This window comes from Anoxybacillus sp. UARK-01, from assembly GCF_002075365.1.
In the GTDB taxonomy this organism is placed as follows: Bacteria; Bacillota; Bacilli; order Bacillales; family Anoxybacillaceae; genus Anoxybacteroides; species Anoxybacteroides rupiense.
The window spans coordinates 1-57,671 of record NZ_NASY01000026.1 but is presented as its reverse complement, the minus strand read 5'-3'; the positions used below and the strand labels follow the sequence as shown (position 1 = coordinate 57,671).

Annotated in this window: 51 protein-coding genes, 1 rRNA gene and 3 riboswitches (1 of these 55 running past the window's edge); of the genes, 31 read left to right on the top strand and 21 right to left on the bottom strand. The window is 41.4% G+C overall.

What is annotated here, in order from left to right:
- A protein-coding gene (locus B6A27_RS03330) for a hypothetical protein (protein ID WP_080860154.1) crosses the window boundary here: on the bottom strand, nt 1-414 show its 5' portion. Its footprint begins 54 nt before the window's first position; 414 of the gene's 468 nt are visible here — the first part of the coding sequence; it begins with the start codon at nt 412-414; its stop codon lies beyond the left edge, outside the window.
- Between the two features lie 354 nt (nt 415-768).
- On the opposite strand from B6A27_RS03330, the gene B6A27_RS03325 reads away from it, so the two are divergent.
- From B6A27_RS03325 to B6A27_RS03305, 3 genes are all read left to right on the top strand, one after another.
- Nucleotides 769-1,242, top strand: coding sequence for a hypothetical protein (locus tag B6A27_RS03325; RefSeq protein WP_369824137.1), 474 nt, complete (start codon nt 769-771; stop codon nt 1,240-1,242).
- A gap of 45 nt (nt 1,243-1,287) precedes the next feature.
- Nucleotides 1,288-1,758, top strand: coding sequence for a CBO0543 family protein (locus B6A27_RS03320; protein WP_080860147.1), 471 nt, complete (start codon nt 1,288-1,290; stop codon nt 1,756-1,758).
- A gap of 1,244 nt (nt 1,759-3,002) precedes the next feature.
- Nucleotides 3,003-5,765: a dynamin family protein gene (locus B6A27_RS03305; RefSeq protein WP_080860141.1), complete on the top strand. Its 2,763-nt coding sequence runs from the start codon at nt 3,003-3,005 to the stop codon at nt 5,763-5,765.
- Nucleotides 5,766-6,180: 415 nt separating this feature from the next.
- Here the strand turns inward: B6A27_RS03305 and B6A27_RS03300 are convergent, their stop codons facing one another.
- The 5 genes from B6A27_RS03300 to B6A27_RS03280 form a co-directional block, all read right to left on the bottom strand.
- Nucleotides 6,181-6,399 (bottom strand): hypothetical protein, encoded by a 219-nt coding sequence (locus B6A27_RS03300; RefSeq protein ID WP_044741756.1) that lies wholly within the window; start codon nt 6,397-6,399, stop codon nt 6,181-6,183.
- A gap of 628 nt (nt 6,400-7,027) precedes the next feature.
- Entirely contained in the window at nt 7,028-7,972 is a 945-nt protein-coding gene (gene prpB, locus B6A27_RS03295) for a methylisocitrate lyase (RefSeq protein WP_080860139.1), read from the bottom strand.
- Between the two features lie 93 nt (nt 7,973-8,065).
- Entirely contained in the window at nt 8,066-9,514 is a 1,449-nt protein-coding gene (locus tag B6A27_RS03290) for a bifunctional 2-methylcitrate dehydratase/aconitate hydratase (RefSeq protein WP_080860137.1), read from the bottom strand.
- A 96-nt stretch (nt 9,515-9,610) separates the two neighbouring features.
- The gene (gene mmgD, locus B6A27_RS03285; protein ID WP_080860135.1) at nt 9,611-10,744 is read right to left on the bottom strand and encodes a citrate synthase; all 1,134 of its coding nucleotides are present in this window, start codon (nt 10,742-10,744) and stop codon (nt 9,611-9,613) included.
- Nucleotides 10,741-10,983 carry a hypothetical protein gene (locus B6A27_RS03280; protein WP_139788057.1) on the bottom strand — a complete coding sequence of 81 codons (243 nt, stop codon included), beginning with the start codon at nt 10,981-10,983 and terminating at the stop codon, nt 10,741-10,743. The genes mmgD and B6A27_RS03280 overlap by 4 nt, the downstream gene beginning before the upstream one ends.
- A gap of 186 nt (nt 10,984-11,169) precedes the next feature.
- Nucleotides 11,170-11,374: riboswitch (cobalamin riboswitch) on the bottom strand.
- Nucleotides 11,375-11,835: 461 nt separating this feature from the next.
- Nucleotides 11,836-12,016, top strand: a riboswitch (cobalamin riboswitch).
- A gap of 302 nt (nt 12,017-12,318) precedes the next feature.
- Between B6A27_RS03280 and metE the strand changes: the two genes are divergently transcribed.
- The 5 genes from metE (at nt 12,319) to B6A27_RS03255 (ending at nt 19,963) form a co-directional block, all read left to right on the top strand.
- Nucleotides 12,319-14,661: a 5-methyltetrahydropteroyltriglutamate--homocysteine S-methyltransferase gene (metE, locus tag B6A27_RS03275; protein ID WP_080860133.1), complete on the top strand. Its 2,343-nt coding sequence runs from the start codon at nt 12,319-12,321 to the stop codon at nt 14,659-14,661.
- Nucleotides 14,636-15,115 carry an acyl-CoA thioesterase gene (locus B6A27_RS03270; protein WP_044741750.1) on the top strand — a complete coding sequence of 160 codons (480 nt, stop codon included), beginning with the start codon at nt 14,636-14,638 and terminating at the stop codon, nt 15,113-15,115. The genes metE and B6A27_RS03270 overlap by 26 nt, the downstream gene beginning before the upstream one ends.
- A gap of 493 nt (nt 15,116-15,608) precedes the next feature.
- A riboswitch (cyclic di-GMP riboswitch) is annotated at nt 15,609-15,700 on the top strand.
- 693 nt (nt 15,701-16,393) lie between these two features.
- Nucleotides 16,394-17,116, top strand: a complete 723-nt coding sequence (locus B6A27_RS03265) for an EAL domain-containing protein (protein WP_161491025.1) — start codon at nt 16,394-16,396, stop codon at nt 17,114-17,116.
- 546 nt (nt 17,117-17,662) lie between these two features.
- The gene (locus B6A27_RS19295; RefSeq protein WP_161491024.1) at nt 17,663-19,324 is read left to right on the top strand and encodes a LuxR family transcriptional regulator; all 1,662 of its coding nucleotides are present in this window, start codon (nt 17,663-17,665) and stop codon (nt 19,322-19,324) included.
- 414 nt (nt 19,325-19,738) lie between these two features.
- On the top strand, nt 19,739-19,963 hold the full coding sequence (locus B6A27_RS03255; RefSeq protein ID WP_139788056.1) for a hypothetical protein: 225 nt from the start codon (nt 19,739-19,741) through the stop codon (nt 19,961-19,963).
- 194 nt (nt 19,964-20,157) lie between these two features.
- On the opposite strand, the gene B6A27_RS03250 is transcribed toward B6A27_RS03255, so the two are convergent.
- The 5 genes from B6A27_RS03250 to B6A27_RS03230 all read right to left on the bottom strand — a co-directional run bounded on the left by B6A27_RS03250 (nt 20,158) and on the right by B6A27_RS03230 (nt 24,051).
- A complete protein-coding gene (locus B6A27_RS03250; RefSeq protein ID WP_080860127.1) occupies nt 20,158-20,346 on the bottom strand; it encodes a YfhD family protein in 189 nt (62 codons plus the stop codon).
- Between the two features lie 284 nt (nt 20,347-20,630).
- Complete coding sequence (locus B6A27_RS03245) at nt 20,631-20,759, bottom strand: YfhE family protein (protein ID WP_080860125.1); 129 nt, start codon at nt 20,757-20,759, stop codon at nt 20,631-20,633.
- Between the two features lie 108 nt (nt 20,760-20,867).
- On the bottom strand, nt 20,868-21,428 hold the full coding sequence (locus tag B6A27_RS03240) for a GNAT family N-acetyltransferase (RefSeq protein WP_080860124.1): 561 nt from the start codon (nt 21,426-21,428) through the stop codon (nt 20,868-20,870).
- Between the two features lie 244 nt (nt 21,429-21,672).
- Nucleotides 21,673-22,800: an amidohydrolase gene (locus B6A27_RS03235; RefSeq protein ID WP_080860122.1), complete on the bottom strand. Its 1,128-nt coding sequence runs from the start codon at nt 22,798-22,800 to the stop codon at nt 21,673-21,675.
- Nucleotides 22,801-23,130: 330 nt separating this feature from the next.
- On the bottom strand, nt 23,131-24,051 hold the full coding sequence (locus B6A27_RS03230; protein ID WP_080860120.1) for a TIGR01777 family oxidoreductase: 921 nt from the start codon (nt 24,049-24,051) through the stop codon (nt 23,131-23,133).
- Nucleotides 24,052-24,137: 86 nt separating this feature from the next.
- Between B6A27_RS03230 and recX the strand changes: the two genes are divergently transcribed.
- Nucleotides 24,138-24,953: a recombination regulator RecX gene (gene recX / locus B6A27_RS03225; RefSeq protein ID WP_369824136.1), complete on the top strand. Its 816-nt coding sequence runs from the start codon at nt 24,138-24,140 to the stop codon at nt 24,951-24,953.
- A gap of 389 nt (nt 24,954-25,342) precedes the next feature.
- Here the strand turns inward: recX and B6A27_RS03220 are convergent, their stop codons facing one another.
- Nucleotides 25,343-26,026, bottom strand: a complete 684-nt coding sequence (locus B6A27_RS03220) for an SDR family NAD(P)-dependent oxidoreductase (RefSeq protein WP_080860177.1) — start codon at nt 26,024-26,026, stop codon at nt 25,343-25,345.
- Nucleotides 26,027-26,195: 169 nt separating this feature from the next.
- On the opposite strand from B6A27_RS03220, the gene B6A27_RS03215 reads away from it, so the two are divergent.
- Nucleotides 26,196-26,510 carry a YfhH family protein gene (locus tag B6A27_RS03215; RefSeq protein ID WP_080860118.1) on the top strand — a complete coding sequence of 105 codons (315 nt, stop codon included), beginning with the start codon at nt 26,196-26,198 and terminating at the stop codon, nt 26,508-26,510.
- 39 nt (nt 26,511-26,549) lie between these two features.
- Here B6A27_RS03215 and B6A27_RS03210 read toward each other — a convergent pair whose 3' ends face one another.
- The gene (locus B6A27_RS03210) at nt 26,550-26,711 is read right to left on the bottom strand and encodes a YpzG family protein (RefSeq protein WP_080860116.1); all 162 of its coding nucleotides are present in this window, start codon (nt 26,709-26,711) and stop codon (nt 26,550-26,552) included.
- A 144-nt stretch (nt 26,712-26,855) separates the two neighbouring features.
- Complete coding sequence (locus B6A27_RS03205; protein WP_066146776.1) at nt 26,856-27,011, bottom strand: small, acid-soluble spore protein K; 156 nt, start codon at nt 27,009-27,011, stop codon at nt 26,856-26,858.
- 121 nt (nt 27,012-27,132) lie between these two features.
- Between B6A27_RS03205 and B6A27_RS03200 the strand changes: the two genes are divergently transcribed.
- Entirely contained in the window at nt 27,133-27,402 is a 270-nt protein-coding gene (locus B6A27_RS03200; protein ID WP_080860175.1) for a YfhJ family protein, read from the top strand.
- A gap of 234 nt (nt 27,403-27,636) precedes the next feature.
- On the opposite strand, the gene B6A27_RS03195 is transcribed toward B6A27_RS03200, so the two are convergent.
- Complete coding sequence (locus tag B6A27_RS03195; protein WP_066146779.1) at nt 27,637-28,617, bottom strand: metal-dependent hydrolase; 981 nt, start codon at nt 28,615-28,617, stop codon at nt 27,637-27,639.
- A 150-nt stretch (nt 28,618-28,767) separates the two neighbouring features.
- On the opposite strand from B6A27_RS03195, the gene mutY reads away from it, so the two are divergent.
- On the top strand, nt 28,768-29,859 hold the full coding sequence (gene mutY / locus B6A27_RS03190; protein ID WP_080860173.1) for an A/G-specific adenine glycosylase: 1,092 nt from the start codon (nt 28,768-28,770) through the stop codon (nt 29,857-29,859).
- 133 nt (nt 29,860-29,992) lie between these two features.
- Here mutY and B6A27_RS03185 read toward each other — a convergent pair whose 3' ends face one another.
- Complete coding sequence (locus B6A27_RS03185) at nt 29,993-30,214, bottom strand: hypothetical protein (RefSeq protein WP_044741741.1); 222 nt, start codon at nt 30,212-30,214, stop codon at nt 29,993-29,995.
- 73 nt (nt 30,215-30,287) lie between these two features.
- Here B6A27_RS03185 and fabL point away from each other — a divergent pair, with 73 nt between their 5' ends.
- From fabL to nikC, 9 genes are all read left to right on the top strand, one after another.
- Nucleotides 30,288-31,037, top strand: a complete 750-nt coding sequence (fabL, locus tag B6A27_RS03180) for an enoyl-[acyl-carrier-protein] reductase FabL (protein WP_044741740.1) — start codon at nt 30,288-30,290, stop codon at nt 31,035-31,037.
- A gap of 250 nt (nt 31,038-31,287) precedes the next feature.
- Nucleotides 31,288-31,470, top strand: a complete 183-nt coding sequence (locus B6A27_RS03175) for a gamma-type small acid-soluble spore protein (RefSeq protein WP_080860171.1) — start codon at nt 31,288-31,290, stop codon at nt 31,468-31,470.
- 309 nt (nt 31,471-31,779) lie between these two features.
- On the top strand, nt 31,780-32,043 hold the full coding sequence (locus B6A27_RS03170; RefSeq protein WP_044741739.1) for a YgaB family protein: 264 nt from the start codon (nt 31,780-31,782) through the stop codon (nt 32,041-32,043).
- A 218-nt stretch (nt 32,044-32,261) separates the two neighbouring features.
- Complete coding sequence (ntdP, locus tag B6A27_RS03165) at nt 32,262-32,798, top strand: nucleoside tri-diphosphate phosphatase (protein ID WP_080860114.1); 537 nt, start codon at nt 32,262-32,264, stop codon at nt 32,796-32,798.
- Between the two features lie 582 nt (nt 32,799-33,380).
- Entirely contained in the window at nt 33,381-34,406 is a 1,026-nt protein-coding gene (locus B6A27_RS03160; protein WP_080860111.1) for an ABC transporter ATP-binding protein, read from the top strand.
- Nucleotides 34,372-35,340: an ABC transporter ATP-binding protein gene (locus tag B6A27_RS03155; RefSeq protein ID WP_066146788.1), complete on the top strand. Its 969-nt coding sequence runs from the start codon at nt 34,372-34,374 to the stop codon at nt 35,338-35,340. Before B6A27_RS03160 ends, B6A27_RS03155 begins: the two co-directional genes overlap by 35 nt.
- A 56-nt stretch (nt 35,341-35,396) precedes the next feature.
- On the top strand, nt 35,397-37,001 hold the full coding sequence (locus B6A27_RS03150) for an ABC transporter substrate-binding protein (RefSeq protein ID WP_080860109.1): 1,605 nt from the start codon (nt 35,397-35,399) through the stop codon (nt 36,999-37,001).
- Between the two features lie 94 nt (nt 37,002-37,095).
- Nucleotides 37,096-38,070: an ABC transporter permease gene (locus B6A27_RS03145; protein ID WP_221212082.1), complete on the top strand. Its 975-nt coding sequence runs from the start codon at nt 37,096-37,098 to the stop codon at nt 38,068-38,070.
- Between the two features lie 22 nt (nt 38,071-38,092).
- Complete coding sequence (nikC, locus tag B6A27_RS03140; protein ID WP_044741733.1) at nt 38,093-38,992, top strand: nickel transporter permease; 900 nt, start codon at nt 38,093-38,095, stop codon at nt 38,990-38,992.
- Between the two features lie 497 nt (nt 38,993-39,489).
- Here the strand turns inward: nikC and B6A27_RS19350 are convergent, their stop codons facing one another.
- Entirely contained in the window at nt 39,490-39,951 is a 462-nt protein-coding gene (locus B6A27_RS19350) for a VanZ family protein (RefSeq protein WP_161491023.1), read from the bottom strand.
- 1,058 nt (nt 39,952-41,009) lie between these two features.
- On the bottom strand, nt 41,010-42,077 hold the full coding sequence (locus tag B6A27_RS03130; RefSeq protein WP_044741730.1) for an FUSC family protein: 1,068 nt from the start codon (nt 42,075-42,077) through the stop codon (nt 41,010-41,012).
- A gap of 427 nt (nt 42,078-42,504) precedes the next feature.
- Between B6A27_RS03130 and B6A27_RS03125 the strand changes: the two genes are divergently transcribed.
- Both B6A27_RS03125 and B6A27_RS03120 read left to right on the top strand, forming a co-directional pair.
- Nucleotides 42,505-43,011 carry a DUF2243 domain-containing protein gene (locus B6A27_RS03125; protein ID WP_080860169.1) on the top strand — a complete coding sequence of 169 codons (507 nt, stop codon included), beginning with the start codon at nt 42,505-42,507 and terminating at the stop codon, nt 43,009-43,011.
- The gene (locus B6A27_RS03120) at nt 42,965-43,831 is read left to right on the top strand and encodes a cytochrome c oxidase assembly protein (RefSeq protein ID WP_369824134.1); all 867 of its coding nucleotides are present in this window, start codon (nt 42,965-42,967) and stop codon (nt 43,829-43,831) included. The genes B6A27_RS03125 and B6A27_RS03120 overlap by 47 nt, the downstream gene beginning before the upstream one ends.
- A gap of 159 nt (nt 43,832-43,990) precedes the next feature.
- On the opposite strand, the gene B6A27_RS03115 is transcribed toward B6A27_RS03120, so the two are convergent.
- The gene (locus tag B6A27_RS03115) at nt 43,991-48,466 is read right to left on the bottom strand and encodes a glutamate synthase-related protein (RefSeq protein WP_080860167.1); all 4,476 of its coding nucleotides are present in this window, start codon (nt 48,464-48,466) and stop codon (nt 43,991-43,993) included.
- Between the two features lie 665 nt (nt 48,467-49,131).
- Nucleotides 49,132-50,427, bottom strand: coding sequence for a glutamate-1-semialdehyde 2,1-aminomutase (locus tag B6A27_RS03110; protein ID WP_080860098.1), 1,296 nt, complete (start codon nt 50,425-50,427; stop codon nt 49,132-49,134).
- Between the two features lie 123 nt (nt 50,428-50,550).
- Between B6A27_RS03110 and B6A27_RS03105 the strand changes: the two genes are divergently transcribed.
- From B6A27_RS03105 to perR, 6 genes are all read left to right on the top strand, one after another.
- The gene (locus B6A27_RS03105; protein ID WP_080860096.1) at nt 50,551-51,558 is read left to right on the top strand and encodes an ABC transporter ATP-binding protein; all 1,008 of its coding nucleotides are present in this window, start codon (nt 50,551-50,553) and stop codon (nt 51,556-51,558) included.
- Nucleotides 51,551-52,342 carry an ABC transporter permease gene (locus B6A27_RS03100; protein WP_080860094.1) on the top strand — a complete coding sequence of 264 codons (792 nt, stop codon included), beginning with the start codon at nt 51,551-51,553 and terminating at the stop codon, nt 52,340-52,342. Before B6A27_RS03105 ends, B6A27_RS03100 begins: the two co-directional genes overlap by 8 nt.
- Before the next feature lie 4 nt (nt 52,343-52,346).
- On the top strand, nt 52,347-53,132 hold the full coding sequence (locus tag B6A27_RS03095; RefSeq protein WP_044741725.1) for an ABC transporter permease: 786 nt from the start codon (nt 52,347-52,349) through the stop codon (nt 53,130-53,132).
- A 349-nt stretch (nt 53,133-53,481) separates the two neighbouring features.
- Entirely contained in the window at nt 53,482-53,880 is a 399-nt protein-coding gene (locus B6A27_RS03090) for a potassium channel family protein (RefSeq protein ID WP_080860092.1), read from the top strand.
- A gap of 103 nt (nt 53,881-53,983) precedes the next feature.
- Nucleotides 53,984-54,460, top strand: a complete 477-nt coding sequence (gene bcp / locus B6A27_RS03085; RefSeq protein WP_044741723.1) for a thioredoxin-dependent thiol peroxidase — start codon at nt 53,984-53,986, stop codon at nt 54,458-54,460.
- Nucleotides 54,461-54,694: 234 nt separating this feature from the next.
- Entirely contained in the window at nt 54,695-55,144 is a 450-nt protein-coding gene (perR, locus tag B6A27_RS03080; RefSeq protein ID WP_044741722.1) for a peroxide-responsive transcriptional repressor PerR, read from the top strand.
- 24 nt (nt 55,145-55,168) lie between these two features.
- Here the strand turns inward: perR and B6A27_RS03075 are convergent, their stop codons facing one another.
- Nucleotides 55,169-55,525: a YgzB family protein gene (locus B6A27_RS03075; RefSeq protein WP_044741721.1), complete on the bottom strand. Its 357-nt coding sequence runs from the start codon at nt 55,523-55,525 to the stop codon at nt 55,169-55,171.
- A 143-nt stretch (nt 55,526-55,668) separates the two neighbouring features.
- On the opposite strand from B6A27_RS03075, the gene B6A27_RS03070 reads away from it, so the two are divergent.
- The gene (locus B6A27_RS03070) at nt 55,669-56,544 is read left to right on the top strand and encodes a nucleotidyltransferase-like protein (RefSeq protein ID WP_044741720.1); all 876 of its coding nucleotides are present in this window, start codon (nt 55,669-55,671) and stop codon (nt 56,542-56,544) included.
- Nucleotides 56,545-56,856: 312 nt separating this feature from the next.
- Nucleotides 56,857-57,671 (top strand): 16S ribosomal RNA (locus tag B6A27_RS03065); the annotation flags it as partial.

Sequence of the window (57,671 nt, the reverse complement as noted above, 5' to 3'; positions counted from 1 at the left end):
GTAAATAAGAATAGCGACGGCTTGAAGAATCAAAAATCTTGAGAAGCCGTTGATATTGTGGTACTCCATAATCCCTAGATATTCGTACCATTTCATGAGACCGACGGCATAGATGATGTCCATCACCGCATTGACAAGCATGTAAAGCCAAAAGTTTCCGAAGGTAAAATATAAAACAATGATGGGAGCAACCACATAGAAACTGTAAATCATCGGCGTTAGATGTGTGAGAGGAAAAACGGTTTCTTTGACGGTCCACCAATGGAGCCTTTCGCCCAATTGAAAAATGATCGTCATGATTAACGCACAAAGAAAGCCGGTTGCCATAAATCGTTTAATTTTTTGTTTATGAAAAAATAGCAGCAGAAACCAAGGAAAAATAAACGAAATCCAAAGAAGGGTTTGATTGAACATATATTTTTGCTCCTCTTTTCAAAAGGTATCTATATTAGGATTTTGGACAAGTTTTATTTATTTTATAAATCCATTCGACAAAAATAGAGAAAAGTTTTTATTCTCATAAGATAGTGTGTCCATAAGTTTCTATTTATGGTGTCAGATAAAATTGATTCACTTGTTGTCATTGGGTTATATAAATATGAATGAACGATATCTGTAAAAATCCATGGTCGGAAACAAGGTGGTGTTGTTCAAGGACCCACCCGTCGAAATGTCTATATCTTTATAAAGCTTGAAGGATTGGTTTTTATTAAGTTTTCGCATAAATTGCACAAGAGAGGATGAAACTGTTAGTAAAAAGAAAAAAGGATGAATAGAGTGTTCGGATTAATTGTTGCCGCTCTTTTGTTTAATTGTGCGGCTTTTATGACAAATAAACGCTTGACAAAAAATCAAATCATACACATTTGGACTTTTACGATTGCGCTTCAGAATATTGTCGATTTGTATTTAAGCACCAAATACGAAGCGTATTGGTATTTTACAAAAGAGATTAAATGGGAGTCATTTCCTGCAAGAGTAGTGCTGATCCCAGCTGTCAATATGCTCTTCTTAAGCTGGTATCCTTTTAGAGATTCGTTATCCAAACGCGTTGTTTGTTTTATAAGTTTTTGGATTCTGATCGTTTTATACGAAGCGAGTGCTTTATTGCCGGAACCGTGGGGCTATTTGCGTTACGGCTGGTGGAATTTAACCTATTCTGCATTGAGCTATCCTTTTTTGCTCATACTGATTTTAAAATATTATCAATGGATATGCAGAGTGGAAAGCTACAAACCATAAAGAATATAAGAAAGAATGCAGAATAAATGGTAGGAGTGGTTTTGATTGTGGATTCTTTATTTTTCCATTATTGTATTTAATCTTATTGCGATTATGATGAAAAAGAAATTAATGCGCATTGAATATTATAGCTGCATTTTATTTGCGTTGTTTACTTCAGAGATCGTCGACCGATTTGCCGAAAAATATGATCTGTATGGTTTTTTCTATCCTTTTATGATCGAAGCCAAAACGTTATTGGTTTTATTCGGAATATATCCTGCAGCTTCGATGCTCATTATTAACTGGTATCCTTACAATGGAACATGGAAGAAAAAAAGCTTATATCTGTTGGGCTGGAGTATTTTTTCCACTTTTTATGAATGGTTAGCGGTACGTGTCGGTTTTTTATATCATCATCATTGGAATTTATGGTATTCAGCGATCTCCTATCCTTTTTTATATGGAATGCTTATTCTTCAAGTTTCTTTCTTCCGCAGGCTAAGCAAAGCTGACATGATCTCACCAAAATCATGATATACATATTGAAGACTCGTAGCGCTAGAGGAAATGGCCCCATTTATTGTCCTCGTTCTATATACCTGATGAATAAACGGTATCTGCTAAAGCTCGCGGTCGGAAAACAAGTCACTGACTTGTCTTTCGACCGGCGAAAGCGGATGATCAACGCTCGCACATATGGGATCAAAGGTTGAGGGAGCAAGTGATATCGATCATCATGCTCTATCATGCCATAGGGTATATTGGAGATCAAATAAATGATTTTTTGGCAACTGGAGACAAATCACTGGAAGAGTTTTTGTCACGCGTTCACACGCTACAGAAGCTCAAAGCAACGCTGCTTTCAGAGCTATCTATAGCTCAGGAAACGGTTTATGATTCGATTCAGTCATTGGACGAAAAACGATACGGTATCCTAAAAATATTCCATTTCACAAGTGTTAATAATCCGTTATTTTACTAAAAATATGGAATGATTGAGCTAGACACTAGCGTTCTTGTTTGAGGAGGGGGCATGCATCTAGTTTGCCGACTACAGCAGAAAAGCGAGGAATCAAGCGATGTCAATGGGTTTTTATTGGATCATCAACACGTCTGATTCCATTTATTTAATTGATAGGAAGGAGGTAGAGAGAATTCTGCAAAGCGTGATTTTCATTTTTCTGTTGTTGATGAAATTTTTGGCTATGGGCCTCTATATGGGATCTATTTTTCCGAAAACTGGATTGTTTTTTACATCGTGATAAAAATCTGTATCATAAATGAAAGCAATTTGAAACCTTATGAAAATGTAAGTCTGCTAGAATACTGTGGATGGAAAGAGAATGATGCGTGTTGATGATCAGACTGCTAGAATCGCAAAGGAAACCGATGAAATTAGGAAAGAGTAAAAAAGAAAAGGTATTTCACTCTTTTCATCTAATATATTAAATAGATATGGGAAAATGACGATAATTGAAAATCAAAGATTCTATTCTGTTCGATAAAATTTTGCTGGCGTAGCAACAAATACTGATTGGAGCATTCGTGTTCCGTAAGCTTTTTGATATCATGTACCCTTGGTGAACTCTTGCATTCGGCTATTGGTGTTCTATCAAAGGAATATAAGCGCCATTATATTGCCGTATATTTTTAATATATGATGAGATCGGGAACCTAAGCATATAAATGGTTGTCATCGTTCATCAGCATGCCTCACATGAAGAGGATATCGTCTATAAGAATGATAGACAATGAAATATAGAGATCGGGGGATAAGAATGATGTTGGAGAATCAACTGATCAAAAAAACATTTTATGAAACATTTATGACGCCGGGAGAGAAGGATCCCGTTCATTTACTTGGAGAGGCATTTCTTGAAGGATATAAAGGCGGTACAGCTGATATCTCGGCCATTCGTTTTGCCCAAGGAGAGGTATATTTTCACAAAAAGGATTATGAAGCGGCGATTTTTAAATGGGAAAATACCCACAACGACTTAGAGCCGTGGGCGAAGAAAAACATTGCTGATTGTTATTATGAGCTTGGACAGCTGTCGATGGCTGAAGAGATTTATAAATCTATTGAAGCAGAAAGCGCCATTTTGCAAGCAGAGGTGTTGCTGCAGCTGTTTTCCTTGTATATCGATCAAGGCAATATGGAGAAAGCGGATCAAATTATTAAACAAGCGGTAGCGTTTCATCCGGATTATGGAGATGTGACCGAAATGGCTCGTAGCTTTTTCGAAAAGCATCGAGATTGGAAAAGCGCAATCGAGTTGGCGGCAAATGAGGCCATTCGGACAGAGTCGCAGCGTTGGTTTGATATGTTAATCGATTATGCAGAACGCGGCTATACAAAGCTTTTCGAGCCATCGTATTTTTTAAAGTGCTTAGCTGTATTGTATGAATTGGATCAAGGAAGATTTGAACAGCTGGCGGAAGCGCTATGGACTCATTATCAAAATGATCGGGCCTATTTTTCATGGCTTCAGGAATTTAATGAGTTATTCTTTCATTTAGGAGCGAACCGCAAGCAATCGTGGAAAAGATTATCCGAACTGTATCAGGATACGTATTTTGAATTAATTAGCGGAGCTTACTTATTAAGAGATGTGGAGAATTTTATCCCTAATCTTTTAACAAACTGGATCAAAATCGCCAATCATTCCTATGTTTTGTTTGCTTCTGCGGCTGTGCTGGCATGGAGTGAGAAATTTCCGAACAGCTTAAATGACGAGATTGTCCGCGAGGCCGAAGATCTTATCTTTCAAGCGAAAAATGAATTTGACGGCTTAGAATACAGCCTTGAATTATTTAATTCGATTATTAGATGGGCGGAGTCGCAGAAGGCAGACCGTGGCTACCGCTATAGATGGCTGATGCAGGAATTGATGGATTTGCAGACATACCGTGTTTTTGTAGCGGGAGCTTCAGGAAACGGCAAATCTGCGTTTGTCAATTCACTTCTTGGCGAAAATATTTTAACGGCTCCGACCTCTTCTATTATTGTCTTTAGAGGAGGAGAAGAAACGGAGATTCGAAAGGTATCAGATGATGAGCTAATTACTTTAAACTTTCACGAGTTTCAGGAAGCGATTGATAGACGACTGAACAAGCAAATGAACAGCTCCATTATGGAGTTTTCACTGCCAGCGCCTATTTTACAAGAGAATCGCCTGGCGCTTATTGATACACCTGGATTTAATCATCGAAGCCGACTGGAAGAAGCGGTAGAAAACTATTTGCACTTAGCGGATAGCGTTTTATTTGTATTGGATGTGAATGATCCGTTTACTGAAAATGAACAAGAAATTCTTATGTATATTCGGGAGTGCGCGCCGCATCTTCCTGTGCATTTTCTAGTAAACAAAATGGATGAAATTTATGATGAGCATGAAGCAGCTGCCATTTTAGAGGAGACACGCTCAAGGGTGCAGGCTTATTTTCCAAACGCAAAGGTATTGGCCTATTCCTCTTATTTAAGAAGCCGGAAGCAGCAGCATGAGATTCACGAATTTTTTAGAAGCCTGAACCATGGCGTTACAGAAGCGGACAGGGTCGAAAAGATGCTAATATTTACCCAGCAGTTTATTCATCATTTATTGAGTAAATGGACAGAAATGGAGGAAAAATTAGCGGACTCCATTCGCTGGAATGAAGAGATGGTGGCAAAGCTAAGCGGTGCCATCAATCAGTTGGCGGATTTAAAAAATGAAAAAGTGCGGACGATTACAAGGACCTTCGATAAAGTATTAGCGGAAGTCAAGGAAGATTTAACGGAGAAGATTCCGGAGATTTTGCGCGGATGCTCTGAGATGATTCAAGAAGACAGCGATTTCCGCAGCATTCATTTAGAATTAAATGATGAAATGAATCGAAGAATCGACGCTCATGTACATGAACGCGTGTTGCCGAAGCTGTATCGTTTGTTGCAAGATTGGATTGACACAGCGAATGATGAACTGAACGATTGCCAAGCGTTCCTCCATGAAATGGGCGAAGGATTTAATAAACTGTTTGGTGAAGAACGGCTTCAGCTGCTATGCGATTTTAGAGTGCTTGATGACTGGCAGCGTGATGCTGATCGAATGACGAGCAGTGTAGAGCTGGAAAAAGTGAATATTTTTCTGCGCCGTACCCCATATCAAATATTATTGAAAGGCGCCGGAAAATTGTTTGGAGTATTCCAGCAAAATAATCTCATGTTATATAATAGATATAAACAATTTGTTGAAAATGAGGATTATATCGATGTGACAGAATCCATTATCAAGCAGCTGCTTCTGCAGTTCGAGCTGTTTGAAAAAACGCTTGAGCGCGATATTTCTATTTTCTTCCGTAAATCGTTTGCTGCGCTCAATCAGACAGTGGATGAAATGAAAACAGAGATTTATAAAAAAGAAAAAGATTTAGAAAAGATGAAAACAAATCCAGAAATGTATCATGATCCGCTCACGTTATTTGCTGTCAAGCTGCGCCAGTATGAATGGATGGTCGTATCAGCAAACAGGGGCTTTTCAAGCGTAACCAAGTCGAGCTAAAACAACTGGATGATTGTGTCTGATTCCAATCGTCGATTCTCAGCAAGGGAATCGACGATTGGTTATTTTGAATAAGAGATCTTATCTACGGGTTCATTTGTATTCTTTAGATGATGGAACTTGCTCTTTTAATTTTGGTAGTTTTATATACCCCTGTTTTTGGACGGCTGAAGCAAGAGCATAGGTTTCATCTTCAAGTTTTGATAGATCGATTTTTTTGTTATATATGGTAAAAAATAGATGATGGGCGGAGAACAAACAAAATCACAATGAACCAAAGGAAGCCTGCCATATAGGGAAATCGCTCTCTGTCCTTTTTGCTTTGTATAGAAGCGATCGCGGACAGCAAAAGCTTTAGATAAGGAAGAGATTATTTCTATGGATGTATATCGTTGAGTAGATCGAAAATGGCTCGTTATCTTTTATTTCTTTTGTATTCGGAATGATATAAATCATCTACTCTTTTAGCGGAATACCATTGTCCTAAAAACAGGGAAAGAAACATAAACACGGCTCCAACAGCTAACCCTGTCCGATAATAGCCTAAAAAGAACAATAAAAATGAACCGACAAGTGCTGAAATCATAATCACTAATAACCAATTTTTTATTTTTTCTTTGACGTCGGGCTTCATCCTTTTTCACCTCCGTTTTTTTCTTATCTTTCCCTTATGTATGCAGTACGTTTCAGTGCTTGGCAAGGATTCATCTTCTATTCGTACGATTTGATGCTGGGGTGGTTCTGTATAAGGCCAAAAGATTCAATATTATTTTATCACAAGTGTTGATGGGCCATTCGCTTGCCGACTACGACAGAAAGGCTAGGAATCAAGCAATGTCAATGGGTTTTTACTGGATCATCAACACCCCTGTTATTTTACATATAAATCCAGCTGCAATTCTAGCTACGGAGAAATCTATCATTTAGATAGATTAGCGTTCCGGTCATCAGCATAGGGCTTCTTTTTATTACCTTGAAATATTGAATCATGGAGGAAAAAGATAGAGGAATAGGAGAGGACAAGCGATCAAGAAGCAGGACTAAAACGCAAATGCTAGATTGTTGACAAACGACCTTCATATAAACATCTTTTGTTCCGTTTGCATCCTCACTCGGCTGTGGTGCTTATCTGTCAACCGTTTTGAAAGTATCAATAGACAAAGTCAGCATTGACTTTGTCTATAATTTACTCTCCTCATGCTCATCAGTGATGAACATGAGGAGAGTGCGCCTTTACTTATGGAGTCAGGGAAAACATGTGTTCATTTGTATTGTTGATCAGCTTCTCTTTCATTTGACAAGTCATCATCAGGAAGAACGGTTTTTGCAATGGTCTGATCGAGAGCTTCAAAATCGTAATAATGAATGACATCATATAATTCTTTGCGTGATTGCATCTGGTCAAGCTCGTTTTTTTGCGTGCCGGTTGTTAAAATCGCTTCATATACGCGCTCATACGCTTTTGCAGCAACCCGAAGCGAAGTGACCGGATAAATGACCATAGAATAGCCGAGAGCTGCAAACTCTTCAGCAGTATAATATGGAGTTTTTCCGAATTCTGTCATATTTGCGAGCAGCGGAATCGAGATGGCTTGTTTCATCTTAGCGAAATCGTCTTTGCTTGTTAATGCTTCTGGAAAAATGGCATCTGCGCCTGCTTCCGCATATCGGCGTGCCCGCTCAATCGTTTGCTCAATTCCTTCGACGGCATACGCATCGGTGCGAGCCACGACCACAAGTGAAGGGGCTACTTCCTTCAACACTTTAATTTTTTGTACCATCTCTTCTGGAGAAACGAGCTTCTTACCGTTCAAATGGCCGCATTTTTTTGGCAGTTCCTGATCTTCGATTTGCACGGCAGCCACACGTGCTTCCACCATTTCTTTTGCTGTGCGTGCCGTGTTAAGAATGCCGCCAAACCCTGTATCAATATCTACTAGCAACGGCAAATTGGTCGCACGAACTAGCTCTCGTGCTCGCTGTGCCACTTCTTCGGAAGTAATAATGCCTAAATCAGGAAGCCCACGGCTGGCGGTAAACGCTGCTCCTGATAAATAAAGAGCTTGAAAGCCGACTTTTCTGGCAATAAGGGCCGCCATTCCGTCATGAGCGCCTGGAATTTGCAAAATTTCTGGGGCGTTCATTAAATAGCGAAATCGTTCGGCAAGTTCGTGTTGTGTTGATTCACGTTCGACAATCCAAACCAAAGGAGCTCCCTCCCTTTCCTATGAGTTTTCCAAGGCATAAGCATTCATTTTCTCCTAGCTTCAAGAGAAACCTGCTTTAGTATTTTTAAATGATTAAATGACAAATAAATCGACAAATTCATGTACAGGGGTAGCTGCGAGCCGGTCTTGATCGAGAGAAATGTCTAAGATGCGGTCAATCTGTTTTTTTGGAAAACGTGTTTCAAGGTTTTTCGTGTATTTTTCTAATAATTTAGGGATTGCTTCCTGGCGGCGGAAACGATGTCCGATCGGATATTCGCGGACGATTTGCCTTGTTTCGCTGCCATTCTGAAAGCGAATTTGTACGGCGTTAGCAATCGAACGCTTTTCTGGATCAAGATAGTCACGGCTGTACTGTTTATTTTCGATAACGGTCATTTTCTCGCGAAGGGCATCGATTCTTGGATCTTGCGCGATTTCGTCTTCGTAGTGATCAGCCGTTAAATCTCCGTAGATAAGACCGACCGCTGTGATGTATTGAAGGCAATGGTCGCGATCGGCAGGATTATGCAATGGCCCGGTTTTATCAATAATGCGGATGGCTGATTCATGGGTTGTAATGATAATCTCCTCAATTTCGTCCAGGCGATCCTTCACTTCAGGATGGAGCTCAATGGCGCACTCGACTGCTGTTTGGGCATGGAACTCAGCAGGATAAGAAATTTTGAAAAGAACATTCTCCATTACATATGATCCAAGAGAACGAGCAAGCTTCAACTTTTGCCCTTTGAATAGCACATCTTCAAATCCCCAATTTGGTGCGGAAAGAGCAGTTGGATATCCCATTTCACCTGTTAAAGACATGAGTGCAAGACGAACAGCTCGACTTGTTGCATCTCCAGCAGCCCACGATTTTCGCGATCCTGTATTTGGGGCGTGACGATATGTACGCAGGCTGGAGTTATCGAGCCAAGCATTCGATAGGGCATTGATTATTTCTTCGCGTCCCCCGCCGAAAAGCTTGGTGACAACAGCTGTTGACGCCACTTTAACGAAGAGTACATGGTCTAATCCTACGCGATTTAAACTATTTTCCAGTGCAAGCACTCCTTGAATTTCATGGGCCTGAATCATCGCTTTCAGCACATCGCTCATGTTCAGCGGCTTTTTTGCTTGCGAAATATTGCGGCGGCTTACGTAATCGGCAGCGGCTAAGATGCCCCCGAGATTATCAGAAGGGTGTCCCCATTCCGCAGCTAGCCATGTATCATTATAGTCAAGCCAGCGAATCATGCAGCCGATATTAAATGCACCTTGGACGGGATCAAGAACAAAAGAAGTTCCGGGAATGCGGCAGCCGTTAGGAACGACGGTCCCTGGCACAATGGGGCCTAACAGTTTTGTGCATTCCGGATAGCGGAGTGCAAGAATGCCGCAGCCTAACGTGTCCAATAGGACATAGCGAGCTGTTTCGAATGCTTCATGACTTTCGATTTTTCCGTTAAGAACATAATCCGCTATTTGAACAAGCAATTCGTCTGTTTGTTGTTTTTCATTATTTTTTATTAAAACTTCACTCATGAATCTCTTCCTTTCTAGACTCCATTTATATTATGATAAAAAGAAGAGGAATTGCTGGCCCCAATTCCTCTTCGGGTGAGCGTTTAATCTGCTTTTTCAGTTCACTTGCAGGTGGCGCTCTCCGACATATTTGACGCGAGGGCGGTATAGCCGGTTATTGTTATGCTGTTCAATCACGTGGGCGCAAAGGCCGGCGGTTCGGGCACTAAAGAAAATCGGTGTGTAAAGCTCAATTGGAATACCAAGCAAATAATAGACAGGAGCAGCATAGTAATCTAGATTTGGATAGAGTCCTTTTTCTTCTCTCATAATTGTTTCTCCCGCCTCGCACATTTCGAGCAGAGTCGTGTCGCCGCAGACTTCGCTAAGCTCTTGAAGCGCCTTTTTCATAAGCAAGGCTCGTGGATCCATCTTTTTCATGTATACGCGATGACCAAATCCCATAATTCGTTCCTTATTGGCTAGCTTTTGATAGAGCAGCTGTTTGTATTTTTCTGGCGATTCCGCTTCTTTGAGCATATACATAACGGCCTCGTTGGCTCCTCCATGAAGATGCCCCTTTAACGATGACACAGCCCCTGTCAATGCTCCGTACAAATCGGCGTGGGTGGAGGAAATGACCCGCGCTGTAAATGTCGAGTTTGGCAGCTCATGTTCAATATAAGCGATGAGCGAACGGTCAAATATTTTCACTTCCAGCTCGCTTGGTTGCTTCCCTGTCAGCATATATAGAAAATTGGCGCTGTAAGAGAGTTCTTGGTGCGATGGAACGACTGGATGGTTATGCAACAGGCGATGGCTGCTTGCAATAATGGCAGGTATTTGAGCCAAAAGCTTAATCGCTTTTTCTTTATTAGCCGCTTCTGTTCGTTCATCGAGATGTGGGTCAAAGCTGGCTAAAACGGAAATACCGGTTCGCAGTGCATCCATCGGATGGGCAGTTTGCGGCAGCTGCTTCAAAATTTTCACCAGTTCTTGCGGCAGTGTTCTTTGTGTGTGAAGCTGCATTTCAAAGCGCTCTTTTTCTGGCGGTGACGGTAGTTTTCCTTCAATAAGCAGATGTGCTGCCTCGGTATATGTTTTGGTTTCTGCCAGCTTGATCAGATCATATCCCCGGATGACGATTTCTTCATTCTCCACATCAAGAAATGAAATTTTCGTTTCAGCCGCTATGATTTCTTCTAACCCCGGACGAAATTCCAAAAAGATCCCTCCTTCATTTAAAATCATTTGCTTTCGTCGGCCGACTCCTTGCTGAAAACAAGTTCTTGTCGTATTTCTTGATATGCTTGCTGCAAATTAGCACGGCATGATGGCTGTTCTGACAAAGGGAGGCGGACGGCAATTTCCGATTGATAATGATCGTACAGATCCATTAAAGAAACGGGTGGATGTTTTGTAAAATTGTTCATGACCGTTTGCTTAAACGCTTCCAAAAAATATTGCTTTGTTCCGAATGTGTTGTGCATGATGTCTGTCCTTTCGTTCTCAAGTTCCGATACGATTCGAATGATGGACATGCGCTTGAAGCAAATAAAAAAAGCATCTTCGCAAATGAAGATGCTGAAAAAGCGCATACGATCCCCTATGAAAAACATATACAAAAAAACATATGTTTTTCCGCTTCCTCAACACCCCCTATCCTCGTAGGTTTTTGGTGTGGACCGAATCAGGCAGGTCTCCTGGCTTATGTTCATCGCTTCCTAGCCCCTTCCCGTTGATATGTCAAGCATTCAACAGTGGTTTTGGCAGGTTGCTCCCATTTACAGTTGCGGGACAGCGTCGGATTTGCACCGAACTTCCCTTTTAAACCGGTCAAGCGCTCTTTTGCTTACCGGTACCTGATCCTAACCAAAGTTATTCAATTTTCAAGTTCACTATATCATATTTTTTCTGAGACGAAAACAAAAAAATTCTTAACTTTCTAACAGGTGGCCTGGGCTGCTTCCGACAGTGTTCGATCATGAAAGTTATCTAGATATAACTTAAGGATAAAAAATGAGAAGGTGATGCTCCGATTTCAACGGTTGAGCATTCGAACAACACGGTCTACAGCTTATTGGCTGATACTTGTTACGCTTTGAAACTGGAATGCTCTTTTTGAATGATTAATCTTAATAAAAGCGATCGACTTCTGTCGAAATTAGATTTGCGCCATGAATCAGAAGACTTAATCTCCTTGACAATTTTTTCGAAGAATGATAGGGTTATTGTAAAATTTTTCTGATACTTCATGACAGGCTTAGAATGGAGGTTTGAAGCGTTTTTTTCTTGGCGAACAAGAAAATAAATGTGGGAACAGGTTCCAAAGGTGAGTCAAGACTAAATGGCCCAGTCCAAGGCTCCCTGCGGATGAAAAGGGAAGACCGGTGAGATTCCGGCACGGTCCCGCCACTGTAATAGAGGAGCTTTCCGCTTTACTGCCACTGATCAAAGATTGGGAAGGCGAGCGGAAAGCAATGATCCTTAAGTCAGGAGACCTGCCTGTTCTGACAACACTGCTTTTACCTACGGAGGATAGGGAGGTGTTCATCATGGACAAGGGGATTAATCCTTTTTTATGGCATTTCTAACTTCCGTTGGAGCGTTAGGAATGCTTTTTTATTATTCGGAAAAAGAAATATGACGTCAAATCGCGGTGAATGCAGGGAGATGTGAGGGGAAGAGCAACTCAGCTGGAAGGATGAACGGGAAACCGAGCCATCGAATGGACAACATAGATTTCCTATCAGGCAAGTCCCGCCTAAAGATCAGGTAGAGAGTGGAAAAACGATAAAAATAAAATGATAGGAGAGAATGAGGAAATGAAATCAAGCAATCTTGGCTATCCACGTATTGGGGAAAAACGAGAGTGGAAAAAAGCATTAGAATCTTTCTGGAATGGAGAGATAGACGAAAAAATTTTTTTGGACACGATGCAGTCCATTCGTCTAAACCATATCAAAAAGCAGCGGGAAATAGGGATTGATCTTGTGCCGGTTGGCGACTTTACCCTTTATGATCATATGCTTGATACAGCGGCTATGTTTGGTTTCATTCCTGAACGTTTCGATTATCAGGGGGGAGAGGTTCCTCTCTCAGTTTATTTCGCGATGGCGCGCGGCAATGAAAAAGCACCAGCATGCGAAATGACGAAATGGTTTAACACCAATTATCATTACATTGTTCCAGAATGGAGCAAGGAACAAAGCTCCCGCCTGCATATAACAGAAAACAAACCATTAAAGGATTTTCGGGAAGCGAAGGAGAAATTAGGAGTTGAAGGAAAGCCTGTTTTGATCGGACCTTATACGTTTATGAAGCTTTCCAAAGGCTATGATGAAAAGCAATTTTCCTATTTTCTATCATTGTTGCTTCCGCTTTATGAGCAAATACTAAAGGAGCTGGAGCGCGAGGGGGTAAAATGGATACAGATTGATGAACCCATTCTTGCTACTTCCTTAACCAAAAAAGAGATGGAGGAATTTGTATCTGTTTATGAGCGGTTGCCTCAAGCTGCTCCTAACTTAAAGATGATGTTGCAGACATACTTTGAGGCAGTAGACTGGTATGAAAAACTAATCAAGCTTCCTGTTAGCGGGATTGGCCTTGATTTTGTTTATGGCCTAGAGAAAAATTTGCGCCATTTATCGAAGAGCGGTTTTCCAGAAGATAAAGTGCTAGCGGCAGGGGTGATTGATGGACGCAATATTTGGCGGACCGACCTGTCGGCAGCCAGCCGTCTCGTGGAAAAAATTTTGCATTCTGTCCCATCTGAACGGTTATGGCTGCAGCCATCAAATAGCTTGCTGCATGTCCCTGTTACGACAACATACGAAAAAACATTGCCTTTGAACTTGCAGCAGATGCTGGCATTTGCTGATGAAAAGCTGGAGGAGCTTGTGTATTTAACAGAACGATTCATCGATGGCGAAGGAAAGCGCGCTCATTATTATGCTCAAAATCAACAAGCGCTTCATTTATGGAAAAAGGATGCTTCAAGATATAATGCGAACGTGCACAAGGAGTGCGAGAACCTAACGAAGGCGCAGCTTGAGAGAGCATCATCCTATTTGGTACGGCAAAAGAAGCAGCAAGAAATAAGCCAGCTTCCAATATTGCCAACGACGACAATTGGCAGTTTTCCACAGACAGCAGAAGTGCGGAAAGCGCGCCAAAAGCTCAAAAAAGGCGAGTGGAGCCAGCCACAATATGAGCGCTTTATTGAAGCAGAAATTAAGAGATGGATCGATATTCAAGAAAAAATAGGATTAGATGTTTTGGTGCACGGTGAATTTGAAAGAACCGATATGGTCGAATTTTTCGCCGAAAAATTAGGGGGTTTTGCCTTTACTGAAAATGGATGGGTGCAATCATATGGTTCGCGCTGCGTTCGTCCACCGATTATATACGGCGATGTCGAATTTTTGCAGCCGATGACGGTTAAGGAAAGTGTATACGCACAATCGTTAACAGAAAAAATAGTCAAAGGAATGCTCACAGGTCCTGTCACTATTTTAAATTGGTCATTTGTTCGTGATGATCTGCCTCGACATAAAGTAGCGGAGCAAATTGCCCTTGCGTTGCGAAACGAAATCAAAGCACTAGAGGAATCAGGAATTTCAGTCATTCAAGTGGATGAGCCCGCTTTGCTTGAGGGACTTCCTCTAAAAGAAGAAAAGAAGCAGGAATATTTAGAGTGGGCTGTACGGATGTTTCGTGTAGCCACTTCCATTGTAAAGGATGAGACGCAAATTCATACTCATATGTGCTATTGTGATTTTTCGTCTTATCTGCCTGTCATCAATCAAATGGATGCAGATGTAATTTCAATTGAAACATCCAGAAGCCATGGTGAAATGATTTCTGTTTTTGAAAAAGAAACATATCCGAAAGGAATTGGATTAGGCGTTTATGATATTCATAGTCCGCGAGTTCCGTCTGTAGCGGAAATGGCGGAAATGATTGAAAGATCTCTGCAAGTCTTGAACCCGGAACAATTTTGGGTCAATCCCGATTGCGGGCTAAAAACGCGGAAAGAACAAGAGACAGTAGCCTCTTTAAAAAATATGGTGGCTGCTGCCAAGTTGGTGCGTGCGAGATTGCTGGAAGAGAAAAAAGAATGGGAGGAAGGAAAACGCTATGACGCAGTCAAAACGAGCAAGTGAGTCACGGACACTATTAACCGATTTAGTGCTCCCATCAGATACGAACCATCATCATACTATTTTTGGCGGAAAAGTTATGGCATATATTGATAAAATTGCTTGTATTGCGGCGATGAGGCATTGCCGGAAGCCAGTGGTGACAGCTTCAAGCGATTCTGTAGATTTTCTTGCTCCGATCAAGGCAGGAGAAGCCATTTATTTAGAGGCCTATGTAACATGGGCCCATCGAACATCAATGGAAGTATTTGTGAAAGTAGAGGCGGAAAATTTATTGACAGGAGAAAGGAGAGTAACAGCTCATGCCTATTTAACATTTGTTGCGTTAGATGAATCAGGAAAACCAACTTCTGTGCCAGCCGTGATCCCAGAAACAGAAGAGGAAAAACAGCAATACAGGGATGCGGAGGAACGGTATATGTTAAGGAAGAAAAGAAAGCAGAGATGGAAAATGTAAGTGAAAAAGGTGTGTCGTTCAGCAGTCAAGCGTTTATAGCCTTATATCCCATCTGGATGCACAAAATAGAGCCGATTTCGTTTCGGCTCTATCTTTTTGTTTTATGAAATAAATCTCAGTTTCTGTTATTTATCATTTTCCTCTATATGAGGATAATCATCTTATTGACATGTTAACATTGGCATAGATACGGGGGATGCTTTTTTACAATCTGAAGATTTTTCAAGATACTACATCTTTCAGTTTTACATACTTCATTTCGGGTATATAGGGAGAGAGCGATTTGTCTTGAATTGGAGAAAATAAAAAAATCGATTCACTTTTCATATTATGTATGCTATCATTGAATTGTTTGCATGTTTAGACAAAATATTACTTAATATGACAAAATACAACAAAATCTTAGCATCATGATTTGTATATTCTGTTTAATAGTGTTAGTATAGAAGAGTTAAAGCTTGTATGTTTTATACATCTTATTCTGAAAAACTGAATATAGAAACGGCAAACTACTCGAAAGGGTAGGACGCAAAGCTAAAGGGGCTAAATCTATTGTTCAAATAGACATGCCAGCCAGTTGCCCTTCTTATGGATGAAAGTAATAAAGAAGGTTTTTGTTTTTAACTGGAATAGTATGTAAAAACTGCCCTCTTTTAATTCGATATAGAGGGCAGTTTTATTTCGTTCAGACTAATTTCCATAATAGGTCTAAAGTCAATGGTTCTAACACTAGTGTTGATGATCCATTATTTTGTTTAAAAACAGCATGATACGGCTTAATGTTGCTTTTTTGCTTCTTCCCTCAAGCCATGAACGCCGCCTGTGGACAAATGAATTAGTTCACCGAGTATCCATGGTTCGAAAAGGGCATGCCGTTAGACTTGCTGACTATAGCAGAAAAGCGAGAACGCCAGTACTATTCATTGTTTTTTGGATAATTGACACAACCATTGTTTTAAAGTTTGTTGATCGGCACTCAGTCACGCTTTAACGTGACTGAGGCAAGTCACCGTCTTGCCTCTGACTATGGATGTTGACAGACACCATTCGTTCCATCTTGAAGTTGTATTGATATAGTCGATAGAAGCGTCTTGTTTATGCCGATTTTCTAATCTGGCCCTATCTATGACCGATTCGCTATTTCACTATGAAGGATTATATGATGTCGGCCTGAATGCTGAGAAATTCGTATCTAAACCGTAGGATATTTGTATCCGTATGTTTATACTATGTGCTTTTGTATATTGCAGTGTTCGAATGCAATGGAGGGGGAGACTAGTGGCAATAACTACACAATCCTTGAAAAGAATTATCGATGATCATTTATTTACGAATGCGTTCCAACCGATCTATTATCTGCCTGGTCAAAGCATCGTTGGATATGAGAGCTTGTTGCGTTGTCCATTTGTGAAAAGCCCGGATTTACTCTTTCATGATGCACATGAGAACGGTTATTTATACGAACTTGATATGGCTTCCATTACTAATTCTATCAAGTGTTTTGCAGCTTATATCAAGGCTGCCAATACACATGACTTGTTTTTGTCGCTGAATGTGTATCCTTCGACAGTTGCAGCACCAATGTTTCTTGAAACATTGGAACAGCTAGTGCAGGCAGCTTCACTTGCTCATCAGCAAATTATTTTGGAAATTAACGAATCGGAACGAATTCAAAACTTAGATGAAATGCTGCAAAATGTGTATTTACTAAAGAAAAAAGGATTTGTCGTGGCGTTAGATGATTTAGGAAAAGGAGAATATTCGCTTCAAGCGTTGATCGAGATTGAACCGCAGGTAATCAAGCTCGACCGTTATTTTGCAAAGGATTTAGCAAAAAGCCATAAAAAGCAAAGGGCCATCTTATCAACGATGCAATTTTTTAATGAGGGAACAAAAATGATATTGGAAGGAATTGAAACAAAAGAAGACATGCAATGCGCCCAATCATTAGGCATCTATTTTGGTCAAGGGTATTATTTAGCTAAGCCGCAAGAGCTTTGAAAGTGTGGAGAGATGTCTGCGCTTTTCGGCTTATCATGACAATGTAGCTTTAGTAACAAATGTAGCAACGGATTGTTCATGTAAATGAAAATACATCTTGAAGACGGGACAATGGATCCAAAAATTTTCTACCATCAGAGATACTTTTTTAACTTGCCCTCATCACATTTGGTAGAAGGGGAGAATGACGCAAACTTCACATCCATACAACTTTTAACACGCTAGGTTACATCACTATTCATCATCTCGTTTGTCCAATTAGAAAAAACATGGCGTAATCCATGTTCCCATTGTTTGTTGTGGATCGTTTTATAGGTAAAAGAAGCTATACGAGTCTTGGAAAATCAAAATTGAAAATCCATCCTTTTACTTCTTAAGGTACGAGCGTTTTGACGCGTGTGCCATTTTTTAATGAAAATGTAGGCGTATTGGTTAAATGTTCTCATGCAAAGAGAGATGTGTGTAGGTAAGATAGCTTATGAATGGGTTTTTATGGTCCTATGAAGTCGATGGAGTATGAACAAAAAAACAGGGAGGAAAGTAAGGTTGAATGTAAATGAATTGTTGCAAAGCGTTCAAGAAGCCTATGCTTCTCTCGTTGGACTGCCGATGGTGATTATAGATTCTCAGCAAACATCATTAACCTCTATTTCAAATATCGATCCATTTTCTCAATGCCTGCTTACTTCTGAGAGGGAAGAAATAAAACAAGTGATGCGGCAACGATGGAAATCTTATTTGCAGCTGACCGCTCCGGCTGTGATTGATCTAACATTTCAAGGAGTAAAGGGATTGGTTGCGCCTGTTGTTGTAGGAGGACAGTCGCAGGCATTAATTTGGGCTGGGCCATTTGTTATACAAAATAGAAAGGCACAAATTAATGAGACGGAAGACGGGACAAAACAGAAAAAGTTTTCGGCGAACACGCCTGCGCATTCACTGTCCAGCATTCGTTCCAAGCTCTATATGATGGAAAAAATGGCCTCTGTTTGCGCTAAGTTACTCGAAAATGAGCTGCTGAAACAGGAATATCGCAAGCCGGTTAGATTGCTGCAACGTGCTGTGAAATCGAATTCTTTTCCATCGATACCGATCCAAACATATTTACGCATGCTTCAACAGCTCCACCCATCTATTCATATCACAGCTTATGCGAAGCGTATGAACCGTCAACGTTTTGTGATCCAGAAATTCGTAAGTCAAGAGGAAAAACAAAGCTGGCTGCAACCTGTTTATACGATACATCATCCGATCATCCACCGCCTGATTCAAGAAGGGGAGCCGTTATATTTAGAAAACATATCAGCGAAGCTTAAACTTGGCGATTGGGCCGACCGCAACGAGTTAAAAACGCTGTTTGTTTATCCAATTAAGCAAAATGGGATCGTATCAGGGGCTATTTTTGTTGGAAGTAAAGAAAAAATACGATTTTCTAAAGAGATTAAAGAAAAAGGTTATTTGCTTGTGAAATTAATGGAAGCATGCTTATCCCACGAACAGCTGGTATGCACGAAACAGCACTTTCTTGGCTTAAAAAAGCTAAATGAACTAAGCGCATCGATAAGAGAAAAAGAACATAGCGATGAAATACTGCAGCTAGCTGCGAATGCCGCGCTTGACTTAATGGACGGCGAGCAAAGTGTCATTGTCCTTCAGCAGTATAATGAACAAAAAATCATTGCTGATTCTCAAACTTCACACAAAAAAAGCGATTTATCTTATTACCTTGAATATGTAAGGAAGCATTATTTGCACAATGAGCCAATGCACGCTTGTATGGTACCGCGCTCGATCGAAATGGGGCGGATGATGGTCATTGAGTGTCCATTTTATATTAACAAGCATGTTCAAGGGGTGTTTGCTATATATGTCACGCAGCACGAACAGATAGAAGAGCGGGAAGTCTGCCTTGCTTTACTGACAAACATGATGGCCATTCATTTACAAAAGTTGCTCCCATCTTCTGAAGACAAATCGTTAAGTGTTGATCAAGCGGTGTTTTCCCAAGTGCTAACGCCAAGAGAACTGGATGTACTCAAATATGTTGTAGAAGGGCTAAGCAATCGTGATATTGCGGAACAACTATATATTAGTATACATACGGTTAAAAATCACATCACGAATATTTTTAGAAAATTAGAAGTAAAAGATCGTTCCCAGCTCATCGCAAAGGTTTATCAGCTAAATTTTGAAAAAAACATTCTTTAAGATGGAGAGACACCATATACTATCTATAAAAGGATTTAGTAAATGTATTGATGAAAAGATGTAGCGGTGCAAAGAAGTGCATCGGTTTCGTGATTTTGTGATTAGAATGAACAAGACCAAGGTGACATTTGTACGATCATAGATTGCAAAAAATGTCGATTTTTCTTCGTGAATGAAAAAATAGAGGAGCAGCTTGGAAGCTTCTGTCTATTCTAAAGGAAAAAGGAACCATGTAATTAGGTAGTAATGAAGAAAATCAAAGCATGTACAAGCTCCTTTTTTTATCGCAAGATTCATGGGATAACTTGCATATAGCTGACAGGAGGCTTTTTTGTAGAGCGGGGATATGGGGAAATGGCAGATGGTGAATGTTTGAAAATAAGATGAGGCTAGCAAGTACCAGAAGGTCAGAAGGTGAACAAAATGAAAACGTACCGTGTATGCTGGAATTCGTTCGTAGAGGATGGAAGCGTTTTGCAAGGAAGAAGCCTTGTATATGCTCATTCGCCAGAAGAGGCGATAAAGCAAGTCATTACAAAAAAAATGAAAGAATATCGTCTGCGCCCGGAATGGATGAGAATTGAATCCGTTTTAGAACTACAAGATTTACATGAAAGCGAAAATGGAACTGACGATTAATCATGAAGAAGAAACGGAACCCATAGTACTAGTGGAGCGTTACATGATCGATATCGATTGGTGATCCGCTTTCACGAGTTGGGCGATCGAACCACACTGATCCCAAACAAATGAGGGATGTTAAAATGGTTGTAGACAAAGTCTATGTGGACTTTGTCTACAACCTGATTGCTTCTGTTTTTTAAAAACAGTTTCTAGTTGTTTCGTCTTTGACTTTGACGAATTCCGGAAGCAGCTGCGCGTGCTTCAGCTTCTAAATCTTCATGATCGGCAAGTTCACGTGAATATTCAACATCTAAACCATCCGATTTGAGCTGTTTTGGAACTTGTGGAAGAGATGCTTTGTTTTTGTCGCGTGTGCGTTGTCCGTGAGATCTGCCCATAACAACTGCCCCCTTCATAGCTAGGATGAATCAATCTTGATTCATGTTTAGGATGACACAGCGCGGAAAAAGTATAAGTAGTACATAAATGTTGATGATCCATTATTTTACTAAAAAATACAGGATGGTCTCGTTTCTGCTTTCTTTTCTCAGACAAAAACGCCAGAAGGCCCATTCATTTGCCCGCTGGCGTTCGTTATTCGAGAAAAGGAATGCTAAGCATCAAACGATGTCAAATGGTTGTTATTAGGATCATCAACACAGCTGTCAATAGCAGGATTGGATTAATGACGGGCTTTTTTTGCTGTATAGCCCCCGGCTCGATCAGCCAATTTGAACTCGCGTGAATAGATCACTTCTTGAGCGCTAGACAGGGTGTTTTTTGTTTTTTCGCGTTTTCGTTTCTCATTCATCGTTTCGCCCTCGCTTTACGGCAGTTTTTTCATTGTTATTTTTCCCTATCCGCCTTCATTTTATGCAAAAAAGGAACTGCTCAGCCAACTGTGAGAGTTCCTCTTTGTCTACGCTTCTTTTCTTTGCTGTTCTTCTTCTAAAAGCAGAGGACAGCGCATCGTATAAAGTGTGTAGTTGTCTTTTGAAATTTCGTATAAATGATAGATATCCTTACCTTGGTTGATTTCGTCAAATAAGCTTTTCCTTCTTTCATTTGCTAATGTGACATAAGGGAGTTTTTCGGCTGCTTTTATCGAGCGGACATTCACTTTGCGAATTCTCATAAAAATGGTTTGAATAGAAAGTTCATAAAATAATTCGTTAAAGAATGCCTGCTTTGCTTGTTGATTGTAACCTTGGCCGTGATAAGGCTTGCCTAGCCATGTTCCTAAAAATCCTGCTCCGTCTTGAACATCGAACAAGCTAATCGTGCCGATCGGATTGCCCCATTCATCTAAAATGGTCCGCGAAATGAGCTCACCGCGTTCTTCAGCTTCGATGGTTTGTTTAGTAATAAAGAGAAATTCCTCATAGGAATGGGCTTTTTGGCGCACAAAAGGGAAGACCTCAGGGTGCACCATTAGTTCGTAAAGAGCTTGACAATCCTGCAATTCACGTTTTTTTAACATTGCATTTCCCTCCTGTTTTGAGGGCAGCTTGCACGTGGGAAACCACCCTCGAAATTTTTTAATGTATTTCAATCAAAAAATTTCGGGGTGGGAATCGAACCCACTAGAACCAGCATCTCGACTGGTGGCGCACCATTTGCCTTCCCTTGATTTGAAGCGTCATTATCTAATTGTAGGTCCATTTTTCATGTAATGGCTTCCTTCATCATACATGATTATGTGTAAAAAGGAAATAGCTTTTTTGTTAATTTTTTGTGTATATCATTTCCCCATTTACCATGGTGAAAATAGGTTTTGCCAAGTAGTGGAACGGATGGGCATTCCATAGAACAAGATCCGCGTCTTTACCAACCTCTAGGCTGCCGATGCGCTCATCCACTCCTAAATTGCGTGCTGGAAGAATCGTGATTCCTTCGATTGCTTTTTGCTCTTCCAGTCCCTCACGGACAGCGACGGAAGCACAAATATTTAAATATTGAATAGGCGTATAGGGATGATCGGTTGTTATTGACACTTCGACACCGGCATCATGAAGAATTTTATATGTCATCCAGCTTTTATTTGTCAGTTCGACCTTTGAGCGGCGTGTCAAGGTTGGCCCGACCGATACTTTTAATTTTTTCTCACCTAATTCTTTGGCGATAAAGTGTCCTTCTGTGCAATGCTCAATACGTAAATCGAGATGAAACTCTTCTGCGAAGCGGATAGCGGAAATAATGTCATCAGCTCTATGAGCATGAATGCGTACAGGGATTTCTCGTTTGAGTGCACGAACAATGGGGGCCATGCGCAAATCTTCAGGATGAGTGCAATATTTTGCTTTATAAAAGGTTTCACGAAGCATTCCCATAATGCCCATGCGGGTAATGGATGCTTCGCTGCCATTGCTGTGGATGCGCTTTGGATTTTCCCCGAGCGCAATTTTTAAACCGGCCGTTTCTTTTATTAACATGCGAGAAACGTTTGTTCCATATGTTTTAATAACGGAAGTCGTTCCGCCGATCACATTGGCGCTGCCCGGCATAATGTGAACGGCTGTAATCCCATGAGAAATAGCATCACGGAAGCCGGGATCAAAAGGATAGACGCTATCGATCGCTCGAATATGAGGTGTCATCATTTCGATCGTTTCATTGGCATCGTTTCCTGCCCAGCCTGTTCCTTCGTCATACAAGCCAAGATGTGTATGAACATCAATGAAACCAGGAAATAAATGCTTTCCTCCACAATCAATCACTTCTGTTTGTTCATCAGGACATAATTGATAGTCGATTGCTTTGATTCTTCCATTTTCTATAAGTAAATCTGCCTGATGCATCGTCGCACTTGTGATAGGATGAATCGTTGCATTGGTTAATAATCGTTTTTTCATCGCCAACTCCCTTGTTGTCCGTGTTTGATCTGTTCTTTAAGCACGGGTTTGTGATGAAGAATTCCAAAACTTCAGACGGAGCGATCACTTGAGTGTTATCGCCATCGATAAAGAATCATGGCCGTATAACTAAAAGGCGGAGCAGTTACCTTGTTGACGGCCAGAGGCAATTTGGGACTTGCGTTTATCAAACGGATGTGTAAAAAGATTGAAGATCCATCCATGGATCTCGTCATTCCACTATTGAAAAACGGCAAGAATCTCATATAAAAGAGCCAAATGTTCCAAAGCTATATTCTGATGATAGGAAATAGCTACGACAGTCTTCGCCTATGATTCGTCGCTGTCTTTGAATAGATGGAGCAGTGCCGTGTCAAGAGAAGGAAAAGAAAACGAAAATCCTGATTCTTGTAGCTTTTTGGGAATGACTCGTTGACCTTCTAATACGAGGCTGCTCTTTTCTCCTAAAAGCAACCGCAGCATTGGTTCGGAAATAGGCAACCAATGAGGGCGCTTTAGAACGAAAGCTATTGTTTTCCCTAATTCATCCATCGTAACAGGAGACGGTGCTGTTAGATTGACAGGTCCGACAAGCTGTTCATGGGTTAGCATATATTCGATGGCTCGAACAACATCCTCTATATGAATCCATGAGACCCATTGCTTCCCCGATCCGATTGTTCCGCCCATCCAGCAGCGATATGGGAGCGCTATTTTTCCAAGCGCTCCTCCGTTTTTGCCGATAATGATGCCAAAACGAGCAAAAATGGTACGAGTTCCGAGTATTTGGGCCTGACTTGCTTCCTCTTCCCATTTCTTGACGGTTTGCGCAAGAAAATCGTTTCCAATCGTTTCCGTGTTTTCGGTGAATGTATCGGTGAAGGAAGTTCCGTAAATGCCGATCGCGCTAGCGTTAATGAACACACGGTGGAGAGAAGGCAAAAGGCGCATAAAACGAATGATTTCTTTCGTGGAAGATAATCGGCTTTGGACGATTCGCTCTTTTCGTTTTTTTGTCCATCTTCCGCTGTTAATGGACTCTCCAGCCAAGTTAATGATCGCATCAAGTGAGGGAAGCGCGGCTTCTGGGCGGCTTTTAGATGTCATCCATTGTATATAATGGACATTTGGCAACGAAGATGTGGGAGGGGTTCTTCTTGTCAAAATGTATAATTCATGATTCTTTTGCTGTAAGTAATGTGTGAGCGCTTTCCCAACAAAACCGGTTCCTCCAGCAATTGCAATGTTCAATTCATCCACCTCTTTTCTTTTTTACATAGTTCGCTTTATCGATGCTTGATTCCTTTTTTGATATCATAAATGATGGAGGGTTGATCATGCTTATTATTAAAATTGAGGTGCAGCAAGAAAACCGGGAACGTTTGATGATTCATGCACTTAAGGAAAATGGAGAACGTTTCTCGTTTAGTGTGGATCAAAATGTGCTGATTGAGTTTCGGCTGAAAAAAGGAATGGAAGTGGATGAATTTACATTTCAAGAAATAGTATATGCAGATGAAGTGAAAAAAGCATATCAAATAGCGCTTCATTTTCTTTCGTATCGCATGCGTTCTGAACAAGAAGTGGTCAATCATTTAAAGAAAAAAGGGAAACCGGAAGCCGTTATCCGCGACGTGCTACATGAATTAAGGAAACATCAATATGTAAATGACGAAGAGTTTGCGCACGCTTATGTCCAAACACAAATAAAAACCACTTTAAAGGGGCCGGCCGTTATTCGCAGAGAGCTTGAAGGCTTGGGGATTGCAGAAGATCTCATTGAACAGGCCTTGTTGTTATTGACAGAGGATCGCCAGCTAGAAGCCGCCAAAAAGCTATATGAAAAAGCGATGAAACAGACCAAGCATCGTTCTGTTTATGAATGGAAGCAATATATTGAACAGCTATTGCAGCGCAAAGGATTTCCACGATGGATGGCTCAAAAAATAACGGATGAGCATGCACAAGCTCCAGACGAAGCAAAAGAATGGGAGGCGCTTGAGCACCATGCGCGGAAGGCCCATCGTCGTTATCAGGCTTATAATGGTTTGATATATGAGCAAAAAATGAAGCAAGCGCTATATCGAAAAGGTTTTTCGCTTGAAAAAATTAATGAAATGCTAAATAAGCTAAAAGAAGAGGAAAATCAATGAAGTAGAAATAAGCCTATGTTTATCTGTGGGGCTCGGCGTGCATGAGATGCAACAGATCTCTCAACATTTGTTTCCACGCGAGCGGTCGACGGTCGGGCGATTAAACACCGACCGTCGAAAAAAATGAGATTCTGCTTTTGAAGCGGCCATCAGTTCCAGCTTCTTATGGCATCTGTAAAAAACGATATGAGCGGGCATTTAAGTCGACTAGAAAACGATGAAAGCCATGGGCTGGCGTTGGAAAATTCATTGATTTATCGCAACGCTTCTATTCAGCTTCCCCCTTCATGAATAAAACCAGCCGGAGCGATATATTTTGCTGACGTGATCAGAAGCCAATGTTTCACCGGCATATGAAATAGGGGTGTGACGATCACTGATATGGATGGCTATAACAACTTATTCGATTCAATGATCATTTCAGCCTGTCCATTTTCATTTTGAATAATATACTCAGCGATTTGCTCAGGAGGAAGAAGGCGGGAACGGTCTTGAATATGATCGGTTCCTTCCCAAAAAGGCGTGTCCATTCCTCCCATGTATACGGCTGTTATAGAAATAGGAGTGTTCTCAAGCTCTTTAACAAGACTTTCAGTAAATCCGCGAACTGCAAATTTAGTGGCTACATAAACAGATTCATTTACTTTTCCTCGCAGTCCGGCTGTCGAGATAATATTGATGATTTTTGCTTTAGGCAATGTTTGAAAATAGGGAAGAAAAGCTTTTGTCATATAAATGGTTCCGCAAACATTCGTTTCGATCATTTCATGAATTTGTTCGCATGTGAGGGAAGCGAGAGAACCAAAATGCCCGATCCCAGCGTTATTAATTAGACACCCTATTTTATGCTGCTGGATGATTTGTGCTGATACTTGGCAAACGTCTTCATAGCTTCGGATATCTAATGTGTAAATAAATGCTTGGCCTTCATTTGCTTCAATTTCTTGTTTAACGGCGAAAAGAGGGTGCTCTCGTCTCCCCATTAAAATGATGGGATACCCTTTCTTAGCGTATTTCAAAGCTAGTTGCTTTCCTAGGCCTGTTCCTGCCCCTGTAATGACGATTGCTTCCATATGCCTATCCTCCGTTGACTGCTGTTCTTTATTCATCGTAGCTTGAATAATGGCTTTATAGCCTATCCGTTCATCCATGTATACAACTTGAAAATCATAACAGGTTTTTATTAGGAGATCAAGATGTCCAAGTTATACTATAATGAAAAGCGAGGAGGAATGAAAGATAATGCAAAAACGGTATAGCGAGATGACAGAATATGAGCTGAAGCAAGAAATAGCCGCACTGACGGAAAAGGCGCGCAAAGCAGAACAAATGGGAATGGTGAATGAATTAGCGGTTTATGAGCGGAAAATCGCTATGGCAAAGGCGTATTTATTGAATCCAGAGGATTTTCAGCCCGGAGATATATATGAAATTGATGGAGATCCTGGCTCTTTTTTTAAAATTCGTTATTTAAACGGAGTGTTTGCATGGGGATACCGATTGAATGGCGATGGTGAAGAGGAGGCTTTGCCGATTTCTTTGTTAATGAAGGCGTAACAGCCAGAGATGTGAAAGCTCTCTGGCTGTTACGCAAGCTTACGATTGTTTTCTTGTTTGTCGTTCTAAAATCATTAAATCGACGGTTTGTTGCGTTTCGCCATTAACTTGGGAGTGGGCATGCTTTGGGTTCGCCCATGGCTGCTGAAACGGATTGGAATAAAGGTTATTGTAAAATTTTTTTCGAGAATGACGATTCACGATCCGGCACCTCCTGTATAGACGCCTAAGCCGGAAAAATTCGTCATGGACGTCTATAGATACATTCAGAGTAAAAAAACTTGACATAAGCAAGACATGGAAACGGATGAAAAACGATGGACGTCATTAAATAAGTGTAAGACGTTATTCATCCCGATGATTTGAAGCGCTCATGCGTTCCTGCGGATGGGTATTAATCGTGCCATTTGCGCGCTTAGAAGCGTATTCTGCCTTGGCACGAGGTTCGCCTTCTAATTTGTTATGATTTTGGTTAGGGAAGTTGCGTTCTTTATTGCGCATGACTCTGTTTCCCCTTTCGTCATTCCTGTTTGTGTTGTTTACCAACACATTTTTAGTATAGCGAATTGTCGACATGTTATGTGTTCAAATCTTGGCAGGAAAGGAGAGAAAAACGATGACAATGAACGCATATTTTGAGCGGCTGACAAAGGAGTTGCTCGACCAAAATGATGCGCTGGCATATGCACAAGCACGAACGTGGGTAGAGCTATTATGGGAGGATTTTGAAGCTACTTATGCGCGTGCCGGTTATTCCTATAAGGGAAAAGAGTTAACAGAAAGAGTGGTTCGACAATGGATTAGGCAATATGGTGCCAAGCTCCATGAATTCGAGGCCATAAATCCTAAGTACAAGCATTTACTAAACCGAGACGACTATTTAAAGCACTAAATAGATGGTTGGTGATTTCAACCGCTTTCATCCTGCGTCGCTGACCTTGTTTCTCCGCTTAAAACGTTTTGATTCGATTTGCGTCGTCAGGCTGCATTCCTTGCTTGCCAAGCGTTTTCAAGCCGGTCTGATATGCAGCCAGCACAAGATAATGAGGACGTTAAAATGATTGTAGACAAAGCCCATTTGACTTTGTCTACAACGTGAAGCGATTGTGGGGATTTCAATCACTTATTAGCCCGGAATTAATTCGAGCTTTTTGCGCAATTTTCCTTCACTGAAAATCCACCCTGTATAAGAGCTGACAACATGAAAATGGCGATCAAGCTGTACAACAGCCACAAATGGATAGTATCCTTTGTTTCGATAGCGCAGGTCGGTAAAGCGAACTTCATAATGATCGCTATATTCATTGACTTCCCAGCGATAAACAGGTGAAAAAGAGAGAAAGGCTGCTAAATTTTCATCTTTTTTGGCTGCTTCAATCGCGGGATGAGAAGGAATCGGGCATCTTTCAAATGTATCTAAAATATGGATTGCGCCGTTTTTGGCACGGCCGACGAAAAAGTGGTCTTTGGCCGTAATCGCTAAATGCCATTCACGAAAACGCAAGGTCGGCACGGTAATGATTTGCTCCACATGCGGAATGGTTTCCATCACCGCTTTTTTAATCATGGCTTGCTGGCGAAAGCGAATGATATAATAGCCGACTAACAGCACGTAAATCGCTAAAAACGTATAGCCTGGATGAGCGCCAAGAAACAAGAGTCCGATGCCAGCAAGATGCATTCCAAAAATGGCCGGATCAAACGTATTAATCACGCCAAGAGCAACCCATTTTTTTGTAAATGGCCGCAAAGCCTGTGTCCCATAGGCATTAAAAATATCGACAAACACATGAAAAAACACAGCGATTGAAATCCAGATCCATAAATGAAACATATTGGATATAGGATAAAAATGAGCAATAACTCCTGTAATGAGTAGAGGCCAAATCAATAAAGCTGGAATGGAGTGAGTGATGCCGCGGTGATTGCGAATATATTTAGCGTTATTTTTTAGCTTTAAAACCGTATCTAAATCAGGAGCTTGAGAGCCTATTAGCGTACCGATTAAAACAGCTTGTGCTAAAGCTGGATCATGTGCAATAACAGGATCTAAAGTGGCGATGCTTCCTAATGCCACTCCCATGACAATATGTGTTCCCGTGTCCAACGAAGAAGCCTCCTTATAGTGTTCTGTTTCATAGTATATCCATCTTTTCTTTAGATGATTGGGTATGTACCAAACGATTGAAATTTTTTGTACATCCACACTATACTATCATTAGTTTAACATCTTGGAGGAGCAAACGTGAACCAACAAATGCAACCATTTATTGAAGAATTTCAGATCGAAGCGTTTCAGCGTGATTTAATTCAGTGGTTTGAGCGTGAGCAGCGCGATTTGCCGTGGAGAAAGGACAGTGATCCGTATAAAATTTGGGTATCTGAAGTGATGTTGCAGCAAACGAGAGTCGATACGGTCATCCCTTATTTTCATCAGTTTATGGAGCAATTTCCCACTTTAGAATCTTTGGCAACTGCTGATGAAGAGAAAGTGCTCAAAGCTTGGGAAGGGCTCGGATATTATTCGCGCGTCCGCAATTTGCATGCCGCGGTAAAAGAAGTAAAGGAGCGGTACGGAGGGAAAGTGCCTGACAGCGCGGAGGAATTTTCAAAGCTAAAAGGTGTAGGACCGTATACGACTGGAGCGGTGCTGAGCATCGCGTACGGGCTTCCAGAGCCAGCTGTAGATGGCAACGTGATGCGTGTATTATCGAGAATTTTTTTAGTAGAGGAAGACATCGCAAAGGTAAAAACGAGGAAAATATTCGAAAACATCGTAAGAATGATTATTTCTCATGAGAATCCTTCTTATTTTAACCAAGCTTTGATGGAGCTCGGAGCTCTCATTTGTGTTCCAGGGAAACCTGCTTGTTTGCTTTGTCCTGTTCAGGCCCATTGCCGAGCATTTGCAGAAGGAAGACAAGAAGAGCTGCCTGTGAAAACAAAAAAAGCGAAAGTGAAGGAGGTTTCTATCGCTGCTGCTGTTGTTATGGATAAACGGGGGCGTATTCTCATTCATAAGCGGGATCAAGAAGGGCTTTTAGCGAATTTATGGGAATTTCCAAACTGTGAGGTAGGAAAAGAACAGCCGCAAAAAGAATTGACCGCTTTTCTTAAAAAAGAATATGGCGCTTGCGTGGAGCTAAATTCTCCTTTTGCCGCTTTAGAGCATGTGTTTTCCCACTTGGTTTGGAATATTGTTGTATATTGTGGTACAATCATGGGCGATATAGCGGAAACAGATCGTCTAAAGCTAGTGAGCGAGCAAGAGATTCAGCAGCTTGCTTTTCCTGTGTCACACCAACGCATTTGGAAAGAATATAAGCAATTCAAACAGGAAGGCGGATAAAAATCCGCCTCAGACTGTTAACAACTGCTGCCTTGGGCGGATCTGCACTTTGTATGACTGCGCTTCTTGTCTGCTAGTCGTCTGATGTGAAAACATGAGAGTGAATGATGGAAGGCAGACTAAAAAATCGTCCTTAGTCATAGGATGGCCTTGTTCCTTTTGTATAGGTAGCTTCTGTTCGTTTTACACCGCGCGCTTCAATTTCTTCAATGATTTCGCGATGAATGGCTTGTCCCTCCGCGTTTAAATACGGGGCTATTTGCTGGAATGAATGGTGAAAGAAGGCGAGTTCGCTATCTTTCCATTTCGATTTTGGTATCATGGAAAGTTCTGTCATATCACGACCAACATACATGGGCTATTCCTCCTTTTTCTCAATAGTGTAAAAAATAGCCCGTAAATTTATACATAATAAAGGAGAGGAAGAAATGAGCAAAAAAGTGGCAGTAGTGACTGGAAGCAGCCGGGGAATTGGCAAAGCGATTGCCCTTCGATTAGCGCAGGAAGGCTACGATATCGTTGTCAACTATGCGCGAAGCAAGGAAGCAGCTTTACAGACGGCGAAAGAAATTGAAGCATTAGGTCAACATGCGCTTGTAGTCAAAGCGAATGTAGGAAAAGTTGAAAAGATCCAGGAAATGTTTGCACAAATTGACGAAGCTTTTGGTCGAGTAGATGTTCTCATTAATAATGCTGCATCTGGAGTATTGCGGGCAGCGATGGAATTGGAAGAATCCCATTGGGATTGGACAATGCATATTAACAGCAAGGCCTTGCTCTTTTGCGCGCAAGAAGCAGCAAAGCGTATGGAAAAGGTCGGAGGCGGAAAAATTGTAAGCATTAGCTCGCTCGGTTCCATCCGATATTTAGAAAATTATACAGCGGTAGGGGTTTCAAAAGCAGCTGTTGAGTCGTTGACTCGCTATCTAGCTGTAGAACTAGCGGCGAAAAATATTTCTGTCAATGCCGTCTCTGGCGGGGCAATTGATACAGACGCATTGAAACATTTTCCGAATCGCGCTGAATTGTTGGCTGATGCTGTTGCCAAAACGCCAGCCGGACGAATGGTCGAGCCGAAGGACATCGTCAATGCTGTTTTATTTTTATTATCTGATCAAGCGGAAATGATACGAGGACAGACCATTATTGTGGATGGTGGCAGATCTTTATTAATGTAGCATGGTTGATCCATTTTTTTTCTTAGGCTATCCGAATTTTTAACATACTGCGCTGAGAAGTCTTCCATCTCTTAACGGAGTGGGGGAAGGTTCATGAATGGATATGGGCTGTTTTTTCGTTCCATTGGCTGCTATCTATCGCTTGTCAGACGAAGAAATTCAACTTGATTTTATTTATGTCTGCCGGCGTAATTTTTTGCGGATAAAAAAATCACCTCCTGGACACATTAAAGTCGTGGAGGTGATAACGATGGCAAAACAATCAAACAAAACGGCTGCTGGTACAAACATTCAAGAGGTAAGACAACAAAACGCTCAAGCTGGTGCGGCAGGACAATTTGGCACAGAATTTGCTGCTGAAACAGATGTCCAAGAAGTAAAACAACAAAACGCTCAAGCTGAAGCGCGCAAATCACAAAAATCATCACGCTAAGCGTCCAATGCGTGAACATGCTTAACTATATCATTATAGGCACTCCTTTTTTCGGTAAAGGGGTGCCTTTTTATATCCTGTTCGTAAGGTGCTGTCTACCTTCAAGCGCCATCAGTTTGCGCACTGTGGCAGCGACATGTTGAGCCGTTTCGCTGAGTTATCTGCGCAAGCTCTCCTCGGCGGGACGCTTTGCGCTTTTTTATCTACATGCTCGACAAAAGTTATCACTACTCTACAGATATAGTCAAAGGAAATTCCTGCTCTTTTCCCGAATGTATTAAGATAGAATGCTGAAAGGGGAGAAAGAGTATGGAGCTTTTTGATCGTTTAGTCGGCGAGCAGCTAAAAACGATGGAGCAGCTATTATTTTTGCAATCAGAAATTGAGAGATGTCAATCCATAGAAGAAGAATTAATTGAACTGCAAAATGAAGCGAAGCTGCAATCGGTTCAAGAAGAAATTCAGCAAATGAAGCAGCAATTAAAAGAAATTCAGCAAACATTTGAAAAACAAACGGAGGAAGTCATTCGATCCTACCAGCGCCATTATTGTCATGCGGGCGAGCCATCATAATGAGTTGGTGGCTCTTTTGTTTTCAATTCGGAGCGAAATTATTTATAATATATTCAAATGTATCTACCAAGCGTCCCTTGTTTGAGAAGGGCATACTGGTTCGGAAAGTAAATAGTCTTGCCGACTAGGGCAAAAAAAGCGAGAAATTCAATACGGTTTATTGGTTTGGGTTGGATCATTATATATAGAAAGTGTCCATATGAAAGTAGGTAAGAAAAATGACGACAAAATATCCACGTGAAGGAGAAATTATCCAAATTCAAAGCTATAAGCATAATGGTTCGATTCATCGAATTTGGAAAGAAACATTGGTATTAAAAGGAACGTCCAATTATATTATTGCAGCAAATGATCGAACAGTTGTGACAGAATCTGATGGAAGGACTTGGATTACTAGAGAGCCTGCCATTTGTTTTTTTCACGCGAAGCATTGGTTTAATATTATCGGAATGATTCGCGAGGATGGCGTTTATTATTATTGCAATTTAAGCTCGCCGTTTGTTTGGGATCAAGAGGCGCTTAAATATATTGATTATGATCTTGATATAAAAGTTTTTCCAAGCATGACCTATAATCTTTTAGATGAAGATGAGTATGAGCACCATCGACAGGAGATGAATTATCCAGCTGTGATCGATCGCATTTTAAAAAATAATGTTCAAAAGCTCGTTAGCTGGATCCAGCAGCGAAAAGGACCATTTGCGCCTGATTTTATTGACATGTGGTATGAGAAGTTTCTTTCATATCGCAGTTAATACTAGTGTTCAAAAAAATAGGGTTCAGACACTTGTGTCTGAACCCTATTTTTTCGTGTAGATTCAGATTGGAAAAGCGGCATAAATAAAAAGTAAAACTGTTCAAACGTCCAGAAAATGGTTGGGGATGTCGAAAAATCAATGAACATAGGCTATAGATACAATTTAATGCGTCACTCCAAAGTGCAATCAGGGCAAGTAGGTGATTTGCCTTTGTCCGTAGGTTTGTAGTTGTATGTAAGAGACGAAGCCGCTGTCTTTGGATTGATAAAGAGATAAAGTAAAAAAATATTCATCATTATTGAAGGAAATTAAATACAAAGAGAGCGTGCACAACCAGTTATTGATCGGACATGCTGCGCGGCGAGGATTTTTAATATCATATCGGAGATTTCGCAGATGCTTTTCTTCATATTGGAAAGGAATAGTTTTCCTCTTTCATCCAGCCATTTTTGTTTTATTTATATAATTTGAACTTTTTAGAATATTATTATTGTATTATTCTTCTATGCATGGCATAATTTAAATGAAAATGGCCGAATTGTACTACTATTCTTTTTTATTTAGATAGGAGGTGACGTCATGAGTGAACAGCGAGTGCTAGAAGTAAAAGGGTTGAAAACATCCTTTTTTACAGATGATGGAGAAATTCCGGCGGTCGATGATATCGATTTTTATATAAACGAGGGGGAAGTTTTGGGGATTGTTGGAGAATCAGGGTGTGGAAAAAGCGTGACCTCGTTATCGATTATGGGGCTGTTACCAAAAGGAATCGGACGAGTCGTTGGTGGCGAAATTTGGTTGAAAGGCGAAAATCTTGTCAATGCGTCGGAAAAAAGAATGAAAGCGATTCGGGGAAATGAAATTGCGATGATCTTTCAAGAGCCAATGACTTCTCTTAATCCGTTGTTTACGATCGGCAATCAACTAATCGAAGCCATTCGTACACATACAGACCTCACAAAAAAAGAAGCGCGTCTGCGGTCGATTGAAATGTTAAAGCTAGTCGGTCTTCCGCGAGCGGAAGACATCATCGACGAATATCCTCACCAATTATCGGGAGGAATGAGGCAAAGGGTCATGATCGCGATGGCAATGGCTTGTCGTCCGGCTGTTTTGATCGCCGATGAACCGACGACTGCGTTAGATGTGACCATCCAAGCGCAAATTTTAAAGCTCATGAAGGATTTAAACCAAAACTTCCAGACCGCTATTATGATGATCACTCACGATTTAGGGGTCGTGGCAGAAGTGTGCCAGCGAGTGATTGTCATGTATTCAGGAAAAATTGTCGAGGAAGGCGACGTACATACGATTTTTAAGCAACCAAAACACCCTTATACAATCGGTTTAATTCAGTCTGTTCCTGATATTCGTGAAAAAAAGGAACGTCTTTATTCGATTCCGGGCAATGTTCCAAAACCGGGAACGATCAAACAAGGATGCCGGTTTGCAGCACGGTGTGAGCATGCGTTTGCTCGATGTTTTCAAGAAACACCGCAGCTATACTCCATTGATCAAACAGGGCATCGCGTTCGTTGTTTTTTGCATCAAAGAGAGGAGGAAACGAAGGGTGACCGAGCCGTTGTTGCAGGTGAAAGATCTTAAAAAATACTTCCCGATTACGGGCGGTGTTTTCAGCAAAAAAATTGGCGAGGTAAAAGCTGTCGACGATCTGACTTTTACTGTGTATAAAGGAGAAACGTTAGGCATTGTTGGAGAAAGCGGCTGTGGGAAATCAACAACGGGGCGAATGCTTCTGCGTTTAATTGAACCGACAGAAGGTTCAATTGTGTTTGAGAATCAAGAGATTACAAATTTATCGAAGCAAGAATTACGAAAAGTGCGCCGCGACATGCAGATGGTATTTCAAGACCCCTTTGCTTCTCTTAACCCGCGCCATACGGTAGAAAAGATTCTTGAAGAGCCGCTAGTTGTACATGGAATCGGCTCGAAGCAGGAGCGGAAGAAGAAAGTTTACGAAATGCTGGAGGTTGTAGGCCTGGGAAGTTATCATGCCAAGCGGTATCCACACCAATTTAGCGGGGGACAGCGCCAAAGAATTGGCATTGCCCGTGCCTTGATGACCCGGCCGAAGCTGATTATTGCCGATGAGCCTGTTTCCGCGTTAGACGTATCGATTCAAGCGCAAGTATTAAATTTACTGGAGGATTTGCAAAAGGAATTTGGGCTCACCTATATTTTTATCGCGCATGATTTAGGAGTTGTTCGCCATATCAGCGACCGTGTAGGAGTCATGTATTTAGGCCGGATGGTAGAGTTAGCTGATAGTGATGTACTATACGAATCTCCTAAACATCCGTATACAAAGGCGCTGCTATCGGCCGTTCCTATTCCAGATCCTGAATATCAGCAGGAACGGCAACTTTTAACAGGGGATTTGCCAAGCCCGGCTAATCCGCCAAAAGGTTGCGCTTTTCATACAAGATGCAGCGCTTGTATGGACATTTGTAAAACGACAAGGCCAACGCTCCAAGAGGTTGAAAAGGGACATTACGTTGCTTGCCATCTTTATCAATGAGATGAAAAGCAACGAAGTCATAAACATAAGGCTACTGGAAAAAGGGGGAATATGTTATGAAGAAAAAGTCATTGATGACATTGCTTGCTGTTATGCTGGCACTGTCTGTAGCGCTTGTCGGCTGTGGAAAATCAGAAAAGACAAGCAACGGTGGGAAGGGAGGAACATCGTCACAAAGCACGCTAGTATATGGGCGCGGGGGAGACTCGGTTGCACTTGACCCTGCAACAGTGACAGATGGCGAATCATTGAAGGTAACGAAAAATATCTTTGATACACTGCTGGACTATAATGAAGGTGACACATCTGTCCAGCCTGGACTAGCTGAAAAATGGGATATCTCTCCAGACGGGTTAACGTACACATTTACGCTTCGACAAGGCGTTAAATTTCATGATGGCACTGACTTTAACGCTGAAGCTGTCGTATTTAATTTCGAACGATGGGCTAATGGAAATGCCGACCAATTCCCATACTACGGATCGATGTTTGGCGGATATAAAAATGACGAAAGCCATGTGATTAAAGAAGTAAAAGCTCTGGATGATCATACCGTTCAGTTTGTATTAAAACGTCCACAAGCGCCATTTTTGAAAAACCTTGCAATGCCGCCGTTTGCGATCGCCAGTCCGGCAGCTATCGAAAAATATGGCGATAAGTTTGCGGAAAATCCTGTAGGAACCGGTCCGTTCGTTTTTAAAGAATGGAAGCGAAATGAGCGGATTGTGCTTGAGAAAAATAAGGATTATTGGATGAAAGGATATCCAAAATTAAATCAGTTAATCTTCGTCTCTATTCCTGACAACTCAGCTCGCTTAAATGCGCTGTTAAAAGGCGAAATTGACTTAATGGAAGATGTGAATCCATCAGATCTAAAACAGGTTGAAGAAAACAAGGATTTCCAAGTGTTTAAACGTCCTTCCATGAACGTGGGCTACGTTGGTTTAACCGCGACGAGGGGGCCTTTGAAGAACAAACTTGTTCGTCAAGCCCTAAACTATGCAGTAGATAAACAAGCGCTAATTGATGCGTTTTATGCTGGGCAGGCAGAACCTGCGAAAAACCCGATGCCTCCGAGCATTCCTGGCTATAATGATGCGATTCAGGACTATCCGTTTGATTTAGAGAAAGCGAAGCAGCTTTTGGCACAGGCCGGCTATCCAAACGGATTTGAAATGGAATTATGGGCAATGCCTGTTCCGCGTCCATATATGCCAGATGCGAAAAAAATTGCTGAAGCGTTGCAAGCCAACTTTGCGAAAATTGGCGTCAAGGCAAAAATTGTCACATATGAATGGGCGACCTATCTAGACAAAGCAGCGAAAGGAGAAGCAGACTCATTCTTGCTTGGCTGGACCGGAGATAATGGTGATGCTGATAACTTCCTATACGCGTTACTAGATAAGGACAGCATCGGCAGCAACAACTATACGTACTACTCCAATGAGGAGCTTCACAAAATTTTAGTTGAAGCGCAAACAGTCAGCGATGAAAATAAACGGAATGAGCTTTACAAAAAAGCGCAAGAAATTATCAAAGAAGACGCACCATGGATCCCGCTTGTTCACTCAACACCGCTGCTAGCAGGAAAAACGACGATTAAAAACTTTAATCCACATCCAACAGGCACCGATAAATTTACAAAAGTAGAGATTCAATAAATTCTAGGTTGAGAGGGAGGGGGGATACCTCTCCCTTTGAATTTCGCAAGGAAGGAGTGATAGCGTGTTTGCTTATACGCTGCGGAGAATTTTGATGGTGATTCCTGTTTTGTTAGGAATGTCGCTCGTTGTCTTTTTTATGATTCGGGCGATTCCCGGAAATCCGGCACAGGTCATCTTAGGACAAAAAGCGACGAAAGAAGCAGTCGAAGCATTGACGCATAAGCTGGGGCTTGATCAGCCGTGGTATGTTCAGTATGTCAAATATTTAGGGGGACTGCTAAAAGGAGATTTAGGAGAATCCATTCGAACCGGAACATCGGTATCGCAAGAAATTTGGCCATATTTAGCAGCGACGCTTGAGCTGTCTATCGCGGCGATGTTGATTGCCATCGTGATTGGCGTGAATGCAGGAATTATAAGCGCTTGGTTTCAAAATTCCTGGTTTGATTATACAGCGATGATATTAGCGCTAGTAGGCGTATCAATGCCGATTTTTTGGTTGGGGCTCATGGAGCAGTGGGTATTTGCGATTCATTTGGATTGGCTTCCGACATCTGGGCGTGAGGAAGTGCGAAATCCGATAGAACCTATTACTCATCTATATTTAATCGATACATTGCTGCAAGGAAATACAGAGCAGTTTATGCAAGTATTGCAGCATTTAATCCTGCCAAGTATAGCTTTGGCTACGATTCCTATGGCAATTATCGCAAGAATAACCCGTTCCAGCATGCTTGAAGTGATGAAATCCGACTATATTCGTACAGCGAGAGCGAAGGGGTTAAGCATGTTTTGGGTCGTTTATAAGCATTCACTAAAAAATGCGATTATTCCTGTATTGACGGTTATTGGTTTGCAGACAGGGCTGTTGCTTGGAGGAGCGATTTTAACGGAAACGATTTTCAGTTGGCCGGGAATTGGGCGCTATATTTATGAAGCAATCGGCTATCGTGATTATCCCGTGATACAATCAGGAATTTTAGTAGTAGCAACGATCTTTATTTTTATTAATCTAGTTGTCGACCTTCTTTATGCTGCTGTTGATCCGCGCATTAAGTACAATTAATTTTGCAAAGGGGTGAAACAAAATGGCCGAATTAGCCCGAAATCAAGCGCCAATCCCTGTTAAACCAGACAAAGAAGAATCGGTTTCACTTTGGAAGGAAGGCTGGCGCAGTTTTAAAAAAAATAAAATAGCGCTTGTTGGTGCGGCCATTGTCCTGTTTTTTATTTTATTAGCCGTGTTCGCTCCGCTTTTGGCTCCGTATGAAATTAGTGAGCAAAACCTTTCCGAACGTTTGCAGGCGCCATCGAAAGAGCATCTTTTTGGAACCGATGACTTTGGCCGCGACATTTTATCGCGCGTCATTTATGGAGCGAGAATCTCGCTTTGGGTTGGATTTTTTTCTGTGCTCGGTTCGGTTGTTGTCGGATCTTTACTCGGTATTGTAGCAGGTTATTACGGAAAATGGATAGATGCCATTATTTCTCGTATCTTTGATATTATGCTGGCATTCCCAAGTATTTTATTAGCCATCGGAATTGTCGCTGTTTTGGGGCCATCACTGCAAAATGCATTGATTGCGATCGCGGTCATTAATATTCCGAATTTTGGACGATTGATTCGTTCACGTGTATTAAGTATTAAGCAAGAGGAATATATCGTGGCAGCAAGAGCGATAGGAATGAGTGATGCTCGTATTTTATTCCATCATATTTTGCCGAACAGTATGGCGCCGATTATCGTGCAAGGAACGTTAGCGATCGCTACTGCCATCATTGAAGCGGCTGCTCTTGGTTTTCTCGGCTTAGGGGCGCAGCCGCCAAATCCGGAATGGGGAACGATGCTAGCAAGTTCAAAAGATTTTCTAACACAGGCACCTTGGACGATGGTATTTCCTGGGCTTGCCATTATGTTGACGGTGCTGGGATTTAATTTAATGGGAGACGGATTGCGCGATGCGCTTGATCCGCGCATGAAAAGCTAACGAATTACCGAAACGGTTATCCTAAACGAAGGATAGCCGTTTTTTCATATATTGTCGCTGAATTTTGCCATGACGAAGGCTGAAACAAAGGCGCTTTCCAATCTATTCATCGTTCTTTAATCGATGTTATTCCATCGCTCGACCGTCACACCTGTTTATTGGAGGGGGACATGTCGATACATTCAGTAGAATGGATCACGTTATGTTAGAAGACGCTGCTGAAAAAAAGATTGGTTCAGTTAAAGTATGACAAACATTGTATGGGAAAGAGAATGGATCAATTTTCGGAATGTTTTCTGATCTATCCTCATTTCATTTGCGATATCGGAAATAGCCTTTCCCTTTTAATCATAAAAATTCCCCTCTCGTAATCATGAGCCATAGCTCCTCTCGCTGACACTATGGTTCTATTGCAAGTAGGGAATTGGGTTACAGCTATATGAGAGATTTTAACCTGTGTTTTGCTAAAGCTTTATTTTCCTTTTTTAACGAATCTTTCAGTTATAGTTATTTACTTGTTGCTGCTTTTTATGGCTTTTTTGTAATAAGTACATCGTAAAATAGTAGCCCGTTATAATGCCAATGGAATTTAGAATTAAATCATCAATATCAACGGATCTAAGCCCCCCTAATTTCGTCAAAAACAAAAGGTATTGTCCACATTCGATTATGAGGGGGACTACTATTGATAGACCAATTAATTTGGCTTTAGAAAGACCGCGTGTAAAAATAACACAATAAAATCCAATGGGTAATGTTAGGAGGACATTTCCCAATATATTCTTAAAGGCAATGAATGGATTAGTCCCGGAAATGAAATCTTCAATGTAAGTAAATATGGTTTTGAAAGGGACGAAATTATATAAGAGATAGTTTACCGGGGTACTCTGGTCAATCCAAACAATAAAAATTAAAGCAGAGATATAAGCAAGAAAAGTAATCCTTGAAATTTCTTTCATCATCCTTAATTTAGATTTTCGAATGAATAAAAGCCTAATGAACAAGTAAAAAAGTAATATGGGTCCTGAAAATAGCAGTATATCCATCAGTAGTCTCAAAGTAAATCATCCTTATTCATTAAAAATTGAAAGAACAAGTCATCGAATTTAGACTTGTTCTTATATCGTTATTGGTCGATGCTTCCACTGCCGATTACCTTGTCGCCTTCGCCACCAGTTTTCGTGACATTGACAGTATAATCCCCGGCAGCAACAACTCCCCAACTTTTAGTAGCGTAATAACCGTTTGCTGATTTGGTAAAACGATAATTAGTGAGCCAGGATTTATATAGCTCTACTTTATAGTCAGATTTTTGGGAAGATACCGATCCACTATATCAGTATGGATCTCCTTCTGTATAAAACTAGTAGTTGTTTATAAATCTTTGTTGCAATGTCAAATGAATAAGAATCACGATATGCTGCTGTAAATGATAGGGGGATGACTGATAACATCTTTGTAAGCTTATTTATACATTCCTTTAATTATAACACTTTCCATAATTTATAATAGCATATACTTCCAAAAAATCAACTTCATACATATACAAAAAATAGATTTATTGGATGATTTTAATCCCTTTACTGCAAATTGTTTTTGAGATTTTAGAAAAGTTATGCGTGGAGGAACATAGAAGATACCAAGAAGAGAATGTTCCTGTATGGGAAAGGTGACCAAATGGAAATCATCATGGACAAAAAGAAGGAGAGAGGGAGAACATTGAATTTTCTTTTCTCGAAGAATGGCCTATATGTTCAATCTAACATATTATGTTCAACGAATGGAGATTTTCCCAATTTCGCATTCACCCTTTCGCATCATCCTTGAAGCATTGAACAAGATTCTTTTCTCGCGTTGTTTGAAGGAGGGCAGACTAATTGACACATCAAGCTTGCTATATTCGCTCGCTGATTTTTTTCGTGAAAACAAAAAGAGGCGCGCGGCTCTCTGATGAGGGTGCTGCCTCTCTAAAATGATGGAGTCTGTGATAAAAATGGCGGCAGGCATCTTTGCGATATCATCCTTGTTGTCCGGAAAGGTGCAGAGGTTCTTCGTCATCTTTGTGATATTGTTGAAAGCTCTCCACAAGTTTATCAAGATGCTCCAACTGTTCTCCATAAGTAATAATCGTTCCAACGAGCGACAATAGATGATATTCATTTCCATGCTTACTGTATTGATAAAAAGCCTCCACAAGTCGCTTTTTTTCATCGTATGCCTCATCCGCTATTTTAGATTCTGCTTGAAACTTCACTTTGCCGACCAGCTTCAGCAAAATTTGCTCGTGATAATGAAGCAAGCAATCCAACTGTGAGCGCAATGTTTGTTGAAACTCAGGTGGCATTTGGGAAAGCTCATTCTCAAAGCGATGAAGCGTTCTTAAAGCATCTAGCGCTCGATTGGTAACTGTAATCATTTGACGGTATAGTACGAGCTTCCGCGATTTTTGATAGCGTTTTTTCGCGAAGTAGATTCGTTCTTCTTTATACATTAAGTAAAGCTGGTTGAGCTTCATCATATTTTCTTTTAATTTTTCGATGTCTTCTTTGAGAACGTGATGCTCAGAAGCACGCCGTGTGTTAATTCGAATCCATTTTAAAATCGTCTCGGTGTTTTCAACAATGCTGTCATACAGCTTTTTTTCATATTTTGGCGGCAAAAATATGCAGTTCACAATGAAGGCGGCGAGTATGCCAAGCATAATGGTTGAAAAACGAATCAGAGCAAATTGAATAAAGTTCGTTTCTGTATATTCCATGACGGCAATTACGGTCACTAATGCAACGGAAATGGTGGACTCAAGCCGAAGCCGTAAGCAAAGCGCAATCACTAAAATGGCTGTCAATCCAATGATAAAAGGATTGTGCCCAAATAACAGGACGAACACAATCGCAAACACAGCTCCGATCACGTTCGCTTGCAATTGCTCGATCAAAGATAAGTAAGAGCGATAAATCGTCGGCTGCATCGCAAACACAGCCGATATGCCTGCAAAGGATGGGGCAGGAAGCTTCAACATGCTGGCTAAAACAAGCGCCAATGTAACAGCAATTCCCGTTTTGAAAATGCGGGCTCCGAGTTTCATATTCGTTTTCGTATCCTTCCTTTTTATTTGGAATTATAGTTGTGAACAATTTAGTAATATACAGGGTTTATCGAAGGATATCAAGTAGGAAAATCCCCTCATTCTGAAAAAGAACAGCAGCGGTATTATGTATATGCTGGGCTGTTTTTTTCATTCAGAATAATGGGTGGTCGCCATTGATTGAACATATCCGGTGAGAGACAGCCACCCTTAAAAAAATGAAGTTATGTAAAGTAGATAAGAAGGCAACTATGAGTAAACACAATGGCTATTATGTTTTGTCTGTGCAATTTATTGGAGTTGATTTCTTGTTGAGTTTGATTATAGCTTGCTTATTCGGGGAAAGATGTGGAAAGAAACGATGTGAAAATTCAAGTGCTAAGTAGATTGACATAGGCAAGAGGAGGATCATATGACTGCCGGAAAGATGAATCTAAAGAATCCTTCACATGATGCAACTAGCTCCCCATACTTAGCCCGTAACCTATGGTCAGGCTTCTTGTTCGGCCTTGGTTTAGTGGCCTTTATCGATGAAGCGGTTTTTCATCAATTGTTGCACTGGCACCATTTTTATGACAAGTCCACGACAAGTATTGGATTGGTCTCAGATGGTTTGTTCCATGCTTTTAGTTGGTTTGCGACAGTCGGATCGCTATTTATGCTCGCAGATCTTCGCCGGCGAAACGCGTTGCGGCTCACTAGATGGTGGGGAGGGGTGCTGCTAGGGGCAGGAATATTCCAGTTATACGATGGCACAATCCAGCATAAGCTGATGCGGTTGCATCAAATTCGCTATAATGTGAATCTTCTTCCTTATGATTTGACATGGAATATCATTGCGATTGGTATGATGATAGCAGGTGCGATTCTCATCATTCGTGCACGAAATGATTTACAACCGCCAAGGGAGACGCATTCACATGAACATCAATAATTACGTTCATCACAGCACTGGCACCCATATTGATTACGCAAATGGGATACTAGCGCAGCTACTATTGGCATTGCCGTTTTTTCTGCTATTAGTTGTTTATATCTTCGCTGCATTTATATCTAATCGCCGCCATAAGCACTGGCCAATCCATCGCACGATCTTTTGGGCGCTTGGAGTTCTGTGCGCCATTGCCGCAGTGATTGGCCCTCTAGCGAATCGTGCTCATATGGATTTTACAGCACATATGATGGGGCATTTGCTACTTGGAATGCTTGCTCCGCTTCTGATGGCGTTAGCGGCGCCGATGACTCTTGTCCTGAGAACACTCAATGTGACTCTCGCCCGACGTCTTTCTAACGTGCTGAAGAGTTGGCCGATTCGTATTTTGGGACATCCTGTTGTCGCCTCTTGTCTTAATGTCGGAGGACTATGGTTACTTTATACGACTGACTTGTATGCTATGATGCAGCGAAATGTGCTTTTGCATATATTGGTACATATACATGTATTCCTTGCTGGATATGTTTTTACCGTGTCTATGATTTATATTGATCCAATGCCGCATAAGTCTAGCTTCGTCTGTCGGGCCGTCGTATTAACAGTTGCGTTAGCTGGACACAGCATCTTATCCAAATACATCTATGCTCACCCGCCTCATGGCGTCTCTACAGAGCAGGCGGAAATGGGAGGGATGCTAATGTACTACGGTGGAGATGTGATTGATGCTGTTCTTATCTTCATGCTATGTTTTCAGTGGTTTAAAGCTACTCGACCTCGTATGGAGCAGTGCTCAAAAGTCTCGAATTATCATCCATGTTGATTTTTATGATTGCATGGTCCTGTTTGCTGAAAGAGGAAAGTAGACACTATCCTTAGTTTAATATCGGCTAGGGGTTGTAGGCTCATTTTATACGGGATTATCAACAAAAAGGTATCCCGCAGAAACGGGACACCTTTTGTAGGAAGCGGATAAAAATGATCATTCTGTTGAAACGGAAGGATCAGCTTGCTCTTTTGTCGGACTAATTTGGAAGAAATGATGTTCAGGATGTTCCAGTAAAGGCTTTAGGGCCTCGGCCTCCTGTTCCTGCTCATGTTCGATGAGTAAAGCGATATATTGAGACAATAGCGCTTTTACATCTGCTCGGCCCTGCCCGTTGAGGGGTTCAATACGAACTTGGGCCCCCTTGGCGATTCGGCGTTCAAGAGCAGCTCTTGTTAACCCCATCTCCGGTTGATGACGTAAATAGACGACCCCGCCTGTCATACCAGCACAAATCCATGGTCCTGGATCGCCGAGAACAAGCCCGCGTCCATTTGTCATATATTCAAAGGCAAATCCTTTAATATTCGCGCGAGCCCCAATATTGCCATGCTCTTGTTCCGGGATTGGCGCGGTGACTTGACCGCCAATAATTAAGTCCGCTCCTGAGAGGCGAATGCCTGCGCGCGCATCTGCATTTCCTTGAGCGACAAGCAATCCTTTTTGTGCTCCGTAGCCAAATCCTTTTCCGACAGAGCCGTTATAAAACTTTCCATCTTTTCCTTTTGATTTAAAGATGAGGATGCTGCCTCCAAACGATGTTTTGCCAATTCCATCCTGCGCTCCGCCATCTACATGAATGTCGATTCCATGACTATTGTAAGCGCCGAGACCGTTTCCGGGGATGGAGCCATTTTTAAAGCGCAATGTGATGTTTGGCAATTTTTTATACGAGCCATCTAGGCGGCCGCGAACGCGATGGCAAGAGACACGGCTGCCAAGAACCCGCTGCTCCGATGTAACGGTAGAAAATTCTCGAGAACGATGCAGATCCTCTACGCGATGGTCTAAATACTCTGCTCCAGCCGCTACAAGCATCTGCGGTTCTTCTAAGCTAGCTGCTGCTTCTTTTTGAGAAAATTGCTCAATCTCTAATACATTCAGCAGGCTTGCCAAATTTAGTTGATCGAATCCCCTTGTTTGCTCTAATAAATCAGAGCGTCCGACAAGATCTTGCAGCCGCTCATAGCCGAGCGAAGCCGTTAACATCTTTAATTCATGACCAAAAGCAGTAAATAAGTGGACTAATCCTTGCACGGCAGCATTGAATTGTCGCGGTACGAAACGGCGTAATCCATGCTCCTTTGCCTGTGCCTCCGATTCGATTTGCGTAGCGATGCCGACGTGACACGTATCCAAATGACAGCCGCGGCACGTTGTACAGCCGATGGCGATCATAGAAAGAGTGCCAAAACCGATTCGATTGGCGCCAAGCAGCATGATTTTTATGACATCAAGAGCGCTTTTAATCCCGCCATCTGCCCAAATTTCGACTTTATTTCTTAATCCCGCTTCAAGGAGTGCGTTGTGTGCGGCTTTGACCCCAATCTCTACAGGGAGACCGACGTGCTGTAACGCATGGATGCGCGCTGCTCCTGTTCCTCCATCGAACCCACTTAGTGTAATGATATCCGCTCCTGCTTTGGCAATGCCGACTGCAATCGTTCCGATGTTTGGAACGACAGGTACTTTTACAGCAACTTTAGCTTGATCGTTAGCGGTTTTTAATTCTGCAATCATTTGCGCTAAATCCTCGATCGAGTAAATGTCATGATTGTTCGATGGAGAAATTAAATCCGAACCAATCGTCGCATTGCGTGCCTCGGCGATTTTGGCAGTGACTTTTGATCCGGGAAGGTGTCCTCCCTCGCCCGGCTTTGCTCCTTGGCCGATTTTGATTTCTAATAGATTAGAAGAGTTGAGCAGCTCGGCGTTGACCCCAAAACGCCCTGAAGCAATTTGCTGTCCGCGCGAGCGCGGATATTTTCCAAGCATATCTTTAATTTCTCCGCCTTCACCGTTTAAGCTGATCATATTAAGACGATCAGCCGCCTCTGCGTAGGCGCGAAATGCCACTTCGTTTTGCGAGCCAAACGACATAGAGGCAATGACAAATGGCAAACTATGCTCACCGACACTAATATCTACTTTTTCCGCTAAAAGGCTGTTCTTTGTTTTCTTTAAATCAAGTAAATGGCGGATGGTTGTCGGTGTTTCTGTTTCCAATTCGGTTAGTTTTTCACGATAATGGTCATAAACTCCGGTTTGCGCAACCTCTCCAATCGCTTTCCAAATGCGAGGGAAGAGGTGGAAGGTTTTTCTTGGCTTGGCGCTTTCATCGCCATAGTCCGCTAACCGGGCGATCGCGTCCTCTTTTAATGAAGCAAAATTATGGGTTAAAGAATCAGACCCAAAGAAGTTGTCAATTTTTAAAGTATCAGCAACGTCATTATGCAAGCCGATTGATGAGAAAAGGCGGCTATATCCGCGCAATTCATGAATGCCAATAGTGGAAATGACCTTTTCCAATCCTTTATTCAAAGCATTGAATAAATGAACAACCGGAAGAGGGGTGCTTTCAGAAGCAACTGTAGCCATCATTAAATATGGACTAATGGCATCAGCCCCTAACCCGTAAACGACAATGAAATCGTGTAAGGAGCGAATGGCCCCAGAGCGAAGCAGAATCGAACAATGACGGCGCAATCCTTGTTCGACTAATGAGTGATCGAGCATGGATGTGACAAGCAATGGATCGAGCCACAAATGTTCGCGCTGATGCGCTTGTGAGTCGTCGATCACCAGCAATGTTTTCCCTGAGCGGACTGCGTCGCATGCCTCGGCAGACAGCCGCTGTAATGCATCTGGGATCGTTTCATCGGCTGAAAAGGTTGCCGAAATCGTATAGGCTAATTTTTTCGCTTGGAACGAATGGACAATTTGATCATAGGAAGGATGCTGCAATAAATCTGCGCATTCATGGCCAAGCTTGCCCTCCACTAAAATAGGAGAAGCCAACTCTATTGCATAAGATACATCTTGCTCTCCAAAGAGCGCAGGACGTTTGCCGATGATGGTGCGTGTTGAAAAATGTTCGGTTTCACGGTCGCGATCAATGGCTGGGTTCGTGACAACCGCCACGCTTTCTTTAATAAAATCAGCGAGATTTTTCCGCCCGTTATCAATAGCGGCAAGAGGAGCATCATGACCGAGTGAACGAATCGGCTCAGCGCCCTTTTCCGCCATTTGTTCAAGGAGCTGGATATGTTCTCGGTCCCATCCAAAAGCAGCATACTGACCATTATGCACTTTGTTTGTGGACGCCATAAATACATGTTTCGCCAAAGCAGGCGGTTCAAGGCGCTTGCGAAAATTAGAAATGTCGAAGCGCTTGGCAAAACGCGCATATACTTCCTCTTGAAAATCAGCATATTCAAACATCTGGATCGCCCCGTTTGCTCCCCATTTAAACCCGATCTTTTCGCCAGGTGCCAAGGGCTTTGGTTCGCCTGTATATTCACTGGTCGGAATAATGCCAGGCTCAGAAGAAAAAATGAAGCGATCTTCCGTTTCTAATTTCCAAAGAGGCCGTAATCCTAGCGAGTCGACACTAAAGACAGCTTCGTCTCCATAGCGGGAAATAATGCCTGCCGGTCCTTGGGAAAAGTGTCCCCATGCTTCCCGAATATACGTATATAAATTTTGCAAATGAGAAGGGTAGGATTTGATTTCGTTAATAATTGGCGGAAACATTAAATCCATTGCTTCAAACAAACTGTAGTCATGACGGCAAATCAGTGTTTCGATTGTGCGGCTTAAATCCTGTGAATCACTTCCGTCTTTTGGAAGGGGAACATCAATCATCAATGCTTCTTCACGAAGCTTAGCGATTGTATTAATCTCGCCATTATGGCCTAGAACGCTAAATGGCTGGACCCTGAAAAAATTTGATAACGTATTTGTTGAGTAACGGTTGTGTCCAAGGGTAATCGTCGAAGCAATAAGGGGATTGGCCAAATCCTCATAGTATTTTGGCAATATATCTCCTGCTCCCATTACTTTATAAACAACATGAAGATTGCTCAAAGATGCGACATGAACATTTTCGTCTTGTTCGATATCGATAAGAAGCTCAAAAAGACGCTGGGATAAGTAGTGACCGTTTTGTGAAGGCAGCAGAGCCACCTGCCAAAAAACAGGCTCTTGACGAAGAGCGATCGGTCCTAGTGCACGCGAGTGAGTAACGCGGTCAGACTCAAAGATCATGGATAAACCAAACTGCTGGAATTGTTGTTTGATCGTTTCTTTTATTTTTTCAACATCCGCTGTTCGGTTAATAAAAATATGACCAACTGTAAAAGAAGGATCATTTGCTATCTCCGGATTTTGGCCAGCGGCTGCCAGTTTTTCCATCCAAAGAGCTTTTGGCAAGTCAATGTGAACGCCGACCCCATCACCTTCCCCATTGATAAATCCGGCGCGGTGGTTCATTTTGACAAGTGCTTGAATACAGGTCATAATGTTTTCTTTTGTTGGAATGCGTCGTTTCTCGAGAGCTGACACAATGCCGCATGCGTCATGTTCTGCACGATAAAAATCCTTGAAAAGGGCTGGACTCCAATGTTGTTTCATTTGAGTGGCTTTAAAGTGGGGGATATCCACTTCTCGGCCTTCACCTCCTGTGTACAGTGTTTGGTTTAAGAAAAAACCCCAACAACCAGGGGATAGAATCATGTGGGTTTGCTGAATATGCTAGCGCCCATTGCCAATATAAACGCTTTCAGCCTGTATCACTGGCCTTGTTCATCTTCACTCCTTGTTTGCTAAGCGTTTTCAAGCCAACCTGTATATATAAATGCAACTCGGAGATGAAAGGCCTGCTCTCTGGAAAATCGAAACGTTATGATTTGTCTTTATCACATATTCACGTAATAGAATCCTGTGAAAATCTGTGAAATATCGTTGTTTGGCCATCCGACCACCGAATGAACTCCTCATCTTGTAAAAAATAAAAACTTTATAAATTGGCCGCTAACAAGGAATGGTTTGCCGGCTGCGACAGACAAGCAGCCATTTTTCAAGGTGCTTATTTTATGCGAGCGACTAGTTCTGCAGATAAAAAATATTCAGAATTTATAGTCTATGTTACCATTTTTATTAAGCGAAATCAATTATTTATTCATATTTATGGATGTTGTATTCATTTGAGGGGAAGTGTAAAAATAGACTTGTAAACGATTACAATAGAAATAAAGAATGAACGGAAGATAAGGGGCTTCCGTTCATTTTTTGTATAATTATTCATATCTGAGTGATTTAAATGCATTTTCCACTGCTTGAATCGTATATTGGATATCTGATTCTGTATGGGCAAGTGTAATAAACCAAGCTTCGTATTTGGAAGGAGCGAGGTTGATCCCTTGTTTTAACATCGATTTAAAAAATTTAGCAAACATATCTCCGTCTGTCTGTTGTGCTTGTTCATAATTTTCCACTTTTTGTGTTGTAAAATAAACGGTTAAAGCTCCTTTTAGGCGGTTAATGGTAATGGGAATCTCATGTGTTTTTGCATGAGAGAGAATGCCTTCTTCCAGCATGGCCCCAAGCCGGTCAAGATGCTCGTATGCCCCTTCCTGCTGCAATACTTCTAAGCAGGCGATTCCAGCAAGAATAGACGCGGGGTTGCCGGCCATCGTTCCAGCTTGGTATGCTGGACCGAGCGGAGCAACTTGCTCCATAATATCCTTCCGGCCGCCGTATGCTCCGATTGGAAGACCGCCGCCGATAATTTTTCCAAGTGCAGTTAAGTCAGGCTCAATACCCAGCAAATTTTGTGCCCCTCCATACATAAATCGGAATGCCGTAATAACTTCGTCGTAAATGACGAGTGCCCCGGCTTGATGAGCGATTTCATTCACTGCTTCAAGGAATCCTGGCTTCGGTTCAACAATGCCGAAATTTCCAACAATCGGCTCAACAAGAACGGCTGCAACTTCTTCCCCCCATTTTTCCATTGCTTGTTTAAATGAGCCAATATCATTAAAAGGAACAGTGATCACTTCTTGAGCAATGCTTTGTGGCACGCCAGCAGAGTCAGGAGTACCTAATGTCGAAGGGCCAGATCCAGCAGCGACTAGAACAAGATCTGAGTGTCCATGATAGCAACCGGCGAATTTCATAATTTTATCTCTTCCCGTGTAGGCGCGCGCAACGCGAATTGTCGTCATCACTGCTTCAGTTCCGGAATTGACAAAGCGTACCTTTTCTAATGAAGGAATGGCTTCTTTCAACATTTTGGCAAATGTAATTTCATAAGGAGTTGGTGTTCCGTATAACACCCCGTTTTCTGCCGCGCGTTGAATGGCTTTTGTAATATGTGGATGGGCATGTCCCGTAATGATGGGGCCATATGCGGCTAAATAATCAATATACTTATTGCCATCTACATCCCAAAAGTAAGCCCCTTGTGCGCGTTCCATCACGACAGGAGCCCCTCCGCCAACCGCTTTGTAAGAGCGGGAAGGGCTGTTTACACCGCCGACGATATGTTGCAGAGCTTCTTCATAAAGTTGTTCAGATTTTGTAAATTGCATATTTCAAAAGCCTCCTACGAGAGTTTCTTTACCGCTTCTTATTCTAACATATTTACTTGAGCATACCATTTGTTTCTCTTTTTGACTTTAGATAAACTATTGCTTATGTGGAGGTAGAGAAGTATGGGGAACGTAATTGAAGTTGAAAATTTACGCAAAGAATTTAAAGCCTATTCAAGCCGCTCCGGGCTGATGGGAGCATTTCGAGATTTATTTACAAGAAATTATAAAATCATTCAGGCGGTTCATGATATTTCGTTTACAGTGAACCAAGGAGAAATGGTGGGATACATTGGAGAAAACGGCGCTGGAAAGTCAACGACGATAAAAATGCTGACAGGGATTTTAACGCCGACAGCTGGAAAAGTAAGCGTCAATGGAATGAATCCTCATAAAGAGAGAGAAGCGTTTGTGCGAACGATCGGAGTTGTTTTTGGCCAGCGCTCGCAATTGTGGTGGGATATTGCCGTACAGGAATCGTTTCGTTTGCTAAAAAAAGTGTATCGGGTATCTGACAGTGATTATAAAGAGCATATGGAGCATGTCATTGAAACATTAGATATCGGTCCGCTGCTCGATAAGCCTGTCCGCAAATTATCACTTGGCCAGCGAATGCGCTGCGAATTGGCCGCTGCCCTTATTCATAATCCCCCGCTTTTATTTTTGGATGAACCCACAATTGGCTTAGATGTATTAGTTAAATTAAAGATTCGTGAGTTTTTAAAAGAAATTAATCAAAAATATAATACAACCATTTTATTGACAACCCACGATATTTCGGATATTGAAGCATTGTGTGATCGCGTTATTATGCTCGATGAGGGGAAAATCATTTATGATGGATCACTCCAGCGCTTAAAAGAAAATTGGGGAGAAGGAAAGCAAATTCAGTTTACATTTTCTCAAGAAATTACGTCCTCAGAGCTGCATCCCTTAACGGCTGCTTGGGGTGTGAAGTGGAGTAGGGGAGAACAAGACAACAGTTGGATTGCACATGTACCGAAAGCCCATGTATCAGAGATTATCAGCTGTATTGTGAACCATTATGAGATTCAGGACCTGAATTTGTATGAAATCTCTACAGAAGAAATCATTCGCAACATTTATGAAGAAGGTGTTGCGCATGGATAAATATATGGAAATGATCCGCATTCGATTTTTGATGATGCTGGCTTACCGAACCAACTATTATACAGGTATTCTTATTTATTGCATTAATATCGGAGCGTATTATTTTCTATGGTCTGCGATTTATAGCGGGAAATCGTCGATTCAAGGGATGTCTATTGAAAAAATGGCCACTTATGTAGCCATATCATGGATGGCTAGAGCTTTTTATTTTAATAACATCGACCGAGAAATTGCGATGGAAATTAGAGAAGGACAAGTCGTAACGGAATTAATCCGTCCGTATAATTACTTGGGCATGAAGACGATGCAAGGATTGGGGGAAGGGATCTTCCGCTTGTTATTTCTTTCGCTTCCCGGAGTCGTGATTACCGCCTTGCTTTTACCCCTTCATTTTTCAACTGATATCCATACATGGATGTATTTTGGACTATCTATTATGCTGAGCTTTATTATTAATTCAGAGCTGAATTTACTTGCGGGAGTAATAGCGTTTTTTACACTGAATAATGAAGGATTGCTGAGGGCAAAGAGATTTATTATTGATTTATTTTCGGGTCTGATTTTACCAATTAGCTTTTACCCTGATTGGGCGCAAGAAATCATGAAATACTTTCCATTCCAAGCGATTAGCTATATTCCAAGCATGATTTTCACTGAAAGCTTTCAAGGACAGGCAGTTGTGAATGGGCTACTGTTTCAAGTTATTTGGAGTGTAGTGCTGTTATTTCCTATTTATATGCTTTGGAAGGCAGCGAAAAAGCGGCTTGTGATTCAAGGGGGGTAATGGCTTGTTTTATCTATCTGTCTTTTTTCAATATATGGCACAATATATAAAAACGAAATTACAGTATCGTACAGACTTATTAGTGGAGTTTTTTTCCGATCTTATGTCTCAAGCTGTGAACTTGATCTTTATTCTTGTCGTTTTCGGTCATACAGATTTGCTGCATGGTTGGACGCGGGATGAAATGATTTTTATTTATGGTTTTTTTCTAGTGCCTTTCGCTTTATTTGGTGCCTTTTTTAATATTTGGGATTTTAATGAGAGATACATTGTGCGCGGAGAGCTGGATCGTGTATTGACACGTCCTGTGCACAGTTTGTTTCAAATTATATTGGAGAGAATGGAGCTTGAATCGCTGCTTGGAGCAGTTACAGGCTTCATTATTATGGGATATGCAGGATCGCGTTTAGATCTAGATTTCCACTGGTATGATGTCCCGATCTTTCTATTATTTGTGATTGGTGGAATGTTCATATATGCAGGTGTTTTTATTGCGCTGGCGACCATCAGTTTTTGGTCTGATGCGAGAAGCTCAATTATGCCGATGATGTATAACATCAGCAACTATGGCCGGTATCCCATTGATATTTATAATCGCGTGATTCGTTATATATTAACATGGGTTCTGCCATTCGCTTTTGTGGGAGTGTATCCATCTGCTTATTTTCTTGGCAAAAAAGAATGGTATGTGTACTCTTTTTTGACCCCTGTCATGGGAGTGGCCTTTTTTGTTTTAGCCCTTTTGCTATGGAACGCAGGTATCAAACGGTATCGTGGAGCTGGAAATTAGTAAAAGGCAGGAATCGCATGGTTCCTGTCTTTTTTAGTTTATAAAAAAACAAAGCCGCAGGCGGATGAGTTGTATCACATGGAAGCAAGGAGAGGAATTCTGCTCTGTTTAGACGTAGGTCACTTTTGGATGTTTATGTTTTTTATGGGGGGACGCATAGTGTAGAGATGAGCCCTTGATTGCTGAAACCCATTGATTCTTTGGGAAATCGGTGTTGTGTCAAGTGAATAACGAGAATTCAAAACAACAATAGGGCCGTACAAATGTTAGATATAAGCGCAAGTATGCGGATGGAATATCTCTTTTTTGTCCCACATATCCATGTATAGATATGTATGGGGTGATTGCGATGTTAGTATTAGGTGCCGTTATATTTATTTTATACGCAAGCATTGCTTCGATGTGGGTAGCACAATCCAAAAGAAAGCCATATATCTCAGCGGAAAATTTTGTTGCGCTGCTCTTACTATATTTTACAATGATGCTGGGGTTTGGACTGATATATGCGTGGATGCAAATAAACGGATACAATGTGTTTACAAGAAATATTGAAGAGGAGAGCAACAGATTTGGTCATATTTTACTCGATGGCTTATATTTAAGTGCTACGACATTGTTGTCTGTCGGCTATGGCGATATTGTTCCTGTAGGAATTGGGAAATGGATTGCGGTGGTCGAAGCTTTATTAGGGTATATTATGCCAGCTACATTTATTACTCGTTTTGTTATTGATGGGAATAAAAAATGAACATTGAAACATTCGTTTTTTTTCGCTACGCTAATAAGAGATTGAAAACGAAACCTGTTGGTCTAGCGATATATTGATAAAAATTGAGATGGAGGAAGAGCAGATGGTTCTTGAAATTGGACAGCTTGCCCCAGATTTTCTGCTTCCGGCAAGCAATGGCAAAACAGTATCTCTTTCTGATTTTCGCGGAAAATATGTGGTGCTCTATTTTTATCCGAAAGATATGACGCCGGGCTGCACAACTGAGGCATGCGACTTTCGGGATTATCATGGACAATTTAACCGTTTAGAGGCTGTTATTTTAGGAGTAAGTACAGATCCGGTTGAGCGCCATAAAAAATTTATTGAAAAATATGAACTCCCCTTTTTGCTGTTAGCTGATGAGCAGCATGAGGTAGCTGGAAAATATGGGGTTTGGAAATTAAAAAGAAGCTTTGGAAAAGAATATATGGGCATTGAGCGTTCTACATTTGTCATTGATAAGTCAGGGATTTTAATTAAAGAATGGAGAAATGTTAAAGTAAAAGGACATGTAGAGGAAGCTTTGGGGTACATAAATAATTTATCGGGGTCTAGGTAAATGTCCATGCCAAAAGAAAATAAGGAGAATATATTAAAAATGTAGGGCATACCTCCTCATAAATGAAACGATGTTTTGCGGAAAATATTTCCGCTTATTTTTTTGTGAAAAATTCTTCAATAAGATTATATACTATATTAATGATAGGAATATTGACAAAAGGCATGAAATAGCGGTAGACTAATTATAAAAATTATAAAATAATAATTCTTTTTTAATAAGAAAGCGAGGTGCATGGCGGTGCCCGAAAACTCAATGTTAAAGGAAGCGCTTGATACGTTGAAACAAACAGGAGTGCGCATAACTCCGCAACGTCATGCGATATTGGAATATTTGGTTCGTTCCATGTCACACCCAACGGCAGATGAGATATATAAGGCTTTGGAAGGAAAGTTTCCGAACATGAGCGTAGCCACGGTTTATAATAATCTTCGCGTTTTTAAAGAAGTGGGGCTTGTAAAAGAATTGACTTATGGTGATTCATCAAGCCGCTTTGATTTTGTCACTTCTGACCATTATCATATCATTTGTGAGCGGTGTGGCAAGATTGTTGATTTTCATTATCCAGGATTAGATGAAGTCGAAGCGTTGGCTTCACACGTAACAGGATTTAAAGTAAGTCATCATCGAATGGAAGTGTATGGGGTATGTGCTGAATGCCAACACGGGCATCATTCTCATTAAAAAGCTGATAGCAGTAAAAGGCTATCAGCTCTTTTTTCGTTTCCGATTGTATTTTTCGTCAAACTCTTTTCCAGCTAGTTCCGGATCCAATGTTAGCGGTTCTCGGCAATACATGCACATATCGACTCTCCCCAGCATTTTTGTCGTTTTTCCGCATGTTGGACAAACCACTTGAACCGTTTTTGTCGATAACATACCGATCCAAAAATAGACGACTGTGCTGGCAATAATAAAAAGAAGCCCTAAAATCATAAATATGGTCATAATCAGCATGGAAGTACGGAAAAATACTCCTATATACATAACAATAAAGCCGATAAAGATTAAACTTAAAGCAAATGTGCGGATTTTGTTGATTTTGCTGGAATATTTTATTGACATTTTACTCTTCCCTCCTAACAACAACTATACCATAAAATTGCATGATTTAATCTGATTTCAAGCAATTTTGTAAGAGGAATTTTGCGATTTTTGTCGAATTAGCTGGTAATAGCATTCGGATAAATATTTATGGAGGAAAATATATGGAGAAGCTAATCCGCCCCATCTATCAAGAAAGAGCAAGTCAACGCAATACCCTAGGCATTCTAATGATTGAAAAAAAATTTAATCACTCTGCTAGCACTGATACGTTTGATGTCATTTTATTAGTCATTGCAAAAGATACGGATTATCCTTTCTTTATTAAGCATTATTCTTACGAATATCAGAAAGCAGCGTTGTATATTGTTAATGAACAAAAATTAAATGAATGGCTTCTTCTGGGAACAAATCGTAAAGTAATCGATTGGGTTCTGAACGGGAAAGTTCTATTTGATCGCAATGAATATATTGAAGGATTAAGAAGGCAACTGCTTGAATTTCCTGAACAAGAGCGGCAATTAAAAATGGGAATTGAATTTGCTAAATTAATTCGAAGGTATACAGATGGGAAAGTTTTTTTAGAAACCGATCAATTGCTTGATGCATATAACCATGTTGTACATGCCTTGCATCATTTAGCAAGACTTACAGTCATTGAGCAGGGGTTTCATCCAGAGGTGACTGTATGGAATCAGGTGAAGCAAATCGATGCACAAATTTATAAGCTTTATAAGGAGCTTGTGGAAAGCGAGGAGCCTTTAGATAAAAGATTGGAGTTGCTTTTTTTGGCAAGTGAATTTTTAATTCATTCTCGAGTTCCGTCTGGTTCGGCCCATTTGTTAAAGATATTGAAGCAAAAAGAAGGGGCTTGGAGCATAGGGGAAATAGCATCTCATCCAGAACTGCAAGTTTATTCTGTCGATCTTGTTATCATGCTGGAATATTTGGTGGATAAACATTTTTTAGCTATTCAAGAGGTACCGACAAAGGGACAAAATATTTTTCATCGCTATTACATGGTTGTAGATCACCCTTAATTCCCTCAATTCTAAATAAATGGGCCCTCTTCCACGCATAATATAAAGGGCCTTTACTTATTCGCAACAAGATTGGATAGAAAAGATAAAAAAACTATTGACTTGATAAAAAAGACGTGGTAAATTAGAAAACGTCGCTGCGAGGTATTCAACTGCAGCGCCGAAAATGAGTTGACTTAAATGAAAAAAGATGATATTATGAAAAAGTCGTTTTAAAAAAGAAAAAATGTTCTTTGAAAACTGAACAAAACGAAGCGTTAACGAAAAATTTCGGTATAGTCAACCGGAATAAGATAATAGCCAATCAACTTTCTTTTGGAGAGTTTGATCCTGGCTCAGGACGAACGCTGGCGGCGTGCCTAATACATGCAAGTCGAGCGGACCGAATAGAAGCTTGCTTCTGTTTGGTTAGCGGCGGACGGGTGAGTAACACGTGGGCAACCTGCCCGTAAGACGGGGATAACTTCGGGAAACCGGAGCTAATACCGGATAACCCTGAAGACCGCATGGTCTTTAGTTGAAAGGCGGCTTCGGCTGTCACTTACGGATGGGCCCGCGGCGCATTAGCTAGTTGGTGAGGTAACGGCTCACCAAGGCGACGATGCGTAGCCGACCTGAGAGGGTGATCGGCCACACTGGGACTGAGACACGGCCCAGACTCCTACGGGAGGCAGCAGTAGGGAATCTTCCGCAATGGACGAAAGTCTGACGGAGCAACGCCGCGTGAGCGAAGAAGGTCTTCGGATTGTAAAGCTCTGTTGTTAGGGAAGAACAAGTATGGTTCGAATAGGGCCGTACCTTGACGGTACCTAACGAGAAAGCCACGGCTAACTACGTGCCAGCAGCCGCGGTAATACGTAGGTGGCAAGCGTTGTCCGGAATTATTGGGCGTAAAGCGCGCGCAGGCGGTTCCTTAAGTCTGATGTGAAAGCCCACGGCTCAACCGTGGAGGGTCATTGGAAACTGGGGGACTTGAGTGCAGAAGAGGAGAGCGGAATTCCACGTGTAGCGGTGAAATGCGTAGAGATGTGGAGGAACACCAGTGGCGAAGGCGGCTCTCTGGTCTGTAACTGACGCTGAGGCGCGAAAGCGTGGGGAGCAAACAGGATTAGATACCCTGGTAGTCC

Coding starts and splice junctions, on each gene's coding strand:
- B6A27_RS03325 (WP_369824137.1), top strand. CDS start 769: ATGAATAGAGTGTTCGGATTAATTGTTGCCGCTCTTTTGTTTAATTGT.
- B6A27_RS03305 (WP_080860141.1), top strand. CDS start 3,003: ATGATGTTGGAGAATCAACTGATCAAAAAAACATTTTATGAAACATTT.
- B6A27_RS03300 (WP_044741756.1), bottom strand. CDS start 6,399: ATGAAGCCCGACGTCAAAGAAAAAATAAAAAATTGGTTATTAGTGATT.
- B6A27_RS03290 (WP_080860137.1), bottom strand. CDS start 9,514: ATGAGTGAAGTTTTAATAAAAAATAATGAAAAACAACAAACAGACGAA.
- mmgD (WP_080860135.1), bottom strand. CDS start 10,744: ATGATTTTAAATGAAGGAGGGATCTTTTTGGAATTTCGTCCGGGGTTA.
- B6A27_RS03280 (WP_139788057.1), bottom strand. CDS start 10,983: ATGCACAACACATTCGGAACAAAGCAATATTTTTTGGAAGCGTTTAAG.
- metE (WP_080860133.1), top strand. CDS start 12,319: ATGAAATCAAGCAATCTTGGCTATCCACGTATTGGGGAAAAACGAGAG.
- B6A27_RS03270 (WP_044741750.1), top strand. CDS start 14,636: ATGACGCAGTCAAAACGAGCAAGTGAGTCACGGACACTATTAACCGAT.
- B6A27_RS03250 (WP_080860127.1), bottom strand. CDS start 20,346: ATGGGCAGATCTCACGGACAACGCACACGCGACAAAAACAAAGCATCT.
- B6A27_RS03245 (WP_080860125.1), bottom strand. CDS start 20,759: ATGAATGAGAAACGAAAACGCGAAAAAACAAAAAACACCCTGTCTAGC.
- B6A27_RS03240 (WP_080860124.1), bottom strand. CDS start 21,428: ATGTTAAAAAAACGTGAATTGCAGGATTGTCAAGCTCTTTACGAACTA.
- B6A27_RS03235 (WP_080860122.1), bottom strand. CDS start 22,800: ATGAAAAAACGATTATTAACCAATGCAACGATTCATCCTATCACAAGT.
- recX (WP_369824136.1), top strand. CDS start 24,138: ATGCTTATTATTAAAATTGAGGTGCAGCAAGAAAACCGGGAACGTTTG.
- B6A27_RS03220 (WP_080860177.1), bottom strand. CDS start 26,026: ATGGAAGCAATCGTCATTACAGGGGCAGGAACAGGCCTAGGAAAGCAA.
- B6A27_RS03215 (WP_080860118.1), top strand. CDS start 26,196: ATGCAAAAACGGTATAGCGAGATGACAGAATATGAGCTGAAGCAAGAA.
- B6A27_RS03205 (WP_066146776.1), bottom strand. CDS start 27,011: ATGCGCAATAAAGAACGCAACTTCCCTAACCAAAATCATAACAAATTA.
- B6A27_RS03200 (WP_080860175.1), top strand. CDS start 27,133: ATGAACGCATATTTTGAGCGGCTGACAAAGGAGTTGCTCGACCAAAAT.
- mutY (WP_080860173.1), top strand. CDS start 28,768: ATGCAACCATTTATTGAAGAATTTCAGATCGAAGCGTTTCAGCGTGAT.
- B6A27_RS03185 (WP_044741741.1), bottom strand. CDS start 30,214: ATGTATGTTGGTCGTGATATGACAGAACTTTCCATGATACCAAAATCG.
- fabL (WP_044741740.1), top strand. CDS start 30,288: ATGAGCAAAAAAGTGGCAGTAGTGACTGGAAGCAGCCGGGGAATTGGC.
- B6A27_RS03175 (WP_080860171.1), top strand. CDS start 31,288: ATGGCAAAACAATCAAACAAAACGGCTGCTGGTACAAACATTCAAGAG.
- B6A27_RS03170 (WP_044741739.1), top strand. CDS start 31,780: ATGGAGCTTTTTGATCGTTTAGTCGGCGAGCAGCTAAAAACGATGGAG.
- ntdP (WP_080860114.1), top strand. CDS start 32,262: ATGACGACAAAATATCCACGTGAAGGAGAAATTATCCAAATTCAAAGC.
- B6A27_RS03160 (WP_080860111.1), top strand. CDS start 33,381: ATGAGTGAACAGCGAGTGCTAGAAGTAAAAGGGTTGAAAACATCCTTT.
- B6A27_RS03150 (WP_080860109.1), top strand. CDS start 35,397: ATGAAGAAAAAGTCATTGATGACATTGCTTGCTGTTATGCTGGCACTG.
- B6A27_RS03145 (WP_221212082.1), top strand. CDS start 37,096: ATGGTGATTCCTGTTTTGTTAGGAATGTCGCTCGTTGTCTTTTTTATG.
- nikC (WP_044741733.1), top strand. CDS start 38,093: ATGGCCGAATTAGCCCGAAATCAAGCGCCAATCCCTGTTAAACCAGAC.
- B6A27_RS19350 (WP_161491023.1), bottom strand. CDS start 39,951: ATGAAAGAAATTTCAAGGATTACTTTTCTTGCTTATATCTCTGCTTTA.
- B6A27_RS03130 (WP_044741730.1), bottom strand. CDS start 42,077: ATGAAACTCGGAGCCCGCATTTTCAAAACGGGAATTGCTGTTACATTG.
- B6A27_RS03125 (WP_080860169.1), top strand. CDS start 42,505: ATGAATCTAAAGAATCCTTCACATGATGCAACTAGCTCCCCATACTTA.
- B6A27_RS03120 (WP_369824134.1), top strand. CDS start 42,965: ATGATTTACAACCGCCAAGGGAGACGCATTCACATGAACATCAATAAT.
- B6A27_RS03115 (WP_080860167.1), bottom strand. CDS start 48,466: ATGAAACAACATTGGAGTCCAGCCCTTTTCAAGGATTTTTATCGTGCA.
- B6A27_RS03110 (WP_080860098.1), bottom strand. CDS start 50,427: ATGCAATTTACAAAATCTGAACAACTTTATGAAGAAGCTCTGCAACAT.
- B6A27_RS03105 (WP_080860096.1), top strand. CDS start 50,551: ATGGGGAACGTAATTGAAGTTGAAAATTTACGCAAAGAATTTAAAGCC.
- B6A27_RS03100 (WP_080860094.1), top strand. CDS start 51,551: ATGGATAAATATATGGAAATGATCCGCATTCGATTTTTGATGATGCTG.
- B6A27_RS03090 (WP_080860092.1), top strand. CDS start 53,482: ATGTTAGTATTAGGTGCCGTTATATTTATTTTATACGCAAGCATTGCT.
- bcp (WP_044741723.1), top strand. CDS start 53,984: ATGGTTCTTGAAATTGGACAGCTTGCCCCAGATTTTCTGCTTCCGGCA.
- perR (WP_044741722.1), top strand. CDS start 54,695: ATGGCGGTGCCCGAAAACTCAATGTTAAAGGAAGCGCTTGATACGTTG.
- B6A27_RS03075 (WP_044741721.1), bottom strand. CDS start 55,525: ATGTCAATAAAATATTCCAGCAAAATCAACAAAATCCGCACATTTGCT.
- B6A27_RS03070 (WP_044741720.1), top strand. CDS start 55,669: ATGGAGAAGCTAATCCGCCCCATCTATCAAGAAAGAGCAAGTCAACGC.